Source organism: Pseudescherichia sp. AS216 (assembly GCF_037152055.1).
GTDB lineage: Bacteria > Pseudomonadota > Gammaproteobacteria > Enterobacterales > Enterobacteriaceae > Pseudescherichia.
The window spans coordinates 226,521-284,191 of the sequence record NZ_JBBCMV010000001.1 but is presented as its reverse complement, the minus strand read 5'-3'; the positions used below and the strand labels follow the sequence as shown (position 1 = coordinate 284,191).

50 protein-coding genes (1 of these 50 only partly in view) are annotated in these 57,671 nt (G+C 58.8%); 21 read left to right on the top strand and 29 right to left on the bottom strand.

Annotated features, from left to right (window positions below):
• The 7 genes from mrdB to lipA all read left to right on the top strand — a co-directional run.
• Positions 1-1,081: the 3' portion of a peptidoglycan glycosyltransferase MrdB gene (mrdB, locus tag WFN61_RS01380; RefSeq protein WP_144813679.1), read on the top strand. The gene continues 32 nt to the left of window position 1, outside the view; the window shows 1,081 of its 1,113 coding nt (coding positions 33-1,113); its start codon lies beyond the left edge, outside the window; the stop codon is at positions 1,079-1,081.
• Between the two features lie 10 nt (positions 1,082-1,091).
• Positions 1,092-2,264, top strand: a complete 1,173-nt coding sequence (rlpA, locus tag WFN61_RS01375) for an endolytic peptidoglycan transglycosylase RlpA (protein WP_144813683.1) — start codon at positions 1,092-1,094, stop codon at positions 2,262-2,264.
• 142 nt (positions 2,265-2,406) lie between these two features.
• Entirely contained in the window at positions 2,407-3,618 is a 1,212-nt protein-coding gene (gene dacA / locus WFN61_RS01370) for a D-alanyl-D-alanine carboxypeptidase DacA (protein ID WP_144813686.1), read from the top strand.
• 101 nt (positions 3,619-3,719) lie between these two features.
• Complete coding sequence (gene ybeD / locus WFN61_RS01365) at positions 3,720-3,983, top strand: DUF493 family protein YbeD (protein ID WP_013367141.1); 264 nt, start codon at positions 3,720-3,722, stop codon at positions 3,981-3,983.
• Between the two features lie 103 nt (positions 3,984-4,086).
• Entirely contained in the window at positions 4,087-4,725 is a 639-nt protein-coding gene (lipB, locus tag WFN61_RS01360) for a lipoyl(octanoyl) transferase LipB (protein ID WP_144813690.1), read from the top strand.
• 299 nt (positions 4,726-5,024) lie between these two features.
• Positions 5,025-5,987, top strand: a complete 963-nt coding sequence (locus tag WFN61_RS01355; protein WP_144813692.1) for a YbeF family transcriptional regulator — start codon at positions 5,025-5,027, stop codon at positions 5,985-5,987.
• Between the two features lie 201 nt (positions 5,988-6,188).
• Positions 6,189-7,154: a lipoyl synthase gene (gene lipA, locus WFN61_RS01350; RefSeq protein WP_144813695.1), complete on the top strand. Its 966-nt coding sequence runs from the start codon at positions 6,189-6,191 to the stop codon at positions 7,152-7,154.
• A gap of 83 nt (positions 7,155-7,237) precedes the next feature.
• Here lipA and tatE read toward each other — a convergent pair whose 3' ends face one another.
• Together tatE and WFN61_RS01340 are read right to left on the bottom strand one after the other, a co-directional pair.
• Positions 7,238-7,441 (bottom strand): twin-arginine translocase subunit TatE, encoded by a 204-nt coding sequence (gene tatE, locus WFN61_RS01345; protein ID WP_042392018.1) that lies wholly within the window; start codon positions 7,439-7,441, stop codon positions 7,238-7,240.
• A gap of 127 nt (positions 7,442-7,568) precedes the next feature.
• A complete protein-coding gene (locus WFN61_RS01340; RefSeq protein WP_337037313.1) occupies positions 7,569-8,357 on the bottom strand; it encodes a deaminated glutathione amidase in 789 nt (262 codons plus the stop codon).
• 66 nt (positions 8,358-8,423) lie between these two features.
• Here WFN61_RS01340 and crcB point away from each other — a divergent pair, with 66 nt between their 5' ends.
• Positions 8,424-8,807 (top strand): fluoride efflux transporter CrcB, encoded by a 384-nt coding sequence (gene crcB / locus WFN61_RS01335; protein WP_144813702.1) that lies wholly within the window; start codon positions 8,424-8,426, stop codon positions 8,805-8,807.
• A gap of 121 nt (positions 8,808-8,928) precedes the next feature.
• Here crcB and cspE read toward each other — a convergent pair whose 3' ends face one another.
• The 5 genes from cspE to WFN61_RS01310 all read right to left on the bottom strand — a co-directional run bounded on the left by cspE (position 8,929) and on the right by WFN61_RS01310 (position 15,333).
• The gene (gene cspE, locus WFN61_RS01330; protein WP_004100146.1) at positions 8,929-9,138 is read right to left on the bottom strand and encodes a transcription antiterminator/RNA stability regulator CspE; all 210 of its coding nucleotides are present in this window, start codon (positions 9,136-9,138) and stop codon (positions 8,929-8,931) included.
• A gap of 108 nt (positions 9,139-9,246) precedes the next feature.
• Positions 9,247-12,408, bottom strand: coding sequence for an efflux RND transporter permease subunit (locus tag WFN61_RS01325; protein ID WP_337037310.1), 3,162 nt, complete (start codon positions 12,406-12,408; stop codon positions 9,247-9,249).
• The gene (locus tag WFN61_RS01320) at positions 12,405-13,676 is read right to left on the bottom strand and encodes an efflux RND transporter periplasmic adaptor subunit (RefSeq protein WP_337037307.1); all 1,272 of its coding nucleotides are present in this window, start codon (positions 13,674-13,676) and stop codon (positions 12,405-12,407) included. Before WFN61_RS01320 ends, WFN61_RS01325 begins: the two co-directional genes overlap by 4 nt.
• Entirely contained in the window at positions 13,673-14,926 is a 1,254-nt protein-coding gene (locus WFN61_RS01315; RefSeq protein WP_257756866.1) for a TolC family protein, read from the bottom strand. Before WFN61_RS01315 ends, WFN61_RS01320 begins: the two co-directional genes overlap by 4 nt.
• 53 nt (positions 14,927-14,979) lie before the next feature.
• Positions 14,980-15,333, bottom strand: coding sequence for a hypothetical protein (locus WFN61_RS01310; protein ID WP_312282815.1), 354 nt, complete (start codon positions 15,331-15,333; stop codon positions 14,980-14,982).
• A 207-nt stretch (positions 15,334-15,540) separates the two neighbouring features.
• Between WFN61_RS01310 and dcuC the strand changes: the two genes are divergently transcribed.
• Both dcuC and rna read left to right on the top strand, forming a co-directional pair.
• The gene (dcuC, locus tag WFN61_RS01305; protein ID WP_144813705.1) at positions 15,541-16,914 is read left to right on the top strand and encodes an anaerobic C4-dicarboxylate transporter DcuC; all 1,374 of its coding nucleotides are present in this window, start codon (positions 15,541-15,543) and stop codon (positions 16,912-16,914) included.
• An 88-nt stretch (positions 16,915-17,002) separates the two neighbouring features.
• Entirely contained in the window at positions 17,003-17,812 is an 810-nt protein-coding gene (rna, locus tag WFN61_RS01300) for a ribonuclease I (protein WP_144813708.1), read from the top strand.
• Between the two features lie 56 nt (positions 17,813-17,868).
• Here rna and WFN61_RS01295 read toward each other — a convergent pair whose 3' ends face one another.
• The 3 genes from WFN61_RS01295 to ahpC form a co-directional block, all read right to left on the bottom strand.
• Entirely contained in the window at positions 17,869-19,110 is a 1,242-nt protein-coding gene (locus WFN61_RS01295) for a zinc-dependent alcohol dehydrogenase (RefSeq protein ID WP_144813712.1), read from the bottom strand.
• A gap of 205 nt (positions 19,111-19,315) precedes the next feature.
• A complete protein-coding gene (gene ahpF, locus WFN61_RS01290) occupies positions 19,316-20,878 on the bottom strand; it encodes an alkyl hydroperoxide reductase subunit F (protein ID WP_337037303.1) in 1,563 nt (520 codons plus the stop codon).
• 163 nt (positions 20,879-21,041) lie between these two features.
• Entirely contained in the window at positions 21,042-21,605 is a 564-nt protein-coding gene (gene ahpC / locus WFN61_RS01285) for an alkyl hydroperoxide reductase subunit C (RefSeq protein ID WP_144813720.1), read from the bottom strand.
• 314 nt (positions 21,606-21,919) lie between these two features.
• On the opposite strand from ahpC, the gene citR reads away from it, so the two are divergent.
• Entirely contained in the window at positions 21,920-22,825 is a 906-nt protein-coding gene (citR, locus tag WFN61_RS01280; RefSeq protein WP_312927427.1) for a DNA-binding transcriptional repressor CitR, read from the top strand.
• 14 nt (positions 22,826-22,839) lie between these two features.
• Here the strand turns inward: citR and WFN61_RS01275 are convergent, their stop codons facing one another.
• Both WFN61_RS01275 and WFN61_RS01270 read right to left on the bottom strand, forming a co-directional pair.
• Positions 22,840-24,000 (bottom strand): pyridoxal phosphate-dependent aminotransferase, encoded by a 1,161-nt coding sequence (locus tag WFN61_RS01275; RefSeq protein WP_312633876.1) that lies wholly within the window; start codon positions 23,998-24,000, stop codon positions 22,840-22,842.
• A 167-nt stretch (positions 24,001-24,167) separates the two neighbouring features.
• Positions 24,168-26,378, bottom strand: coding sequence for a sulfatase-like hydrolase/transferase (locus WFN61_RS01270; protein WP_337037292.1), 2,211 nt, complete (start codon positions 26,376-26,378; stop codon positions 24,168-24,170).
• A 252-nt stretch (positions 26,379-26,630) separates the two neighbouring features.
• Here WFN61_RS01270 and WFN61_RS01265 point away from each other — a divergent pair, with 252 nt between their 5' ends.
• From WFN61_RS01265 to WFN61_RS01255, 3 genes are read left to right on the top strand one after another with little or no spacing between them, the layout of a single operon-like run.
• Positions 26,631-27,245, top strand: a complete 615-nt coding sequence (locus WFN61_RS01265) for a methylthioribulose 1-phosphate dehydratase (RefSeq protein WP_337037288.1) — start codon at positions 26,631-26,633, stop codon at positions 27,243-27,245.
• A complete protein-coding gene (mtnC, locus tag WFN61_RS01260) occupies positions 27,242-27,931 on the top strand; it encodes an acireductone synthase (RefSeq protein ID WP_144813735.1) in 690 nt (229 codons plus the stop codon). Before WFN61_RS01265 ends, mtnC begins: the two co-directional genes overlap by 4 nt.
• Positions 27,928-28,470, top strand: coding sequence for a 1,2-dihydroxy-3-keto-5-methylthiopentene dioxygenase (locus WFN61_RS01255; protein ID WP_144813738.1), 543 nt, complete (start codon positions 27,928-27,930; stop codon positions 28,468-28,470). Before mtnC ends, WFN61_RS01255 begins: the two co-directional genes overlap by 4 nt.
• Before the next feature lie 20 nt (positions 28,471-28,490).
• Here WFN61_RS01255 and mtnA read toward each other — a convergent pair whose 3' ends face one another.
• Positions 28,491-29,507, bottom strand: coding sequence for an S-methyl-5-thioribose-1-phosphate isomerase (mtnA, locus tag WFN61_RS01250; RefSeq protein ID WP_337037286.1), 1,017 nt, complete (start codon positions 29,505-29,507; stop codon positions 28,491-28,493).
• Positions 29,508-29,612: 105 nt separating this feature from the next.
• Between mtnA and mtnK the strand changes: the two genes are divergently transcribed.
• The gene (gene mtnK / locus WFN61_RS01245; RefSeq protein WP_312235240.1) at positions 29,613-30,812 is read left to right on the top strand and encodes an S-methyl-5-thioribose kinase; all 1,200 of its coding nucleotides are present in this window, start codon (positions 29,613-29,615) and stop codon (positions 30,810-30,812) included.
• On the opposite strand, the gene WFN61_RS01240 is transcribed toward mtnK, so the two are convergent.
• From WFN61_RS01240 to WFN61_RS01225, 4 genes are read right to left on the bottom strand one after another with little or no spacing between them, the layout of a single operon-like run.
• Entirely contained in the window at positions 30,809-32,050 is a 1,242-nt protein-coding gene (locus tag WFN61_RS01240) for an LVIVD repeat-containing protein (RefSeq protein WP_144813747.1), read from the bottom strand. The two genes, mtnK and WFN61_RS01240, sit on opposite strands and share 4 nt — an antisense overlap.
• Positions 32,047-33,111 (bottom strand): sugar ABC transporter substrate-binding protein, encoded by a 1,065-nt coding sequence (locus tag WFN61_RS01235; protein ID WP_144813750.1) that lies wholly within the window; start codon positions 33,109-33,111, stop codon positions 32,047-32,049. The genes WFN61_RS01240 and WFN61_RS01235 overlap by 4 nt, the downstream gene beginning before the upstream one ends.
• Before the next feature lie 25 nt (positions 33,112-33,136).
• Entirely contained in the window at positions 33,137-34,132 is a 996-nt protein-coding gene (locus WFN61_RS01230) for an ABC transporter permease (protein WP_257756848.1), read from the bottom strand.
• Positions 34,129-35,631 (bottom strand): sugar ABC transporter ATP-binding protein, encoded by a 1,503-nt coding sequence (locus WFN61_RS01225; RefSeq protein ID WP_337037280.1) that lies wholly within the window; start codon positions 35,629-35,631, stop codon positions 34,129-34,131. Before WFN61_RS01225 ends, WFN61_RS01230 begins: the two co-directional genes overlap by 4 nt.
• 161 nt (positions 35,632-35,792) lie before the next feature.
• Between WFN61_RS01225 and WFN61_RS01220 the strand changes: the two genes are divergently transcribed.
• Complete coding sequence (locus WFN61_RS01220) at positions 35,793-36,881, top strand: oxidoreductase (protein ID WP_337037279.1); 1,089 nt, start codon at positions 35,793-35,795, stop codon at positions 36,879-36,881.
• Position 36,882: 1 nt separating this feature from the next.
• On the opposite strand, the gene WFN61_RS01215 is transcribed toward WFN61_RS01220, so the two are convergent.
• From WFN61_RS01215 to entC, 7 genes are all read right to left on the bottom strand, one after another.
• Positions 36,883-37,080: a YbdD/YjiX family protein gene (locus WFN61_RS01215; protein ID WP_144813762.1), complete on the bottom strand. Its 198-nt coding sequence runs from the start codon at positions 37,078-37,080 to the stop codon at positions 36,883-36,885.
• A 47-nt stretch (positions 37,081-37,127) separates the two neighbouring features.
• Positions 37,128-39,233 carry a pyruvate/proton symporter CstA gene (cstA, locus tag WFN61_RS01210; protein WP_144813764.1) on the bottom strand — a complete coding sequence of 702 codons (2,106 nt, stop codon included), beginning with the start codon at positions 39,231-39,233 and terminating at the stop codon, positions 37,128-37,130.
• A 198-nt stretch (positions 39,234-39,431) separates the two neighbouring features.
• Positions 39,432-39,845 carry a proofreading thioesterase EntH gene (entH, locus tag WFN61_RS01205; RefSeq protein WP_144813767.1) on the bottom strand — a complete coding sequence of 138 codons (414 nt, stop codon included), beginning with the start codon at positions 39,843-39,845 and terminating at the stop codon, positions 39,432-39,434.
• Between the two features lie 2 nt (positions 39,846-39,847).
• Positions 39,848-40,603, bottom strand: a complete 756-nt coding sequence (gene entA, locus WFN61_RS01200; protein ID WP_186370508.1) for a 2,3-dihydro-2,3-dihydroxybenzoate dehydrogenase EntA — start codon at positions 40,601-40,603, stop codon at positions 39,848-39,850.
• A complete protein-coding gene (locus tag WFN61_RS01195) occupies positions 40,603-41,454 on the bottom strand; it encodes an isochorismatase (RefSeq protein WP_337037272.1) in 852 nt (283 codons plus the stop codon). The genes entA and WFN61_RS01195 overlap by 1 nt, the downstream gene beginning before the upstream one ends.
• A 14-nt stretch (positions 41,455-41,468) precedes the next feature.
• Complete coding sequence (entE, locus tag WFN61_RS01190; RefSeq protein ID WP_312274035.1) at positions 41,469-43,079, bottom strand: (2,3-dihydroxybenzoyl)adenylate synthase EntE; 1,611 nt, start codon at positions 43,077-43,079, stop codon at positions 41,469-41,471.
• 9 nt (positions 43,080-43,088) lie between these two features.
• The gene (gene entC, locus WFN61_RS01185) at positions 43,089-44,264 is read right to left on the bottom strand and encodes an isochorismate synthase EntC (protein WP_337037269.1); all 1,176 of its coding nucleotides are present in this window, start codon (positions 44,262-44,264) and stop codon (positions 43,089-43,091) included.
• A gap of 220 nt (positions 44,265-44,484) precedes the next feature.
• On the opposite strand from entC, the gene fepB reads away from it, so the two are divergent.
• Complete coding sequence (gene fepB / locus WFN61_RS01180; RefSeq protein WP_257758260.1) at positions 44,485-45,408, top strand: Fe2+-enterobactin ABC transporter substrate-binding protein; 924 nt, start codon at positions 44,485-44,487, stop codon at positions 45,406-45,408.
• On the opposite strand, the gene entS is transcribed toward fepB, so the two are convergent.
• On the bottom strand, positions 45,405-46,643 hold the full coding sequence (entS, locus tag WFN61_RS01175; protein ID WP_257756839.1) for an enterobactin transporter EntS: 1,239 nt from the start codon (positions 46,641-46,643) through the stop codon (positions 45,405-45,407). The two genes, fepB and entS, sit on opposite strands and share 4 nt — an antisense overlap.
• Positions 46,644-46,755: 112 nt before the next feature.
• On the opposite strand from entS, the gene fepD reads away from it, so the two are divergent.
• From fepD to WFN61_RS01155, 4 genes are all read left to right on the top strand, one after another.
• Positions 46,756-47,763, top strand: a complete 1,008-nt coding sequence (gene fepD, locus WFN61_RS01170) for a Fe(3+)-siderophore ABC transporter permease (RefSeq protein ID WP_222889847.1) — start codon at positions 46,756-46,758, stop codon at positions 47,761-47,763.
• Positions 47,760-48,752, top strand: coding sequence for an iron-enterobactin ABC transporter permease (gene fepG / locus WFN61_RS01165; RefSeq protein WP_337037262.1), 993 nt, complete (start codon positions 47,760-47,762; stop codon positions 48,750-48,752). The genes fepD and fepG overlap by 4 nt, the downstream gene beginning before the upstream one ends.
• Entirely contained in the window at positions 48,749-49,549 is an 801-nt protein-coding gene (gene fepC / locus WFN61_RS01160) for an iron-enterobactin ABC transporter ATP-binding protein (RefSeq protein ID WP_144813790.1), read from the top strand. Before fepG ends, fepC begins: the two co-directional genes overlap by 4 nt.
• A gap of 282 nt (positions 49,550-49,831) precedes the next feature.
• Complete coding sequence (locus tag WFN61_RS01155; protein WP_337037259.1) at positions 49,832-50,812, top strand: transposase; 981 nt, start codon at positions 49,832-49,834, stop codon at positions 50,810-50,812.
• 146 nt (positions 50,813-50,958) lie between these two features.
• On the opposite strand, the gene wzz(fepE) is transcribed toward WFN61_RS01155, so the two are convergent.
• The 4 genes from wzz(fepE) to fes form a co-directional block, all read right to left on the bottom strand.
• Entirely contained in the window at positions 50,959-52,098 is a 1,140-nt protein-coding gene (wzz(fepE), locus tag WFN61_RS01150; RefSeq protein WP_312632864.1) for an LPS O-antigen length regulator Wzz(fepE), read from the bottom strand.
• 138 nt (positions 52,099-52,236) lie between these two features.
• Positions 52,237-56,124, bottom strand: coding sequence for an enterobactin non-ribosomal peptide synthetase EntF (gene entF, locus WFN61_RS01145; protein WP_337037255.1), 3,888 nt, complete (start codon positions 56,122-56,124; stop codon positions 52,237-52,239).
• Between the two features lie 10 nt (positions 56,125-56,134).
• Positions 56,135-56,338 (bottom strand): MbtH family protein, encoded by a 204-nt coding sequence (locus WFN61_RS01140; RefSeq protein ID WP_144813799.1) that lies wholly within the window; start codon positions 56,336-56,338, stop codon positions 56,135-56,137.
• Positions 56,339-56,365: 27 nt separating this feature from the next.
• Positions 56,366-57,586: an enterochelin esterase gene (fes, locus tag WFN61_RS01135; protein ID WP_312235063.1), complete on the bottom strand. Its 1,221-nt coding sequence runs from the start codon at positions 57,584-57,586 to the stop codon at positions 56,366-56,368.
• Between the last annotated feature and the right edge of the window lie 85 nt (positions 57,587-57,671).

The following is a 57,671-nucleotide window of genomic DNA, read 5'->3' as shown; positions in this document are numbered from 1 at the left end:
GGATAAAATCCACATCGATCCAGCGCTGCTGCTGATCATCCTTGCGCTGCTGTTCTACAGCGCCATCGTGATCTGGAGCGCCAGCGGCCAGGATGTCGGCATGACCGAGCGCAAAATCGGCCAGATTGCCATGGGCCTGGTGGTAATGGTGGTAATGGCGCAGATCCCGCCCCGGGTTTATGAGGGGTGGGCCCCCTATCTCTACATCTTTTGCGTGATCCTGCTGGTGGCGGTTGATGCCTTTGGTGCCATCTCGAAAGGGGCGCAGCGCTGGCTCGATTTAGGCATCGTGCGCTTCCAGCCCTCGGAGATTGCGAAAATCGCCGTTCCGCTGATGGTGGCGCGCTTTATCAACCGCGACGTCTGCCCGCCCTCGCTGAAAAACACCGGTATTGCGCTGGTGCTGATCTTCATGCCTACCCTGCTGGTTGCCGCACAGCCAGACCTCGGGACCTCGATCCTGATCGCGCTCTCGGGCCTGTTTGTGCTCTTCCTTTCGGGCCTGAGCTGGCGGCTGATTGGCATTGCTGCCCTGCTGCTGGCAGCGTTTATCCCGATCCTCTGGTTCTTCCTGATGCACGACTACCAGCGCCAGCGCGTCATGATGCTGCTCGATCCAGAAACCGATCCGCTGGGCGCAGGCTATCATATTATTCAGTCTAAAATTGCTATTGGCTCCGGCGGCCTGCGCGGCAAAGGCTGGCTGCACGGCACCCAGTCGCAGCTTGAATTTCTGCCCGAGCGCCATACCGACTTTATCTTCGCCGTACTGGGCGAAGAGCTGGGCCTGGTAGGGATCCTGATCCTGCTCACGCTCTACCTGCTGCTGATTATGCGCGGCCTGTGGATCGCCGCCCATGCGCAGACCACCTTTGGCCGCGTAATGGCCGGGGGCTTAATGCTGATTTTATTCGTTTATGTGTTTGTTAATATTGGTATGGTGAGCGGTATTTTACCGGTGGTAGGGGTCCCCTTACCGTTGGTAAGCTACGGGGGCTCAGCCCTGATTGTGCTTATGGCCGGGTTTGGTATCGTGATGTCGATCCATACCCACAGAAAAATGTTGTCGAAAAGCGTATAAGAGGTTCGCAATGCGGAAGCTTTGCCTTGCAGTTTGCGTAGCAGCAGGATTACTGACAGCGTGTTCAAGTAACGACGAGAGCCAGCAGCCCACTGCCGCTGCGCCGCAGCCTGCGGTCTGTAACGGCCCGACCGTGGAGATCGGCGGGGCCGAACCACGCTACGAGCCGCTGAACCCCTCGGCGAATCAGGACTACGAGCGTGATGGAAAATCCTACAAGATTGTGCAGGATACCTCGCGCTTTACCCAGGCCGGTCTCGCCGCTATCTACGATGCCGAGCCAGGCAGTAACCTGACCGCCTCCGGCGAAGCTTTCGATCCGATGCAGCTGACGGCGGCCCATCCGACGCTGCCAATCCCCAGCTACGCGCGTATTACTAACCTGTCTAACGGCCGGATGGTGGTAGTGCGCATCAACGATCGCGGCCCCTACGGCAACGACCGGGTGATCTCTCTCTCCCGCGCCGCGGCCGACAGGCTGAACAACTCCAACAACACTAAAGTGCGGATCGATCCGATTATTGTCTCTCAGGACGGGTCGTTCTCAGGTCCGGGCACGGTGTGTACCACCATTGCCCAGCAGACTTATGCCCTGCCCGATCGTCCCGATCTGAGCGGCGGCATGGGCAGCGCCTCTTCCACGCCGCAGCCCGCCCAGCCTGCGGCAGAGGTTCGCCCGATTAGTAACGACACGCTGCAAAGCGATGGCGCGGCTGGCGCACCGGTTGGCGGCAGCGGCTTCCTCGGCGCACCGACCACGCTGGCGTCTGGCGTACTGGAGAGCAACGAACCCGCTGCGCCAGTACAGCCTCAGCCGACCGTCACTGCCCCGGCCCCCGCGGCTGCCCCCGTCGTTGCTGCCCCTGCAACAGCGGCACCGGTGACCGCCCCTGGCTCCGTTCAGGGTAGCGCGCCGACAGCGGCTGCCCCTGCCCCAGCAGCGCCTGCGGCCACCGCCGGTGGTTACGTTGTGCAGGTGGGTGCCGTAAGCGATAAAGCGCGCGCCGAACAGTATCAGCAGCGTCTGGTCCAGCAGTTCGACGTGCCGGGTCGCGTAACGCAGAATGGTGCAGTCTGGCGTATCCAGCTTGGCCCGTTCAGCAGCAAAGCCGATGCCAGCGCGCTCCAGCAGCGTTTGCAGAGCGAAGCGCAGCTGCAATCATTTATCACCAGCGCGCAGTAAGCGCTTCATCGGGCGTCTGGCTTTGTCAGTTTGTGTCAATTTCAGTCACAAAGTCATGCTGAAAGTCAGATGCCTGCCTGTATAGCTTTTGCTATAGTAAGGCACTTTTTTTAATTTCATCACGGATGTCGTTGTTCTGACCATGAAGACCACTTTTTCCGTTCGTTTCGTGAAGCGCCTGGCGCTCACCACCGCGCTGGCCGCCGCCACGCTCTCCGCTGCCCATGCTGATGATCTGAACATCAAGACCATGATCCCGGGCGTTCCGCAAATTGACGCAGAGTCGTATATCCTGATCGACTACAACTCTGGCAAAGTGCTGGCGGAACAGAACGCCGACGCGCGACGCGATCCGGCCAGCCTGACCAAAATGATGACCAGCTACGTCATCGGTCAGGCCATGAAAGCGGGTAAATTCAAAGAGACGGACCTGGTCACCATCGGCAACGATGCCTGGGCTACCGGCAACCCGGTCTTTAAAGGCTCATCGCTGATGTTCCTGAAGCCTGGCATGCAGGTGCCGGTTTCTCAGCTGATCCGTGGTATCAACCTGCAGTCCGGCAACGACGCCTGCGTGGCAATGGCTGACTATGTCGCCGGTAGCCAGGACGCCTTTGTTGGCCTGATGAACAGCTACGTGACCGCGCTGGGGCTGAAAAACTCCCACTTCCAGACGGTGCACGGTCTTGATGCTGATGGTCAGTTCAGCTCCGCGCGCGATATGGCGCTAATTGGCCAGGCGCTGATCCGCGATGTACCGAACGAGTACACCATCTACAAAGAGAAAGAGTTCACCTTCAACGGTATTCGCCAGACCAACCGCAACGGCCTGCTGTGGGATAACAGCCTGAACGTTGACGGAATCAAAACCGGTCATACCGACAAGGCGGGCTACAACCTGGTGGCATCGGCAACCGAAGGCCAGATGCGCCTGATCTCCGCCGTAATGGGTGGCCGCACCTTCAAAGGCCGTGAAGCTGAAAGTAAAAAGCTGCTGACCTGGGGCTTCCGTTTCTTTGAAACCGTTAACCCGATCAAAGCAGGCAAAGAGTTTGCCTCTGAGCCAGCGTGGTTTGGCGATAGCGATCGTGCCTCGCTGGGCGTCGATAAAGACGTCTATCTGACTATTCCGCGCGGTCGGATGAAGGATCTGAAGGCCAGCTACGTGCTGAGCAACAGCGAGCTGCACGCGCCGCTGGCAAAAAATCAGGTTGTGGGCACCATCAACTTCCAGCTTGATGGCAAAACCATTGAGCAGCGTCCGCTGGTGGTTCTGCAGGAGATCCCAGAGGGGAATTTCTTCGGCAAAATCATCGACTATATCAAGCTGATGTTCCACCACTGGTTTGGTTAAAAAATACACACTTGAAAGTGTGATTTCCATCCCCATATACTATGCATCTTAAACACTCCCGCCCCTGGCGGGAGTTGTTCTTTTTTAACGCCGGAGCTGACATGAAAACCAAACTTAACGAACTGCTTGAATTCCCGACCTCCTTTACCTACAAAGTGATGGGTCTGGCGAAACCTGAGCTGGTTGATCAGGTGGTGGAAGTGGTACAGCGCCATGCGCCAGGTGATTACTCTCCGCAGGTAAAACCGAGCAGCAAAGGCAACTACCACTCGGTCTCTATCACCATCACCGCTACGCATATTGAGCAGGTCGAAACGCTGTACGAAGAGCTCGGCAATATCGAAATCGTTCGTATGGTGCTGTAACCGTCCCGCGCCAATCTGCTGACGTGTTGCCCGGCGCTGGCCGGGGAACACCCTCCCTGTGATATACTCCCCCTACCTTTTGTTCTCCTCCGGAGATGCTGTTTTGCTTCAGGATACGATCCTTATCCGCCATCTGGGCTTGCAACCTTACGCGCCTGTTTCCGAGGCGATGCACACCTTTACCGATAACCGTGATGCCAATACCCCCGATGAGGTGTGGCTGGTCGAACACGAGCCAGTGTTCACCCAGGGGCAGGCCGGTAAAGCGGAGCATCTGCTGATGCCCGGTGATATTCCCGTTATTCAGAGCGATCGCGGTGGTCAGGTGACCTATCACGGTCCTGGCCAGCAGGTCATGTATGTGCTGCTGGATCTTAAACGCCGCAAGCTGGGCGTGCGTGAGCTGGTGACCATGCTTGAGCAGACCGTGGTAAACACGCTGGCCGAGCTGGATATTGATGCCCATCCGCGTGCGGATGCACCTGGGGTGTACGTTGGTGAGAAGAAGATCTGCTCGCTGGGCCTGCGGATCCGCAAAGGCTGTTCGTTTCATGGTCTGGCGCTCAATATCGCCATGGATCTTACGCCGTTCCGGCGGATTAACCCCTGCGGCTATGCGGGCATGGAGATGGCTCAGGTCAGCGAATGGATTAACGCAGCAACGCCGGCTACGCTTGCCCCGCGACTTATTGCAAACTTACTCACGCTGCTAAATAATCCCGCACATCAATATATTAGCTGAAAATATATCCTATATCCGCCGATAACTTTTTTATCGGCGGTCTAAAAATCTCATTGACCCTCCCAATAAAAACACCGATCCTGTCGTTCATGCCCCTGTTACTAAAGGGTAATTTAGGTGACACCGGACATGCTACCTCGCCAGGTGACCCTTTGGCAGGCGATAAAACGGCCGGCCTTATTATTAACTTGTTGAAATACAATGGAATGCGCGTATCCACGCGGTATGTGGGTACATTAATGACACAAGAATATAATTTCAACTATCATTCATAATGTGAATGGATATGGAGTTTGAGCGTGGATGATAACGATCTGTCGAATAAACGAATAGCCGAGCGGCGCGAAGAGGATAAACCCCAAATCTTCCGTACGCTGCGCAATATCGATCTCAATTTATTGACGATCTTTGAAGCCGTATATGTTCACAAAGGTATTGTCAACGCGGCGAAGGTGCTTAACCTGACGCCATCAGCGATTAGCCAGTCTATCCAGAAACTACGCGCCATCTTTCCCGATCCCCTGTTTATCCGTAAAGGTCAGGGAGTCACGCCTACGGCGTATGCTACGCATTTGCATGAATACGTCAGCCTTGGACTGGAGTCGATTCTTGGCGCACTGGATCTTACCGGCAGCTATGATAAACAGCGTACCATTACTATCGGCACGCCTCCCTCTCTAGGCACCCTGCTGATCCCGCCCATCTACAAGGCGATCAAGGCGGCGCATCCGCACCTGCTGATCCGTAATATTCCCATTCTGGACGCGGAGAATCAGCTCGGCCAGTTCCAGACGGATCTGATCATCGATACGCATGTTACGGGCACCCGGACGCTTAACCACCACGTTTTATATCACGACCGGCTGATACTGATCTGTCGGAAAGACCACCCCTGCCTGCAGCAGCCGCTGACGGAAGAGACGCTGAGCCAGTATGAACATACGCTGCTTATGCTGGAGGGGCAAAGCATGAGCACCATGCGACAGAAGGTGCGAGAGCTCTTTCCGGAGCAGCCAGTAAGCTTTAGCAGTTACAATATGTTTACAATCGCGGCACTCATTAGCCACAGCGACATGCTGGGCCTGATGCCGTCACGCCTGTTCAGCTTCTTTAACTCCTGTTGGCCTTTGACGGAAATCGATTTCCCACCGTTGCACACCGCCACGGTAGAGGTTTCCCTCTATTACAACAAGTTAAGCCTGCGCGATCCGGTGCTGGAGAACGTCATTAGCGTGATTCGAAATGCCTTTGAGAAGGAATAGCCGCCAGGGCTGATGCCCGACGATGGCTGGACATAGGGCACAAAACAACAACTATTTTACAATTTGCCGGGCCGGCAGGCTGCTTTATCGCCTCCAGAGATGATATACTGCCGCCCAGCTGATTCAAAAATAGTTGAGAAGTACAACATTCCCTTGAATTGAAACGCTCCCTTCGTTATTCGCAACTGGAACACGCACGCTATGAGTAAACCCATTGTGATGGAACGCGGTGTTAAATACCGCGATGCCGATAAAATGGCCCTTATCCCGGTTAAAAACGTGGTAACAGAGCGCGAAGCCCTGTTAAGAAAACCGGAGTGGATGAAGATCAAACTGCCGGCAGACTCCTCCCGCATCCAGGGTATTAAAGCGGCCATGCGTAAAAACGGCCTGCATTCTGTCTGTGAAGAGGCGTCCTGCCCGAACCTGGCGGAGTGTTTCAATCACGGTACGGCGACCTTCATGATCCTGGGTGCTATCTGTACCCGCCGCTGCCCGTTCTGTGACGTTGCCCACGGTCGCCCGGTCGCGCCTGATGCCAACGAGCCGGTGAAGCTGGCGCAAACTATTGCCGATATGGCGCTGCGCTATGTGGTGATCACCTCCGTTGACCGCGACGATCTGCGTGACGGTGGCGCTCAGCACTTTGCCGACTGCATCAGCGCTATTCGCGAGAAAAGCCCGAGCATCCGCATTGAGACCCTGGTTCCTGACTTCCGTGGCCGTATGGATCGGGCGCTGGATATCCTCTCCGCCACGCCACCAGACGTCTTTAACCACAACCTGGAGAACGTGCCGCGTATCTACCGCAAGGTACGTCCAGGCGCGGACTATAACTGGTCCCTGAAGCTGCTGGAGCGCTTTAAAGAGGCGCACCCGGATATCCCGACCAAATCCGGCCTGATGGTTGGCCTGGGTGAGACCAATGAAGAGATCGTTGATGTCATGCGCGACCTGCGCCGCCACGGTGTGACCATGCTGACCCTCGGCCAGTATCTGCAGCCAAGCCGTCACCACCTGCCGGTACAGCGTTATGTCAGCCCGGAAGAGTTTGATGAGATGAAAGCCGAAGCGCTGGCGATGGGCTTCACCCATGCGGCCTGCGGCCCGTTTGTTCGCTCCTCTTACCATGCTGATTTGCAGGCAAAAGGGATCGAAGTAAAATAGTTCAGCAATAACTGCTTACACTATCGCAATAAAAAACCGGCCTGTGCGCCGGTTTTTTTATCGCAAGCCATCCGGCATTGCCATTACTCTTTGTGAGAGAGCTTCTCTGCCGCGATGTCACCGTCGGCGCTCTTTTTCGCGCTGGTGTCATCGTCATTCATCGCTTTCTTAAAGCCTTTAATGGCTGCGCCAAGGTCACCGCCGAGGGTACGCAACTTCTTCGTCCCAAACAGCAAAACAACCAGTGCGGCCACTACCAGCAGCTTAGTAATACTAATCTCACCCATAAATACCTTCTTTACTGAAAACAGGCTGCGAAATGCGCCGTGGAAACCTGACCTATTAACGGACATTCGGCGCGCGCACACAATAGCAATCTGTAACAAGGTGAATCAAGTGTTGTTTAAAAAAACATCACAATAACTGTGGGGGGAGAAAGCGGCGATTGCGTAACACCGGCAATTTCTCCCGCGTCTCCTGCACGCGTGCGGCGCTCGCTTCGGCGAAAATCAGCTGCGCCTCCTGGGCCGCAGCCGCGACGGTGACGCCCAGAGGATCGACAATGCGGCTCTGGCCAATGTTTTTATTCCCGCACTCGCCAGCGGCCACCAGATAGCAGGTGGTGTCCAGCGCCCGCGCCGCCAGCAGCGTTGCCCAGTGATGCTCCTTCAGCGGCCCACGTACCCATGCCGCCGGCAGCACCAGCAGATCGGCACCCTGCAAAGCCAGACTTAGCGCCAGCTCAGGAAAGCGCAGATCGTAACAGGTCATCAGCCCAATCTTGATGCCCGCCACCTCAATCAGCAGGGGGATAACACTGCCCGCATCCACCCGGCTCGACTCAAGGATGCTGAAGGCGTCGTAGAGATGCAGCTTGGCGTAGCGGGCAATGATATGCCCTGCCCGCAGTACGACCAGGGTATTTACCGCCCTGCCCTCGGTAGAGGGCACATGAATAGTCAGCACCGTGGTCATCGCGTTCTTCCGGCTTTCTGCCCGCAGCTGCGTCAAAAAGCCCCCGTCCAGCGGCTGGGCCGATGCCACCGAGAGGCCCGGATCGCTGTCGCTGCGGGCTAGCAGCGCCTCGGGCAGCACCAGCAGCGCGGCCCCCTGCTTTGCCGCCTTCGCCATCAGCGCGACGCAGGTCCGGGCATTATTCTCCCACTCAGGCGTCACTACAAACTGTCCCGCTGCCACAATCATCTTTTCGCCCCTCTGTCCGTTGCGTTAAACTTAGCGACCTGACACATCAAATAGCAGGAATCGGCAGTGATACAACTGTTTTTTGCGGTTTTTATCGGCGGCGGTACCGGCAGCGTGCTGCGCTGGTTTCTCGGTATGAAGCTTAATCCCTTACATCATGCGATCCCTATCGGCACGCTGACGGCTAACCTGGCCGGGGCATTTATTATCGGGATGGGGTTGGCGTGGTTTAACCGAATGACGCATATCGATCCGCTATGGAAGCTGCTGGTCACTACCGGCTTTTGCGGCGGCCTGACCACCTTCTCAACCTTTTCCGCTGAGGTGGTGTTCCTGTTGCAGGATGGACGCGCAGGCTGGGCGTTGCTGAATGTCGCAGTGAACCTGCTGGGCTCGTTTGCCATGACGGCACTGGCCTTTTGGCTGGTCTCTGCCACGCACGCGCAGTAGCAAATGTTACAGGACCGTCATGGTAGGGCTGATAAGCGTAGCGCCATCAGGCGTTATGCTGGAGTTCAGACAAAAAAAACCCGCTTTTCAGCGGGTTTTAGAGTTCTGTCTTATCGCTAACTTAGATAGGCATTACGTTAGCAGCAGAAGGGCCTTTGGCACCGTTAGTGATTTCAAACTCTACGCGCTGACCTTCAGCCAGAGTTTTGAAACCATTGCTCTGGATTGCAGAGAAGTGTACGAACACGTCTTTGCTGCCATCTTCCGGAGTAATGAAACCGAATCCTTTGGACTCATTAAACCACTTAACGTTACCTTTAATCTTAGACATCAAAATTACCTTTACATGAAAAACGACACAAATGCTGTGTCGGGTATCAGTACAACAATTGTCATGACTTTTGTCCAGTCGATATTCGTTAAAAAGTGATAAATGTCGCTATCTTTTTTTATCCAGCTGCAATATTTGCTGTTTTTTCAACGCGGAAGTGCGATGGATTAGAAAGTAGAGCGCCGGGACGACAAACATCGACAGCAGGGGCGCAGTAAGCATGCCGCCTATCATCGGCGCGGCAATTCGCCGCATCACTTCCCCGCCAGTGCCGTCTCCCCACATGATTGGCAGCAGCCCCGCCATGATGGTAGCAACGGTCATCACCTTGGGCCGTACGCGCAGCACTGCCCCCTCGTGGATCGCCAGCATCAACAGCTGATGCTCAGCCTTTCCGGCATAGATACCATGCCGGGCCAGCGCCTGGTTAAGGTAGAGCACCATGATGACGCCAAACTCGGCGGCCACCCCCGCCAGGGCAATAAACCCTACTGCCCCCGCCACCGACAGGTTATATCCCAGCAGCCAGAGCAGCCAGACGCCGCCGAGCAAGGCAAAGGGCAGCGTGCCCATGATCAGCAGCGCATCGGTCACCCGCTTAAAAGTGAGATAGAGCAGAACAAAAATAATCGCCAGCGTCACCGGCAGAACCATTTTTAACGTCGCCGTCGCTCGCTCAAGGTACTCAAACTGCCCGGACCAGGAGAGCGTTACCCCCTGCGGCAGCGTGACCTGCTCCATCACCCGCTGCTGCATCTCAGCCACGGCGGACTTCAGATCGCGCCCGCGCAGATCGACATAGATCCAGTTCGACAGGCGTGCGTTTTCGCTCTTCAGCATCTGCGGCCCCTCGCTGACCACGATATCCGCCAGCTCGCCCAGCGCCACCTGGCTGCCGTTTTCGGTCACCACCGGCAGAGCACGCAGCTTGCTCACGTTGTCGCGCAGATCGCGCGGGTAGCGAATATTGATCGGATAGCGCTCGCGTCCGGCCAGCACCTCACCAACGTTTTCTCCGCCCACCAGCGTCGACACCAGCGACTGTAGCGCCTTTACCGAAACCCCATAGCGCGCTGCCTGCTGGCGGTTGATGTTGATATCAATATAGCGCCCGCCCGCCAACCGCTCCGCCAGCGCTGAGGTCACGCCGGGCACGGTTTTTACCACCTGCTCAATCTGCTGCGCCACCCTCTCGATATCGGCAATTGAATTACCGTTCACCTTAATTCCCACCGGGCTTTTGATCCCGGTTGCCAGCATATCCAGTCGGTTGCGGATCGGCGGCACCCAGACGTTGGCCACCCCCGGTACGCTGACGATGTTGTCCAGCTCCTCTACCAGCCTGGCCGGGGTCATCCCTGCCCGCCATTGATCGCGCGGCTTAAAGCGGATGGTGGTTTCGATCATGGTAAGCGGTGCGGGATCGGTAGCCGTTTCCGCCCGGCCCGCCTTGCCCATGACGCTCGCCACCTCCGGCACGCTTTTAATCAGCCGATCGGTCTGCTGAAGCAGCCTTGACGCCTCACGGACCGAGATCCCCGGCAGCGTAGAGGGCATATAGAGCAGATCGCCCTCGTCCATCGGCGGCATAAATTCGCTGCCGAGACGGCTGAGCGGCCAGAGCGTCGCCAGCAGCAGCAAGAGGGCCAGCGCCAGGGTGGTTTTCGGCCACGCCAGCACGTTGTCCAGCAGCGGCGCGTAGGCCCGGATCAGCCAGCGGTTGAGCGGGTTGGCCTGCTCGTCAGGGATACGTCCGCGAATAAACAGACCCATCAGCACGGGCACCAGGGTGATCCCCAGCCCCGCCGCCACCGCCATCGACCAGGTTTTGGTGAAGGCCAGCGGAGAGAACATCCGCCCCTCCTGCGCCTCAAGCGAGAAGACCGGAATAAACGACAGGGTGATGATCAGCAGACTACAGAAGAGTGCCGGGCCCACCTCCACCGCCGCCTGCTCGGCGATCCGCCAGTAGTCCGCCCCCGTGGGCTGACGTCCCGCATGCTGGTGCCGCCACTGCTCCAGCACCTTATGCATGTTCTCGATCATCACGATAGCAGCGTCAACCATCGCGCCGATAGCAATGGCGATGCCGCCCAGGGACATGATGTTGGCGTTGATCCCCTGGTAGTGCATGATGATAAATGCCCCGAGGATGCCCAGCGGCAGCGAGACGATGGCCACCAGCGCCGAGCGGAAATGGAACAGGAACAGGGTGCAGATCAGCGCGACGACAATAAACTCCTCTACCAGCTTATGGCTGAGGGTCTCTACGGCATGCTCTATCAGCCCCGAGCGATCGTAAACCGGAACAATCTCCACGCCTTCCGGCAAGTTGCGTTGGAGATCGCGCAGCTTATCTTTCACCGCATGCAGGGTCTCCAGCGCGTTTTTACCATAGCGCATGACGATAATGCCCCCGGCCACCTCGCCTTCGCCGTTATACTCCGCCACGCCCCGACGGATCTCCGGCCCGTTGCGGATGCTGGCAACGTCGCCCAGCAGCACGGGCACGCCGCTACGGCTGTCGATGACGATCTGGCGAAAATCAGCAAGGCTTTTAAGATAGCCAGTGGTGCGCACCATATACTCGGCCTCCCCCATCTCCAGCAGCGCGCCGCCGCTCTCCTGGTTCGCCCCCTGCACCGCATCAATTATTTGCTGGTGGGTAATATTCAGCGCCCGCATCCGTATCGGATCGGGGACGACCTGATACTGGCGTACCATGCCGCCGACGCTGGCGACCTCCGCCACGTTGGGGACAGTTTTCAGCTCAAACTTAAGCGTCCAGTCCTGCAACGCCCGCAGATCGGCAAGGCTATGCTTACCGCTGCGATCGACAAGGGCATATTCGTAGATCCAGCCGACGCCGGTGGCATCCGGCCCCAGCCCGACGTTAACACCGGCAGGCAGCTGCCCCTGGATCTGGCTTAAATACTCCAGCACCCGTGAGCGGGCCCAGTAGAGATCCGTCCCGTCCTCAAACAGGATGTAGACGTAGGCATCGCCGAACATGGAGTAGCCGCGCACCGTTTTCGCTCCCGGCACCGAGAGCATGGTCGTGGTCAGCGGATAGGTGATCTGATCCTCAATAATTTGCGGTGCTTTGCCAGGGTAGCTGGCCCGTACGATGACCTGCACGTCAGAGAGATCGGGCAGCGCATCCAGCGGCGCGCGCTGGAGGGACCACAGCCCCCAGCCCGCCATGACCAACGCCGCAAGCAGGATCAGCAGGCGGTTGCGCAGCGAGGCGCGAATGATGGCGGCGATCATGGCATCACCTCCCCGTCGTGCATAGCGTGGTCATGCTGATGCTCTGTCTCTGGGGCAGCAACCGGCGGCGCTTCCGCCGTGGCCTGCGGCAGGGCACTGCGCAGGCTGGCTTCGGAATCAATCAGGAACTGGCCGGAGTTCACCACGCTGTCGCCAGCCTTCACGCCGGAAAGGATCTGCGTCCAGCCGTCAGAGGTGAGGCCGGTCGTTACCTTAACCGCCCGGAAGTGGCCTTCGCCGGTCGCCAGCAGCAGTCGGGTCTGGGTACCGGTATCAATCACCGCCTCCTCTGGCACCGCCAGCACCGGCGGACGGGCAGCACCCTCCGCCAGCGCTACCGTTAGAAACATGCCAGGCTTCAGCTTTTGCTGCGGGTTGTCCAGCACGATGCGCGCCTTCAGGGTGCGGGTGGTGGTCTCCAGCTGCGGCAGTAGCTCGCTCACCCGGCCATGAAACATCTCGCCGGGCAGGCCGTCAGCAGTGGCGGTAATCTCGCTGCCCACGCTCAGGATCTGCATCTCTGCTGGTGCGTAATCCACCACCAGCCAGACGGGGTCAAGGCTCGCCAGCTCAAACAGAGGCTGCGTCGCTTCTACTCTCGCCCCCTCCCGCGCATCAAGCTTTACAACGTAGCCGTCACGCGTCGCGTGCAGGGTCAGCCGCGTCTGCGGTTTGCCGCTGCGCTCCAGCTCGCGCACAATTGCGTCGGGCATAAACTGCAGGGCCAGTCGCGCACGGGCAGCCTGAGTCAGGGTGGCATCCCCCAGCTGGCGCACGGCCAGGTACTCCTGCTGCGCTGCCGTCCACTCGGGGATCCACAGGCGAGCCAGCGGATCGCCCGCCTTTACCCACTGCTGGGGAGCGCGTACGTAAAGCGACTCCACGACTCCCGAGGCGGGCGCAGGCACAATCTGAATGCTGCGCTCGTCGGTGGTCACGGTGGCATATGCAGAAAATGCAGGCGTCAACGCACGCATCTGTGCCTGAGCGGTGGTCATGCCGAGGTTTTGCTGCTGGCGGCCGCTCACCGCCACGCCGGCCTCCTCTGGTGCGTCGTCGGCATAGCGGGGCATCAGATCCATATCCATAAAGGGCGATTTGCCCGGCTTGTCGAATCGCTGGTCGGGCACCATTGGATCGTACCAGTAGAGTACCTTACGGGCGGGAGGAGCCTCTGCTGCGGGAGCCTGTGGACGTTGACCAGCAAAATAGCCCGCCCCGGCGGCCAGCATTGTTATAAGAACAAACAGAATCACTCGCTTTTTCATTGTGCCAGCTCCTCAGGAATCAGCCAGTGGATCGCGGCCCACGTCCGCGCCATCTCTTTTTCCGCCTGGGTGGCGGCCAGTTCGCTATCCAGCACGCTGCGCCGGGCCTCCAGCAGCGCCGACAGGTCGGACTGTCCGGCACGGTACTGGGCTGCCAGCAGAGTCAGACGCTGCCTGAGCAGGGGGACCACGTCGTGCAGCTGACGCGACCAGCGGATCTGCGCCGCCCGGTAGTTGGCTATCAAGGTGCGGAGCTGGGCAATGTGCTGGCGTTGGGTCAGCGCTTGCCGATCGTTGGCCTGCATCGTGCGGGAGAGATCGGCGGCATGATCCTTGTCCTGCCGGTGCGCCTGGAACAGCGGCAGATCGACGGTAAACATTACGCCCGCGAGATCGTCATTGCCTTCCGAGCGGCGTCCGTAGTAGACCTCCACCTCAACGTCTGGGATCGCCGCAATGGCAGATTCAGCGGAGCGGGCCTTTGCGGTATTAGCCTCCCGCGTGGCGGCCAGCACCTCTGGATGCAGAGCGACTCCCTCCTCCAATGCCTGCTCCTCTGCGGGAAGCCGCTGGTAGGCAGGCATTTTTCCGGCAGCGGTGGTGATGGTGCGTCCGGTAAGCTCGAACAGGCGGGTTTGTGCGATCTGCACGTCGCGTTCGGCAAGGGTGATGTTATCGCGCATGGCGCTTTCGGTGATGCGCAGCGCCAGCACGCTCTCTGGCGCGGCGCTGCCTGCACCCACGCTGGCTTTTTGCACGCTCTGCTGGCGTGCGGTTTCGGCCAGCAGCTGCCGGGCCGCCGTAAGGGCGCGAGATGAAATAGCCAGATCCAGCCACGCCTGGGCGGTATCCCGTTGCAGTGCGGCACGAATGGCCTGGGCCTGCGCATTAACGCTTTGCGACTCCGCCAGCAGGGTTTGCGCTTTCCGCTCGCGCTTATCCGCGCTGACGTACTGCTGCATCACGCCGATGCGCTGCATGGTCATTCCTTCCCGAGTAAAGCGGCGATCGTTGCTGCCCTGCACCGGCAGGTTTTCGAGACCAAATTTCAGCCGGGGATCGGGCAGCTCGCGGGCAGATTCCGCCATGGCGTTAAGCGCCTGCGCCTCGTTACGGCTAGCAGAGAGCTCAGCGGAGTAGCGCTGGGCGGCGGCGAGGGTTTGCGTGAGGGTATACGACTCCGCCTGTGCGGCGGAGACAAACAGCATAAACAGCACGCCAGAGAGCGTACTGGATGTAAAAGAGAACATAGTAGAACCTCAGTTAATCGTAAATTGGGTAAATTCAACGAATTAACAGGTATCTACTCGCGGAACCGGCAAAAACGGATCGTTGCCGGCGGCCCTGCTGCGGGTGGGGTGAGCGACCATGTGGTAGAAGGCGTCTCAACGCAGGGGGGTAAATTAATGGCAAGAGCGATATCCACCGGCAAGGCCGCCAGCGATCCGTGTCCGGGATCCTTCTGCATTGCATCCGGCACGCAGTGCTTATCGCACAGAGGAGCCTGAAACGCGTGGGTCGTTGCGATCTCCGGCATCTGCATATGGTTCACATGCTGGAGCATGGCGCTTTCACCCTGCATATCCAGCGTGCAGTCGTGGGAAGCAATCGCTAGCTGGCTCTGGAACAGCAGCCAGCCGAACGCGATCAACAGCATCAGAAGATGCCGTTTGAGAAAGCGTAGCCGCCGAATCCAGGGTGCGTGCATAAAAACCCACAAAAAGTGAGAGGTTGTCGAGTATAGACAGCGATAGCTTAACAATTAAAGCATTTATGAGCGGTTAATTAGCTATTTATTGATTTTAGTCAGCTACCGGTTCGCTTCTGTTGGGCACATTGCATGCCTTAATGATGAGAGGGAACCATGTTAACGTTTATTGAACTCCTGCTGGGCGTGGTAGTGATTATTGGCGTTGCGCGCTATATCATCAAAGGCTACTCGGCGACCGGCGTGCTCTTTGTGGGCGGTCTGGTGCTGCTGATTGCCAGCGCGTTGATGGGGCATAAAATTCTGCCGTCGAGTGCCACCAGCACCGGCTACAGCGCTACCGATATTGTTGAGTATATCAAGATCCTGCTGATGAGCCGCGGCGGCGATCTCGGCATGATGATCATGATGCTGTGCGGGTTTGCCGCCTATATGACCCATATCGGTGCAAACGATATGGTGGTCAAGCTGGCCTCCAGACCGCTGCGCTATATCAACTCGCCCTATATCCTGATGATCGCGGCCTACTTCGTTGCCTGCCTGATGTCGCTGGCGGTCTCCTCGGCAACGGGTCTGGGCGTACTGCTGATGGCGACCCTGTTCCCGGTCATGGTCAACGTCGGCATCAGCCGTGGCGCGGCGGCGGCTATCTGTGCCTCGCCGGCGGCAATTATCCTCTCTCCTACCTCCGGGGACGTGGTGCTGGCGGCCAAGGCCGCAGAGATGCCGCTGATCGACTTCGCCTTTAAAACCACGCTGCCGATCTCTATCGCCGCGATTATCGCGATGGCGATCGCCCACTTCTTCTGGCAGCGCTGGCTGGATAAAAAAGAGAATATCTCCCAGGAGAGGCTGGACGTGAACGATATCACCACCAGCGCACCGTCGTTTTACGCCATCCTGCCCTTTACGCCCATCGTTGGCGTGCTGATCTTTGATGGCAAATGGGGACCAGAGCTGCACATCATTACCATCCTGGTGATCTGCATGCTGCTGTCGGCGGTACTGGAATTTCTGCGCGGCTTCAATACCCAGCGGGTCTTCTCCGGGCTGGAGGTGGCGTATCGCGGGATGGCGGACGCCTTTGCGGGAGTGGTGATCCTGCTGGTTGCCGCCGGGGTCTTTGCCCAGGGGTTAAGCGCCATCGGCTTTATTGAAAGCCTGATCTCCATTGCCACCTCCTTCGGTTCGGCCAGTATTATCCTGATGCTGGTACTGGTGACATTGACCATGCTGGCGGCGATGACCACCGGCTCGGGCAATGCGCCCTTCTACGCCTTTGTGGAGATGATCCCTAAGCTGGCCAGCGAGGCGGGTATTAATCCGGCCTACCTGTCAATTCCCATGCTGCAGGCCTCTAACCTCGGACGCACCATATCCCCGGTCTCCGGTGTGGTGGTTGCCGTGGCAGGGATGGCAAAAATCTCCCCCTTCGAGGTGGTAAAGCGCACCTCGGTACCGGTTCTGGTAGGCTTGATCGTGGTAATTGTGGCCACGGAAATACTGGTTCCTGGGACAGCCCTCCGCTAAGCACCACACGAAAAAGCGCCTGTTCGGCGCTTTTTTTATGCTTTAATAACTTTCTGGAACTATTTAAATATATTCATCGGGAATTGAAATGTTCAGAAAGGAGTTCGTACCCCTGCTCGCCGCCGCAACGGCCATGCTCTGGACCGCCGCCGCGCCTGCCGCCCCGCTAAGCGCTACCCAATATGGTGATTTCGATCGCTATGTGCTGGCGCTCTCGTGGCAAACCGGGTTCTGCCAGAGCCAGCACGATCGCCGCCAGCGCGAGCCGGACGAGTGTCGCCTGCAAAAAGAGAGCGACAACAAAGACGATTTTCTGACCGTTCACGGCCTGTGGCCCGGCCTGCCGAAATCAATTGCTGCTCGCGGAGTCGACGATCGCCGCTGGATGCGTTACGGCTGTGCTACCCGCCCCATCCCCAACATGCCAGAGGCCCGCGTCGGGCAGAAGTGCGCCAGCGCCGAGACCGGCCTGTCGCTGGAGAGCGCAGCAAAGCTTAACAGCGTGATGCCGGGCGCGGGTGCAAACTCCTGCCTTGAACGCTACGAATATGCCAAGCACGGGGTCTGCTTCGGCTTCGATCCGGACGCCTACTTTGGCGTAATGGTGCGCATGGCCAGCGAGATCAAGCAGAGCGCCCTCGGTAAGTTCATTGCGGCCAACTACGGCGAGCGCGTCAGCCGCAGCGATTTTGACGCCGCCTTTGCCCGGACCTACGGCAGCGATAGCGTCAAAGCTATGAAGCTGACCTGCAACGGCAACCCGGCCTATCTAACGGAAGTGCAGCTCACTCTGAAGGCAAGCGCAATCAATCAGCCGCTCTCTCCCGCCTCGTTTATTGCTCAGCCGCACCCTGGCAACTGTGGCAAAGAGTTTGTTCTGGATGAAGTAGGATATTAACAAGAAACAGCCTACCCTCTGGATGCGTTCAGAGGGCAGGCTGAGTAGAGGAGGCGTTACGCTGGCGGAAGGTTGATATTACCGTTGCTCAGTGCCGTTACGCTGGCTCTCGCCGCTTCCGGGCTTTGCGCCCCGGGCACCAGAATGATTTTGCGGCAGTCATCCTGACGCTTATCAAACATCTCATAGCCACGGGCCGCGTCTTCAAGCGGCAGATAGTGGGTCACGATCTCTTCTGGCTTCAGCAGACCCTGCTCGATCAGCGGCAGCAGCTCTGGCAGCCAGGCGTGAACGTGGGTCTGGCCCATGCGGAACGAGATACCTTTATCGAAGGCGTCGCCGAACAGGAAGCCGTGGATAAAGCCCGCATAGACCCCCGGCACGCTGACAATCCCGCCCCGGCGGACAGCGGCGATGGACTGGCGCAGTACCTTACCGCTACTGCCCTCTAGCTTAAGGTTAGTCAGCACCGTTTCGGTGGTACTGCCTTTAGCCTCGAAGCCAACGGCATCAATCACGGCATCTACGCCGCGATTGCCCGGCGTGTTTTCAATGATGACCTCGGCCGGATCGTCATGCTTATCAAAGTTAATTGGGATCACCCCGTAACGCTCTTCAGCAAAGCGCAGACGATAGTCGTTATGGTCGATCATAAAGATCTGCTCAGCACCCAGCAGTCGGGCGCAGGCGGCGGTAAGCAGGCCTACCGGACCGGCCCCGTAGATAGCGATCCGCGACCCTTTCTTCACCTCGGCGTTTTTTGCTGCCTGCCAGGCGGTGGGCAGAATATCAGAGAGGAACAGCGCTTTATCGTCGGAGAGCAGCTGCGGCACCTTGAAGGGGTTAACGTCACCCTTAGGTACGCGGACATACTCAGCCTGGCCACCCGGCACGCCGCCGTAGAGGTGGCTATAGCCAAACAGCGCGGCCGGCGGTGGGATCTGCTTTTTGTTCAGGGCTGCGCCATGTCCACCGTTAGTGGTCTCGCAGGCGGCATACTGGTGCTGCTGGCAGAAGAAACAGCTGCCACAGGCAATTACGAAGGGGATCACCACCCGCTCGCCTTTCTGAATATTTTTTACGTCACGGCCGACTTCGACCACTTCGCCCATAAATTCATGACCGAAAATATCCCCGTGTTCAGTTTTAGGGATCTTACCGTGATAGAGGTGCAGGTCGGAACCGCAGATGGCGGTCGCGGTGATACGCAGAATAATATCATCCTGCTGTTCAATAATCGGATCCGGCACGCTCTCGACGCGAACGCTATGGGGACCATGATACGTCAATGCTTTCATTCAGACCTCCGCTACTCCCCTGAGATCGGGAGAGTGAAAATTGGGCTTGCACGGATCAAGGTTAGTCAGTTCAGACGCCGATCTGGGCGGCCAGGCGAATCGACAGCGGTTTTGAGAGTAATCTTAGCGGGAAAAAGAGGTGATAAAAAAAGAGGCTACCCGAAGGTAGCCTCGCTGCTTACAGTGCAGGTGTCTTACTTGCTTATTATACGGTAGTACGGATCAGGTGGTCGAACGCGCTCAGAGAGGCTTTCGCACCTTCGCCAGTGGCGATGATGATCTGTTTGTACGGTACGGTGGTGCAGTCGCCCGCCGCAAATACGCCTTTCACGCTGGTTTCACACTTGGCATCAATGATGATCTCACCCATACGGTTACGCTCAACCGCGCCTTCCAGCCAGTTAGTGTTCGGCAGCAGGCCGATCTGTACGAAGATACCTTCCAGCTCAATGTGGTGCACATCGCCGCTCACGCGGGCACGGTACTCAAGGCCGGTCAGTTTGGTGCCGTCGCCTTTCACCTCGGTGGTCTGAGCGTTCAGAATGATGTCGACGTTTTTCAGGCTGCGCACTTTATCCTGCAGAACCTTGTCGGCCTTCATCTCTGGCGCAAACTCAAGCAGCGTCACGTGTTCAACAATACCGGCCAGGTCGATAGCCGCCTCAACGCCGGAGTTACCGCCGCCGATGACCGCTACGCGTTTACCTTTAAACAGCGGGCCGTCGCAGTGCGGGCAGTAGGTTACGCCGCGGGTACGGTACTGCTCTTCACCCGGCACGCCCATGTTGCGCCATTTGGCACCGGTGGCAACGATCACGCTGCGTGCTTTCAGCACCGCGCCAGAGGCGGTTTCAATCTGATGCAGGCCGCCCTCTTCTGCCGCCGGGATCAGTTTGGTTGCGCTCTGGGTGTCGATAACGTCCACATCGTAATCATCAACGTGGGCTTTCAGCGCACCGGCCAGCTTCTGACCTTCGGTTTTCGGCACGGAGATGTAGTTTTCGATGTCCACGGTGTCGAGCACCTGACCGCCAAAACGCTCGCCCATCAGGCCGGTACGGATACCTTTACGCGCCGAGTAGACTGCCGCTGCCGCGCCGGCAGGGCCGGAACCGACGATCAGCACGTCGTAAGCGTCACGCTTGTTCAGCTCTTCCGCCGCACGTTTTTCAGCGCCGGTATCCACTTTAGAGACGATTTCGGTCAGGGTCATACGGCCTGAACCAAACTCAACGCCGTTCAGGAACACCGCCGGCACGCCCATGACGTTGCGATCGGTGACTTCGTTCTGGAACACGCCACCGTCAATCGCCGTATGCTTGATGCGTGGGTTAAGCACGGACATCAGGTTCAGCGCCTGGACCACGTCCGGGCAGTTGTGGCAAGAGAGCGAGTAGTAGGTTTCAAACTCAAAATCCCCTTCCAGCGCGGCGATCTGCTCAAGCATCTCTTTCGCTTCTTTAGAAGGGTGGCCGCCGGTCCACAACAGTGCCAGCACCAGGGAGGTAAATTCGTGTCCCAGCGGAGAGCCAGCAAAACGCGGGCCCTGGTGAGAGCCTGGGTTAGCGATCAGGAACGAAGGTTTACGCACCGGCAGCTGATTGTCTTCTTTAAAGGAGACTTTGTCAGACAGCTCGGCAATTTCAGCCAGCAGCTCTTTGATCTCTGCCGATTTAGCGCTGTTGTCCAGCGTAGCAATCAGCTCAACGGGTTTGGTCAGACGCTCAAGATAAGCCTTAAGCTGGGTTTTCATTGTAGTATCAAGCATTAGGGTCACCTCTGAGTTAAAAACATCATCATGCAAGCTGCCTCAATGGGGCTGCCTGGATGCAACTTGAATCATGTTGTTAGGGAAAAACGGGTGCATAGCGCACCCGTGATAGATAGGCCCGTACAAGCGCAGCGCCGCCGGGCTTTTCAAATTTTGAGACTTAGATCTTACCAACCAGGTCCAGAGACGGAGCCAGGGTCGCTTCACCCTCTTTCCATTTAGCCGGGCACACTTCACCTGGGTGAGAAGCAACGTACTGAGCCGCTTTGATTTTACGCAGCAGGTCAGATGCGTCACGGCCAATGCCTTCTGCAGTCACTTCGATCGCCTGGATGATGCCCTGCGGGTCAACGATGAAGGTACCGCGGTCAGCCAGACCTTCGTCTTCACGCATGTTTTCGAAGTTACGGGTCAGCGCGCCAGTCGGGTCGCCGATCATCGCATATTTGATTTTAGCGATGGTCTCAGAGCTGCTGTGCCACGCTTTGTGGGTGAAGTGGGTGTCGGTGGAGACGGAGTACACGTCCACGCCCAGTTTCTGCAACTCATCGTAGTGATCGGCTACGTCGCCCAGTTCGGTCGGGCAAACGAAGGTGAAGTCAGCCGGATAGAAGAAGAAGACGCTCCAGCGGCCTTCGGTATCTTTCTCGGTCACTTCGATGAATTCACCGTTTTTGAACGCCTGGTTTTTGAAAGGTTTGATCTTGGTATTGATTAAGGACATCTATACTTCCTCCGTGGTTTCGATGAGATGTAAGGTACCGAATTTTGATGGCAACGGCTAATGCGTTTGCTTTATCAAATCAATCAGCGATATCTAACAACCTTAAAGCCGTAATGGCGTCGGGGATTACATCACTCCCCCGATCAAAGGGCAATGCACCGCTGTAAGGTGTGGCCTATGGCTGTGATAGGTTCGACCGTTTTAAGCATTCTGTGTGTCGCATCGTTTAATGCCGGGCAGTTTATGATATATTTCAGCGAGCCTAAAAGCCCGGTGATTCGCAGTAATATGCAGCAATATATTGAGATAAAAAAATGACTAATCTATACGATTTAAAAAAATTCGATCTTAATCTGCTGCTTATTTTTGAATGTATTTACCAGCATCAAAGCATCAGTAAAGCGGCTAAAGCGCTATTTATTACTCCCTCTGCGGTAAGCCAGTCTCTCCAGCGGCTGCGTGCGCATCTTGACGATCCGCTGTTCATTCGCAGCGGAAAAGGCGTTTCGCCCACGACGGTGGCGATTAACCTGCATATGCATCTGGAGGTGAATCTTAGCCAGCTCGAACAGACAATTAATATGATGAACAGAAACGAGCTGAGTAAAAAGTTTGTTCTCTATACGCCGCAGTTGCTGATGAGCAAAGGAAGCACGGCGCTGGTCAAGGCGCTACGCCAGCAGGCCAGCTACGCGATTGAACACCATGATATTTTTATTACTCCGCAGTCGGCTGAAGAGCTGCTGACCTACCGCAAAGCCGATCTCATTCTATCGCTTTTTCCTATCGTTAACCCTGCGGTGGTCTGCGAAAAGCTGTCATGCGAGCCGATAGCGCTGGTTTGCAGCGAACACCATCCACGTCTTAACGGTAAAATAACCCTTAGTGATGTGTTGGCTGAGGGGTTTACCTTCTACAGCACGCCGGAAAAGGGGGCGCTGGCATTACAGGAAGAGATTGAAACCGTCTTGCCACAGCGCAATATTGTGTTCAGCAGCGACTCATATATTTCTATCATTAATATGATTAGCCAGTCTGAGCTTATTGGGCTGATGCCGCTGTCTACCTTTAATCACTATAAAAAGATAATGAATTTAAAAATAGTGGACATCGATATCGCCCTGCCCACCTTTGATATATTTATGCTTTACAACCGGGCCTCGCTAAACGGCAGCGCCTTCGCCAGCTTAATTGAGATGATAAAGCTGGCGGATCGCTAATATTGGCTCGACTGTCAGAGCGTGCAGAGACGCTCTGCGGCAGCGCGCAGCGTCGCTTCCTGCTTGGCAAAGCAGAGGCGAATAAGCTTGTGCGGGAAGGCATCGGCGCAGAAGACCGACAGCGGAATAGCCGCTACGCCGACCTCTTTGGTTAGCCACTGGCAGAAGCTGACGTCATCCAGATCGGAGATGGCGCTATAGTCCGCCAACAGGAAATAGGTCCCTTCACAGGGCAGGATCTTCAGCCGGCTCTGACTCAGGGCATCAATCAGCAGATCGCGTTTGGCCTGATAAAAAGCAGGTAGTTCACGGTAGTGCTCAGGCTCCGCCCGCAGCATATCCGCCAGCGCCAGCTGGGCCGGGGTGTTGACCGCAAAGGTCAGATACTGGTGCACCTTGCGCAGCTCGGCGCTGATAGCCGCTGGCGCAACGCAGTAGCCTACCTTCCAGCCCGTCATATGATAGGTTTTACCAAAGGATGAGACGGCCACCGCCCGCTGACGCAGCGCGGGGTGAGCAAGTACGCTGGCATGCCCCTCGGGAGCAAAGCAGATGTGCTCGTAGACCTCATCGCTCAGCACGTAGATTTCACGTTCCGCAATTGCCTGCCACAGCGCGGCAAAATCCGCTCGCTGCCACACCGTGGCCGACGGGTTATGCGGCGTATTGAGAATAACCAGCCGGGTCTTATCACTCAGCAGCCCGGTAAAGGCCTGCCAGTCCACGTTAAAGTGCGGCGGCTGCAGCGCAATGCGTTTCACGACGCCACCCGCCAGCTCAACCGCCGGAGCGTAGCTGTCGTAGCTTGGATCGAAGCAGACCACCTCATCGCCGCTGCGTACCAGAGCAGTAATTGCGGCGTAAAGCGCCTCGGTGGCACCGGCAGTAACGGTGATGTCGCTGTTAGCATCCGGCTGGTAGCCATACAGGGCGGCGGTTTTCTCGGCAATGGCTTCCCGCAGCGCCTGCACCCCGGTCATGGGTGCATACTGGTTTGCTCCCTGAGCCACGTGAAACGCCAGTCGCTCCTGCAGATAGCGTGGACCATCATAGTCAGGAAACCCTTGCGAGAGGTTAATCGCCTGGTGCGCCTGCGCCAGTGCGCTCATCTGGGTAAAAATCGTCGTGCCCAGATTGGGCAGTTTACTCTGCGGGATCAGTGTGTTATTGCTCATGGATAGGTGCCTGCGTGTAATACTGATGTTGCTGCCACTATATCACGATCTTAAAAGACGCTTTAAATCGATGAAGCATATGGATATGACAGTTGCACATGGATGACTCTCTTTTACGGCGTTGGGCAATAAGTCTGGCTCATTTCTTATTGCCCGCTGCCGGTTATTTAACAGTCATTGAGGACACTGCACAACGAAAAAAGCTGGTTGTTTTTCAAATTCACAAAGAAATCTAACTGCCTAAGCGGGTAGCCAACAAGAGTTTCAGCATTCGCACTATTACCATTTATGACACCACCAATTTGCTGTCTAAAGGCCAGAGTCATTAATTGATTTGAGTTAAATAAATTTTTAACTGAATCCAGCACGTTTATGCCATCGCAAACCGGGGAATCGTTAGACGCAAAAATAATGTGCTGATGCTTTTTCATAAATGCATAAAGCCCATCGATATCAATTGATTTGCCTGCGCAGGTGTCAAAGTTGATAGATTCGTAATGCGTCACGTCCCCAGGATTAAAGCCGTAAAAAGTAATCCCCCGCGGCATCACTCTTCCATGGGGATTTAACGTAGTGCCCGTCGTTTTTAACGGCCCCCCCGATGAGAACCCAGAAAGCTCATCGATATATAACGGCGAAGTAAAACGGCTCGCTTTTTCAGATGTGATGCCTTTCTCATTGATTGTCCTCTTAACAATCCTATCTTTAGTCATGATATATAAACAGGTTCCATCTGATTTACCATTCACAACGTAACACTGTGTTGCATAGACTATCTTTTCATTTTTATTGATTAAATTCTCAGCATCTATTGCAAAAGAGTCAAAATATACATCCATGAATTTATTATCTTTACCAACAGAAGCATAGAGAGGCAAATTATACTGCTTGTCTCCTATCTTAATCGTATTACCATCTGACACCATCCTGTCACTGAGGCTTGGATTATTCCAAAGCGTAGAGGAGAAACCGATAAAGGGTGCAATATTTTTATTTTTGAGGAACCAGTCAACCAGACCGCTACTCTCCTTTTTGAGCAGGCTAACGCCAAAACCAACGCCTACATCCTGCTGGTTTGCAATATCAAATATGGTCGGCCATACGTCCATCAACGTTCCCAACTTACTATTTTTCATTGCCGGGCGATCTTTTTTTATCACAATGAAATTATTGCGTCGCTCATTTTGATGCTTATTAAGCATACTGCTCGCATCATTAGCCATCATCAGATGATCAGAGGTCAGAACGATGATAGTATTATCAAAATGGTCAGAATTTATAATCTTCTCAATGAAATTAGAGAGGAGATAATCTGAACACGAAACTGCACGAAGCATATTATTTTTTATGTTACTCGGGATTTCAGGTTCACAAGACTTTAATACCATACCTGACGGGGCATGAGTATTAACTGTAAGCAGCGAAAGCACAAACTTACCTTCGTGTTGTGAGAGCCTGTTGAATTCATCCCAGGCATGAGACAGTAGTGCATCATCCTCAACTCCCCACCCTTGCACTTTTTCCGGATCGACAATGTTGTTTTTTAAAAAGTACTCCTTGTCCTGAAGAGTACCCCATCCATGCTGGGATAAAAACTTATCGCCTCCGGCAAAGGCTTTATCGCTGCCTCTGATAAAAAGGCTTTGATATCCCTCCTCCTGGAACTTCTGGCCTATGCATTTTGCGCCTTCTAAAAAAGCGGATAAATTATTGGCTGAATTACCCTGAGGCAGAGAAAGAGGAATGCCGCACTGAGTATTGACCAGCCCAGCCATCGTCCATCCGGCACCCTCAGTTTGTATCAGGTTTGTAAAATCATCATAGGAATCGGCAATTTTACTTAAACGAGGGATATAGTTGACGCCATCTAAGTTCCTGAACGTTCTCTCGAGACTCTCAGCATAAATAACCACGTAATTGTAGTTATCTTTGCTTTTGGCCGGTTTGACATAAAATTTTGAGGCATATACGCTATTGCTATACTTTAGATTCGATAGCGAGCTATAGACATTTGTAGCAGGTACAGAGTAAAAGAGGGTGAGCGCAAATAAAACAAAATAGATTGGCGTGATAAACTTTCTTGATTTATAAGGTTTCTTCCTTAAAAAATAAGACGTTACCAGTAATGAGAGGAAAACCGCAAAAAACAGGCCAGCAGCCACAACCTTCCAAATAATGTCGTGAATTGATGAGCCTTTAGCTGAGTTAAGTATTTGATAATAAACAGCATCGGTTACACCATGACCTGTAAACATGTCTGAAACAAACCAAAAACCAAATACCAATATCATTAGGCATGTTAATATAGTTTTAACTAATAGCATTTTTCGTGATGCGTAAGTTAAGACTATAAGAACGACAAGAGGTACCAAAAACATTCATCATCCTTATATAATTCTTTAAAAAGAGAGCTAATGAGATCTGTAGAAGAATTATCTAATAAAGTCTTTTTTATTCCTACCTTTTTTACTGGCTGTAAAACGTTTTTCACAGGTATCATGCATTGAACAAGGTTTACCTCTGTTTTTACCCTTCTGTTTTGTTAAACAAGATGCTAGTCTTTGGCAATCAAGACGCTTAGACGTCTAAACTATAATGGTATTACTCTGCTCACGCTATTCAGGAACGTTATGACATACCCTCTGCAACTTCCGGCGCTGGTTGAAGCCTGCCATTGGCTGGGCGCTAAAGGCTGGGCACCGGCCACCGGCGGCAACATGTCGGTACGGGAAAATGCCGACTGGTGCTGGCTCAGCGAGTCCGGTAAAGACAAGGGCAGCCTGACGGTGGACGACTTTTTGCAGGTTGAGATCGCCACCGATCGCGCCCCGTCAGGACGGAAGCCCTCCGCCGAGACCGGCCTGCATACGCTGATCTATCGCCTCTACCCGGAGGCGAACGCCGTGCTGCATGTGCATACCGTCAACGCCACGGTGCTGTCACGCGTTGAGAAACTGGCGACGCTCAAGCTTACGGGTTACGAGATGCAGAAATCCCTTAGCGGACAGACCAGCCACCTCGACACGGTCTCCATTCCCCTGTTTGATAATGACCAGGATATCCCCGCCCTTGCCCGGCGCATTGAGATATACGCCCGCCAGACGCCGCTAAACTACGGCTTCCTGCTGCGCGGACACGGTCTCACCTGCTGGGGACGCAGCGTGGCGGAAGCCCGTCGCCACCTTGAAGGGCTGGAGTTTTTATTTGTGTGTGAAATGCAGCGTCGCCTGCTGGAGAGATCATGATCCGCGCCATCGTTACTGATATTGAGGGCACGACCAGCGATATCCGCTTCGTGCATAACGTGCTGTTTCCCTACGCCCGCGAGCGGCTGGAGGCATTTGTCACTGCCCAGCAGTATGCCGAGCCGGTGAAATCCATTCTCGATAATCTGCGGGATGAGATCGCCCAACCGGATGCCTCCACTGCCGATCTCATTGAGACGCTGTTCCGCTTTATGGATGAAGATCGTAAGTCGACGGCGCTGAAGGCATTACAGGGAATTATCTGGCACGACGGCTACGTCAACGGCGACTTTACCGGCCATCTCTACCCCGACGTGCTGCCGGCGCTGGAAAAATGGAAGTCGCAGGGAATTGATCTCTATGTATATTCCTCGGGGTCGGTGGCTGCGCAAAAACTGTTATTTGGCTACAGCGACGAAGGTGATATTACTCATCTGTTTAGCGGCTACTTTGATACCCGTATCGGTGCCAAGCGTGAAGCGTGCTCCTATAGCAGCATTGCCGAGCAGCTCGCGCTGCCGCCGGTGTCGATCCTTTTCCTGTCAGATATTCATCAGGAGCTGGACGCCGCCGCAGAGGCCGGTTTACGTACCGTGCAGCTGATTCGTGGCGATGATGATGCCGCCAGCCAGCATCACCAGGTGCACAGTTTTAACGACATTAACCCGGAGCAGATCCCCTCATGAGCGCGTTAACCATCTATTCCGTCAATGATACCCGCCAGCCTACGTGGCACAGCACCGACGCGGGTGAGATCCAGCAGCAGCTGAACGCCAAAAACGTGCGCTTTGAGCGCTGGCAGGCCGACCGCGATCTCGGTGCCGATCCTGCGCCAGAGGCGGTAATCAACGCCTATCAGCACGCCATCGATCGACTGGTTGCCGAGAAAGGCTATCAAAGCTGGGATGTGATCAGCCTGCGTGCCGATAACCCTAACAAGCAGGCGCTGCGGGAAAAGTTTCTCAGTGAGCACACACATGGCGAAGATGAAGTGCGCTTTTTTGTCGAGGGCGCGGGCCTGTTCTGCCTGCACATTGGTGATGAGGTCTATCAGGTGCTGTGCGAGAAAAACGATCTGATCTCAGTGCCGGCAGGCACGCCGCACTGGTTTGATATGGGATCCGAGCCGAACTTTACCGCCATTCGTATCTTCGACAACCCCGAGGGGTGGATCGCCCAGTTCACCGGCGACGCTATTGCCGACGGCTATCCTCGCCTGGCGTAGGCCGCGCCAGGCGTTATTTATCATCTGAAAAATCCCGCCGCCACCTCGTCCGGCGTAACGACCCCGGTATCCAGCACCCAGCCGCTAATCAGCGCGGCCGGGGTAACGTCAAACGCCGGGTTATAGACCAGCGTCGATTCGGGGGCCCACTGCACCGTCCCGAAGCTGCCCGCTACGCCGGTGACTTCGCTGGCCGCGCGCTGCTCAATAGGAATGGCCTCCCCGTTCGGACAGAGCGGATCCAGCGTGGTCTGCGGGGCAGCCACGTAAAACGGGATCCCGTGATAGCGGGCCAGCACCGCCAGCGAGTAGGTGCCGATCTTATTCGCCACGTCGCCGTTGGCCGCAATACGGTCCGCGCCAACCCACACCGCATCCACCTGCCCCTGCGCCATCAGGCTGGCCGCCATCGAGTCGGTGATTAGCTGGCAGGGAATACCCAGCTCCGCCAGCTCCCATGCCGTCAGACGGCCTCCCTGCAACAGCGGGCGCGTCTCCCCTACCCAGACGTTGACGACCTTGCCGTCGGTAAAGGCCTGCGAGATCACCCCCAGCGCCGTACCCACGCCCGCGGTCGCCAGCCCGCCGGTATTGCAGTGCGTCAGCAGGCGGCTGCCGGGCGTCACCAGCGCACTGCCCGCCGCGGCAATTCGAGCGCAAAGCTGCTTATCCTCGGCAACCAGCCGCTCGGCTTCGGCCACCAGCGCCGGGACAAAATCCACCTCCGTCAGGGCCAGCTTCATGCGGTCAAGGTTGTTCATCAGGTTCACCGCCGTTGGGCGCGCCGCGCGCAGCGTCTCCAGCGCCTGGGCCAGAGCGGTCTGGCTTTCGCCCCGCTCGGCCAGCAGCGCCAGCAGCAGGCTGGCGGAGAGGCCAATCAACGGCGCACCGCGCACCCGCAGGGCGTGAATATGGCCCACCAGCGTCTCCACCCTGTCGGCGGGCAGCCAGCGCTTCTCCTGCGGAAGCGCCTGCTGATCGAGAATAAAAAGCTGATTATCGGTGACGCGCAGGCTGGTGGTCTGGAGTGGCTGCATAGCGTTAAATCCCTGTTGCGTTGATGTATCGTATTGTGTCAGGATGAATTACAGATGTATAGACGTCTGAATGGCTTTATAAACAGAAAATTGAGGATACCGGCAATGTCGCAATACCGAACTTTCAACGCCGCCGACGCGGTGGCCTATGCCCGGCAATGTGCTGGTCTGGAGCAGTCATCCGAACTGGTTAGCGCGCATGAAGTCGGTGACGGCAACCTGAATCTGGTGTTTAAAATTTTCGACGCCGAGGGCGTAAGCCGGATCGTCGTCAAGCAGGCCCTGCCCTACGTGCGCTGTGTGGGCGAATCCTGGCCGCTGACCCTGGATCGCGCCCGGCTGGAGGCGCAGACCCTGGTAGAGCACTATCGGCACTGCCCGGCGCATACGGTGAAGATCCACCACTTCGATCCTGACCTGTCGGTGATGGTGATGGAGGATCTCTCCGACCACCGCATCTGGCGCGGGGAGCTGATCAAAGGCGCATACTATCCGCAGGCCGCCCGCCAGCTGGCGGCGTACCTGGCCCAGACCCTGTTCCACACCAGCGATTTTTATCTCACCCCGGCGCAGAAAAAGGCGCAGGTGGCACAGTTTATCAACCCTGAGATGTGCGCCATTACCGAAGATCTCTTCTTTGACGACCCGTACCGCGTTCACGAGCGCAACAGCTACCCGGCAGCAATTGACGCTGACGTGGTCGCTCTGCGTGACGATACCGCCCTGCTGCTGGCGGTGGCCGGGCTTAAACAGCGTTTTCTCTCCCATGCCGAAGCGCTCCTGCACGGCGATATCCACAGCGGCTCGATTTTTGTTGCCGAAGGCAGCCTGAAGGCGATTGACGCCGAGTTTGGCTACGTGGGGCCCATGGGCTTTGACCTTGGTACGGCTATTGGCAACCTGCTGCTTAACTACTGCGGCCTGCCGGGGCATCTGGGTATTCGCGATGCCGCCGCCGCCCGCGAGCAGCGCCTGAACGATATTCAGGAGCTATGGAACACCTTCGCAGAGACATTCCTTGCCCTGGCCGCAGAGAAGACCCGCGACGTGGCGCTGGCCCATCCAGGCTATGCCGCTCAGTTCCTGCAGAAGGTGTGGCACGATGCCATAGGCTTCTGCGGCACGGAGCTGATCCGCCGCAGCGTAGGCCTCTCTCACGTGGCGGATATCGACACCATCGCTGACGACGAGATGCGCCACGAATGCCTGCGCCACGCCATCCATTTAGGCAAGGCGCTGATCGTCATTGCCGACCGTATCCATAACGTTGATGAACTCATTGCCCGGGTTCGGCAGTACAGTTAGCCCAAATACTCTATTACCGACAATCCGCCGTTGTAGTCGGTGCTGTAGATGATCCCCTGCGCGTCGACAAACACGTCGCAGGACTGGATCACCTGCGGACGGCCAGGGCGGGTATCCATCATCTTCGCTGGCGCGGCGGGCACCAGTGCCCCGGTCTCTACCGGGCGATACGGGTTAGAGATATCGTAGGCCCGTACTCCGGCGTTCTGGTAAGTGGCGAAGATTAGCGTCGAGCTGACAAAACTCCCCGGCCGATTCTCATGCAGGTTGTGCGGCCCGAAGTGCGCGCCTTTCGCGACATAGTCGATCTCCTCCGGCTGCGGGAAGGTAGAGATGCTTACCGGATTAGCCGGCTCGCGAATATCAAACAGCCAGATCAGCTTCTCGCCATCCTGCTGGTTATCCAGCACCGCCTCGTCCAGCACCACCAGCAGATCCCGGTCCGGTAGCGGCAGCGCGGTATGGGTTCCGCCGCCAAATGGCGGGCTCCAGTTACGATGGCTGATGAGCTTCGGCGCACTGCGATCTTTCACATCCAGCAGCGTCAGGCCGCCGTCGCGCCAGCTGCCGTAGGCGGTATCTCCGGCAATAATGGCGTGATGCAGAGCGTAACGCTTGCCCTCCGGCCACGTCGGCGTCTCGCCTGCCGCCTGGTTCATCCCTGGCAGCCACCAGCGTCCCGCCACTTCGGGCTTACGTGGATTGGCAAGATCGATAGTCAGGAAGATGTAGTCGCTAAAGCCGTCGATCAGGGCAGAGACATAGGCCCAGCGGCCGCCCACGTACCAGATGCGGTGAATGCCGATGCCGTCCAGCCCCAGAAAACCAATCTCTTTTGGCTGGTCTGGCGTGGAGATATCAAACACGCGCAGCCCGGCGCTCCAGCCCTTGTCCTGCACGTCGCTCACCGTCTCCCCTACCGAGCGGGTGTAGTAGACCTTCTCGTCAGCGAAACGGGCATCGGCAAAGAGATCCCGGGCGTTGATGACCAGCAGCAGATCGTCATGGGCCTGCAGGTGAACGTTCCAGGTCCCCGGCGGCGCGGGCACGTAGCCTGCGGGACGTGGATTTTTCGGGTCGCGCACGTCAACAATCGAGAAGCCCTGGGAGACCATATGGCCGATGTAAGCAAAGCCACGGTGCACCATCAGCTGCACGCCGTCGGGCCGTCCGCCCTGATCCGAGTGACCAATCAGCCGCATATTACGGCTGTAGTCAGGCACAGGCAGCGCACTCATTTGTTTTTCGCTTGCAGAGTGGCGAACCACGGGGCGATAAAATCTTCGGTCTGGCCCCAGCCCGGAATGATTTTCCCCAGCGTAGCAACGTTCACCGCACCCGGCTGGGCCGCCAGCAGCGCCTGCGGAATGGCAGCGGCTTTAAAGTCATAGGTGGCTGGCGTCTGCTCCCCGGCGAGCTTATTGGCGATCAGACGCACGTTGGTCGCGCCAATCAGCTTCGGATCCACCGCCACGCTCACCTTCCACGGGCTGTTGGACTCGCGCATCAGCTGCAGATCTTGGTTGGAGACGTCAATGCTGTAGAGTTTGATCTCGGTGCGGCCATTCTCTTTCAGCGCCTTGTACGCGCCCTGACTGAAGGCGTCCCAGGTGCCCCAGATCGCATCGATCTGCCCTTTCGGGTACTTCGCCAGCACCGCGCCGACTTTATTCGCCGTATCACCCTGCACGTCGGAAGAGACCGCCCCGATGGACTCCAGCTCTTTAATGCCTGGGTTCTGCTTCAGCAGCGCCTGGTAGGCCGCCTGGCGGCGCTCCATCGGCGGGAAGCCGGCCACCCACAGCTTGATGATGTTGGCCTTGCCGTTGAAATCTTTCACCAGCTCGCCGAAGGAGAGAGTGGTCAGCGAGGCGTCATCCTGCTGGGTTACGGTCACGCCGGGGATAGTACCGTTAATAGCGGTATCAAATACCGAGACGGCAATACCTGCATCTACCGCTTTTTTCACCAGCTCGGTTGAGTAAGGATCGCGGCCCTGGGAGAGAATAATGCCGTCATACTTCTGGCTGATAGCCTGGTTAACAAAGTCCTGAAACTTAGCGTCGTCACCGTTGCTGAGGAAGGTGCTGACTTTAAAGCCAAGCTTTTTGCCCTCCGTCAGCGCGCCGGAGACGAACTGGGTGGTGTTATCGTCCGAGCCCAGGTTACGGATCAGCGCGATGCGTACCGGTCCGCTGTGGTTAGCCAGCGCGGCCGGAACCGGTGCAGGCGTTGCCGCGTAGCCCGGAACAGAACTCAGCAGGCCCAGCGCCAGCAGTGAGAGTGCAAATTTTTTCATCTCTGTTTCCCCTGATAAAAGTAATTTAACGACGCTGGAAATAGGTCAACGCCAGAGCACCGGCCAGCACCAGTCCCTTAATAATGTCCATTGCGTAGTAGGGCACGGAGAGCATCACCAGCCCGTTTGACAGCACCCCGAGGATCACCGCCCCCACCAGCGTGCCGAGCGCGTTAGGCTTGCCGGATCCAGCCAGCGAGAAGCCGATCCACGCCGCCGCCACCGCGTCCATCAGGTAGCCGCCGCCGGCATTGACCTGCGAAGAGCCGATGCGCGAGGCCAGCAGAATGCCGCCGAGTCCCGCCAGCAGCGAGGCGATGACGTAGGCCGCCACCTTGTAGCGGGTGGTGCGGATCCCGGAGAGGCGTGCCGCCTCCGGGTTGCCGCCGATGGCGTACATCCGCCGTCCGTGGGTGGTCAGCGACAGGCCAAGCTGGGCTACCACCGTGACCACCAGCATTACAATGACAATGATCGGCACCTGGCCGAGCAGGCTGAAGCCCGGCGGGATCAGCCCCTCCGCCATCTCGCCGCTCGGCAGCAGCATGTTTTCAGTGATCGATCCGCCGTAGCTGTAAGTCATCGCCACGCCCTGGATCACAAACAGGCTACCGAGGGTGGCGAGCATATCGGGAATGCGCAGCACAACGATCAGGAAGGCGTTAAACAGGCCGACAAGCGTACAGAGTGCCAGGGTCACGAGGATCGCTTCGGTAGTGCCAAAGCCGTGCCAGACAAAGAGCGAGATCACCAGCGCGTTCGCCAGCGACGCCGTCGACCCCACGGAGAGATCGAACCCGCCGATGGTCAGTGAAATCGAGACGCCGACGGCAATCACCGTTACGATGGCAATCGAACGCAAAATATTGATGATGTTAAAGGGGTCGAGGAAGTTATCCGAGGCGATGCCGAAGATAGCCACCAGCAGCACCACGGTCAGCAGCATGCCCCACTTATAGAGAAAATCGAAAAATTGCTGACGGCCCGACGCCGCCGCTTTTACTGACAGGGCTTTGCTCACGCCGCCGCTCCTCCGGTCGAATAGTAAAGTAGTGTCTCTTCCCGGGCCTCTGCTCCGGCTATCTCCGCCACAATGCGGCCATCCCACAGCACGCAGATGCGATCGCAGAGCCCCACCAGCTCGGCAAACTCGCCGGAGGCGTAGACGATCCCCTTGCCCTCCCGGGCGAGGCCGTCAATCAGGCGGAAGAGATCGGTTTTGGCTTTCACGTCGACGCCCTTGGTGGGCTCGTCGAAAATCACCACGCTGGCGTTGCCGCGCAGCCATTTGCCTATCGCCACCTTCTGCTGGTTACCGCCGGAGAGGCGGCGCAGGATCTGCCCCGGGCCGGTGGTGCGTACGCCCACGCGCTCAATCACCGTCTGCGCCCAGCGCAAGGCTTTACGATGGCTGAACAGGCTCCAGCGAGAGAAGCTGTTGTCCGCGCTGACCGCCAGGTTCATGGCAATCGGCTCGTCAATAAAGATGCCCTCTTTGCGCCGCTCCTCGGGGATCAGCGCCATCCCGCGAATCACTGAATCCGCCGGATCCCGAGGCCGCCACGGCTGGCCGTTCAGCTCGCCCTGGGCGACGCGGCTCTTCTCAGCGCCAAACAGCGCCTTGCAGAGCTCGGTTTTGCCCGCGCCCGCCAGGCCGGCGATACCGAGGATTTCGCCCCTGCGCAGGTGCAGGGAGATATCCTTCAGTAGCTTCTCGTCGTGCAGCCCCTCCACGCGCAGCAGGGTCTCTTCTCCGTGCGGCGGACGGCGCGGGGGATAGATATCGTTCAGCTGATGGCCGAGCATCTTCTCCACGATCTCCTCCCCGCTGAGAGCGGCCATCGGGCCGGACTCCACCAGCCTGCCGTCGCGCAGCACCGTCAGGGTGTCGCAGATGGCTTTCAGCTCGTGAATGCGATGGGAGATAAAGACCACGCCAATTCCCTGCTGCTGCAGGCGTTTTACCACAGTAAACAGCCGCTCGCTCTCGTGCTGATCCAGCGGCGCGGTAGGCTCATCAAGGATCAAAAAGCGGCAGCGATGGGAGAGCGCGCGGGCCAGCAGGATCTGCTGCTTCTCCGCAAGGGTGCAGGTGTCGATAGCGCGTCTGACGTCAAGAGAGACGTCAAGCTGGGCCAGCGCATCCCGCGCATGCTGGCGTACGGTAGACCAGCGCCAGCCGTAGCCCGGCTCGGCGAGCTTATCGAGCATGATGTTTTCTGCGATGCTAAGACCGGGAACCAGCGCCACGTCGACCTCCTGCTGCACCAGATGGATGCCGAGGCGTTTGGCATCCAGCGGAGAGCGAATGGCGACCGGCTGGTCATCAATGACGATCTCACCCTCATAGCCTGCCCAGGTGCCGCACAGCACCGCCATCAGCGTAGACTTTCCCGCGCCGTTGGCTCCGGTTAGGGCATGTACCGATCCGCCGCGCAGGCTGAAATTCACCTGCGTCAGGGCATTAACACCGGCAAAGGCGAGGCTGATCGCACGCATCTCGAGATGGTTTACGCTCATCTGTGAGGCTTTCCTGGGATTAATAGATTGATTTAGCGAATTTTTCATAGCCGCGCTTGACTGGCAACAGCAGAAAAGGCATAAGATAAAGCGAAATATTATTAGCCATCCGGATGTCCAGACATAACATCGGGTTAGCGATTCCGCACAAGGACACAGTCATGAGCAACACCGATATCCGCGTTGTACCCGGCCCGGCCAACTACTACTCCCACAGCGGTAGCCTGGCGCGTCTGAACGATTTCTATACGCCAGAGCAGCTCTCCCGCGCGGTTTTGATCTATGGCGAACGCGCTATTGCGGCCGCCCGCCCCTACCTGCCGGAGAGCGTTAACGCCCCAGGGGTGAAGCACCTGCTGTTTAGGGGCCACTGCAGCGAGCATGACGTAACCGCGCTGGTGAACGACGCCGGCAGCGACCGCAGCGTGGTGATTGGTATTGGGGGCGGCGCACTGCTGGATACCGCGAAGGCGGTGGCGCGCCGCTTAGGGTTGCCGGTCGTGGCGATCCCAACCATTGCCGCCACCTGCGCGGCATGGACGCCGCTCTCGGTCTGGTATAACGACGCGGGTCAGGCGCTGCACTTTGAAATTTTCGATGACGCCAACTTCCTGGTGCTGGTGGAGCCGCAGATTATTCTCGACGCGCCGGTGGCGTATCTGCTGGCGGGCATCGGCGATACGCTGGCGAAGTGGTATGAGGCGGTGGTGCTGGCCCCGGATCCGGCCAGCCTGCCGCTGACCGTGCGGCTGGGGATTAACGGCGCGCTGGCGATCCGCGACGTGCTGCTGGAGAGCAGTGAAACCGCGCTGGCGGACCAGCAGCGCGGGGAGCTGACCCAGGCATTCCGTGACGTGGTAGATGCGATTATTGCCGGAGGTGGAATGGTGGGCGGACTCGGCGAGCGCTACACCCGCGTTGCCGCAGCCCATGCGGTGCACAACGGTCTGACGGTGCTGCCGCAGACCGATAAGTTCCTGCACGGCACTAAGGTGGCCTACGGCATTCTAGTGCAGAGCGCCCTGCTCGGCCAGGATGAGGTGTTAGCCCAGCTGGTCAATGCCTTCCAGCGCTTCAATCTGCCGACCACCCTGGCGGCGCTGGAGGTCGATATCCATAACCGTGACGAGCTGGATCGGGTCATCGCCCATACCCTGCGCCCGGTGGAGTCGATTCACTATCTGCCGGTGACGTTAACGCCCGAGACGCTGCGTGCGGCGTTCGAGAAGGTAGAGACGTTTAACCACTGAATTAGCAGCAGCGCGCTCCGCCTTTGCCGCCGTAGCGCGCATCCTGTCGGTCGCGGAAAAAGTCCTCATAGGTCATCGGGGTCTGGTCCGGATGGTTAAGCTGCATATGGGCGACGTAGTTGTCGTAGTCCGGCACGCCAACCATCATTTTCGCGGCCTGGCCTAAATACTTTCCGGCCTTAGCAAGGGTATCAAACATCGTAGGCTCCTTGCCCCTCCCCACACAGGAGAGGGGCATGATTAAACTCAGTGCGCCCGTTTCGCCTGGGCCACAACCTGCTCAGCACTGGCTGGCATCGGCTCGTACGGGGTCTCTTTCGCCGTCGGCTGAGACTCTTTTAGCGCCGCCAGCGCGGTTTTCAGCGAGTAGACCGCCAGCACTACCACAACCACCATAAAGAAGATGGTTAGCCCGGCGTCGAGACGGTTGTTAAACACCAGCTGGCGCAGCTGCGACTCGGTGTACTGGGCCGGAATACTCCCGCTGTCGATCATGCCCTGGAAGCGGTTAGCGATCGCCAGGAAGCCCACTTTTACGTCCGGGCTAAAGGCTTTCTGCCAGCCTGCGGTCAGGGTACAGATCAGCAGCCATGCGGTAGGCACGAGGGCGACCCATGCGAAGCGCTGGCGTTTCATCTTGAACAGCACCACTGCGCAGAGCATCAGCGCCATCCCGGCCAGCATCTGGTTGGCGATACCAAACAGCGGCCAGAGAGTGTTGATGCCACCGAGCGGATCCACCACTCCCTGATGGAGGAAGTAGCCCCATGCCAGCACGCAGAGCGCCGTTGCCAGCAGGTTAGCGGGCAGCGAGTCGGTACGCTTCAGCCCCGGGCTTATCACCCCCAGCAGATCCTGCAGCATAAAGCGCGCCGCACGGGTGCCCGCATCCACCGCCGTGAGGATAAACAGCGCCTCAAACAAGATGGCAAAGTGGTACCAGAACGAGACGTCCATCAGCCCACCCAGCGCGCCGTGGAGAATATAGGCCATCCCTACCGCCAGGGTCGGTGCCCCGCCCGCACGAGAGATAATGGTCTGCTCGCCCACCTCGTTAGCAATCTGGTTGAGGGTGTCCGGCGTAATGCTGAAGCCCCAACCGCTCACCACCTGCGCCGCCGAGGCGACCACGTCCGCCGTACCGGCAGGCGCCAGCACCGCCATCGGGCTGTTCATCGCGAAGTAGACGCCCGGATCGATAATGCAGGCGGAGACCAGGGCCATAATCGCCACGAAGGACTCCATCAGCATTCCGCCGTAGCCAATCAGGCAGGCCTGGCCCTCATTGGCCAGCATCTTCGGCGTGGTGCCGGAGGAGATCAGGGCATGGAAGCCCGACACCGCCCCGCAGGCGATGGTGATAAACAGGAATGGGAAGAGGTTACCGGTCCACACCGGGCCGGTGCCGTCGACAAATTTGGTCAGCGCGGGCATGGTCAACGTTGGACGCATGATCAGGATACCAATCGCCAGGCCAATAATGGTGCCGATCTTCAGGAAGGTAGAGAGATAGTCACGCGGGGCCAGCAGCAGCCACACCGGCAGCACCGCCGCGATAAAGCCGTAGCCCACCAGCATCCAGGTCAGCTGCACGCCGGTAAAGTCGAACATCGGTGCCCAGGTTGGGCTTTCCGCCACCCAGCCGCCGGAGATGATAGCGAAAATCAGCAGCACGAGGCCAATCACCGAGACTTCACCAATGCGTCCGGGACGCAGATAGCGAATGTAGATCCCCATAAAGATCGCCAGCGGAATGGTGAAGGCCACGGTGTAAGTACCCCACGGGCTGTGGGTCAGGGCCTTGACCACGATCATCGCCAGCACGGCCAGGATGATCACCATGATCATAAAGCAGGCCACCAGGGCGATCACGCCCGCCGTCGGTCCCATCTCCTCTTTCACCAGCTCCCCCAGCGAACGGCCGTCGCGGCGGGTGGAGACGAAGAGCACCATAAAATCCTGCACTGCCCCAGCGAGCACCACCCCGGCGAGGATCCAGATCATCCCCGGCAGGTAGCCCATCTGCGCCGCCAGCACCGGTCCCACCAGCGGCCCCGCTCCGGCAATCGCCGCAAAGTGGTGACCAAACAGCACCTTCTTATCCGTGGGAACGTAATCCAGCCCGTCGTTATGGCGTACGGCGGGTGTCATGCGGGTCGGATCCACCGCCAGCACGTTGCGGGCGATGTACTGCCCATAAAAGCGATAGGCGATCAGATAGATACAGACGGCTGCCACTACAATCCATAAGGCGTTAATCTGTTCACCCCGATTAAGTGCGATATAGCCGAGGGCAAAAGCTCCTACTACCGCGAGCAATGCCCAAATAAGGTATTTCCCTGAGTTTTGCATAGTCGTTTTCCGTTGGCTGAGGCAGGAAGATGTTACATTTTGTTTCTAGATCAGGCGGCGGGTTTTAACAATGTTGTTACGTCAGAAAGCAGAGGGGCAACCGGTTATTTACAACACTCTGTAATGGAGATCACTTATGCGGGATGAAACGTGAGGGAAGTTGTAGGCCGGGCAAACGCGGTGCCGCCCGGCAATACCTTAGCCTAAGACTGCGGTGCTCAGACGACAGGTGCAGCACCGTCTGCCCTGCTCGTCAAAAACCGCAATCTCCCAGCTCTGGCTCTGACGGCTGAGGTGCAGCGGCTGGCAGACGCCGCGCACTTTCCCCTGCGATACCGGGCGGTGGTGGGTGGCGTTCAGCTCGGTGCCGACCACGCACTGACCGTCGCGGGTCATCAGGTAACCCGCCATTGAGCCAAGCGTTTCGGCCAGCGCCGCCGAGGCGCCACCGTGCAGCAGGCCAAACGGCTGATGGGTGCGGGCGTCGACCGGCATCTCCGCCTCCAGCAGGTCGTCGTCCAGCCGGGTATAGACAATCCCCAAATGGGCGACCAGGGTGTTGCTGCTGGTGGCATTGAGTTCAGCAAGGGTGAGATGACGTTTCCAGATCACGATCAGGCCCCCAGCGTCGAGCCGCCGTCCACCACGATATCCTGTAGCGTGATATGGCTGGCAAGATCGGAAGCGAGAAACAGAATGGTATTGGCGATCTCCTGCGGACGGGCAATTTTGCCCAGTGGGATCCCCAGCTTGAACTGCTCACCAAAGCCGCGAATGCGCTGCTGCTCGGCGTCCGGGCGGGTCCATAGCGTGCGCTGCATATCGGTGTCGGTAGAACCCGGCGAGACAATGTTACACCGCACGCCGCTGGTGGACAGCTCCAGCCCTACGGTCAGGGCCAGGCTCTTCAGCGCCGCCTTCGAGGCTCCGTAGGCGCTCATGCCGATACGCGGCGTGTGGGCAGCATCAGAGGCGACGGTGACAATCGCCCCGCCCCGCTGGGTGCGGAACTGGGCCATGGTCTGCTGGAAAAGGTTAAACGCGCCGCCGACGTTAACCGCCAGCGTCTGCTGCCAGTCGTCAAGCGACAGCTGGTCGGTTGCCCCCATGCGGAGGATCCCCGCCGCGTTCACCAGTACGTCGAGACGGGCCGTGGTTGCCAGCAGGCGCTGGCACACCGCCGCCACCTGGTCGGCGTTGGCGATATCCAGCGTTTCACAGGCGAAGGGATAGGTAGCGTGGCTAAAGTCACGATCGAAGCCTGTAACCAGTGCCCCCGCCTCGGCAAAGGCCAGCGCCGTCGCGTAGCCGATGCCCTTCCCCGCCCCGGTAACCCACACCGTCTTGCCGCTAAAATCCAGCCCGGCCACTATTTCACCTCACGGGAGAGCAGCGCCCACCAGGCATCAATGGTGGGATTTTTCGCCAGCATGACAAAATCGATATCGCCATAGACCTTGCGCCAGCGCGCGGCCAGGGCCATCATCCGCACCGAATCGAGGCCGTAGTCAATCAGGTTCTCATCATCCATCGGCTCGTCGGACTCATCGAGCAGGGGCAGCACCACGGCACGCAGCGCCGCCTTGCTGACCGGCACCGGGAGCAGATCCTCGGTCATCACTACCCGTCCGGAACGTCCGGCCACGTAGTTAAGCGCCATCAGGTGCTCGTCGCGGCTAAAGTCCGCCAGCGCGTCGGCCACCATAAAGGGCTTGATATCGCGCATAAAGGCATCGGTGGCGGTGGTCATGCAGCCAATATGGGCATAGACGCCAGCGATCAGAAGCTGGTTGCGCCCGCTCTCTTTCAGCATCTGCTCCAGCGGCGAGCGGTGGAAGGCGCTGTAGCGCCACTTCACCAGCACGGTGTCCTCCTCGTCCGGGGCCAGGGCGGCAATGACCTGCTGCTCCTCCGGTTTACGGGTCAGGCCTGGTCCCCACATATCGTTCAGCAGGGCACGATCTTCATCGCTCTGCTCTTTCGGCTGGGCGGTGTAGTAGACCGGGATGTTGTGCTGCTTGCAGAATTCACGCAGGGCGGCGATGTTCGCCACGACCTGGGCCATCATCGGGCAGTTTTCGCCCCAGAAGTTGATGAAATAGTCCTGCATATCATGAATTAACAGCGCGGCGCGCTCAGGCTCGAAGGCCCAGCTAACTTTATTCTGCGGGATCTCAGTGGCCGCAGGCAGCGCGTAGCCGGTTAATTTTGGGATTGCCATACTTCTCTCCTTTGTTACGCCTGGGACCGTTCGGCCAGCCGCAGGCGCAGCTCTTTCTTATCGACCTTGCCGACCGGCGTCAGCGGCAGCGCGTCCACGCACTCCACGCGATCGGGCAGTTTAAATTCGGCAACGCCCTGCTCGCGCAGGAAACGGCGGATCTCTACGGCACGCACCGGCTGGGATACCACCAGGTACGCACAGCTCTTCTCGCCGAGCAGGCTGTCTTCCATGCTCACCAGCGCGGCATGAATAATGGCCGGGTGGCGCAGGAGCAGGTTCTCAACCTCTTCGGCGGCGATCTTCTCGCCCCCACGGTTGATCTGATCCTTCTCGCGCCCCTGAACGGTGATGTAGCCCGCCTCGTCAATCGCGATCAGATCGCCGGAGCAGTAAAAACCGTTCTCGTCGAAGGCGCTGGCGTTGTGCTGCGGGCTATTGAAGTAGCCCCGGAAGGTGTAGGGCCCGCGCGTCATCAGGCGACCTACCTCGCCGCACGGGAGCGGATTGCCGTCGGCGTCCGCTACCCACACTTCGTCATCCGGGCTCATCGGACAGCCCTGGGTATTGTTGATGCGCTCCATGCTGTCATTGAGGCGGGTATAGTTCACCAGCCCCTCGGCCATGCCGAACACCTGCTGAAGCTGGCAGCCTATCTCTGCCGGAATACGCGCGGCGAGGGTGGCGGAGAGCCGCGCACCACCGACTTGCAGCAATGTGAGCGAGGCCAGCTGGGCGTTGCTGCCCCACTCGTGGATCGCCTGCAGCCAGAGGCTAACGGCGGGCGGCACCAGCGCGGTGACGTTGATTTGGTGCTTCTCAATCAGCGGGAAGCAGAGCGTGGCGCTGGGATCGGCGGCCAGCACCACGCAGCCTTCGGCCAGAAAGACGCCGAGCGCACCGGGAGAGCTCAGCGGGTAGTTGTGCGCCGCCGGCAGGGCGCAGAGGTAGCGCGTTCTGTTATCGAAATGGCAGATCTCATTGCTGCGACGAATGCTGTAGAAGTAGTCGTTATGGGTGCGCGGGATCAGCTTCGGCGTGCCGGTACTGCCGCCGGAGAGCTGGAAGAACGCCACCTCATCGGCAGGCGTCGGCGCGCTCGCAACGCGCTCACCCGGACGGGCAATGGCCGCCTCCAGGGCATGCTCGCCGGGTTCGTTACGCAGCAGCACCACCCGCAGCGAGCTATGCTCCTCGACGAAGCCGTTAAGAAAACCATCGTCGCTAAACAGGCTATGGTCGCGGTCGGCCACCAGCAGGGCCGGTTTGATCTGCAGCGCGTAGGCGTTTAGCTCGCTGCGCTGATGGCTGAAGAGCGCATTCACCGGCGCGACGCCGATTTTCAACAGGGCAAAGAAGGTGATGTAGAACTCCGCCACGTTGCCGAGCTGCACCAGCGCGGTTTCCCCCGCCCGCAGCCCCTTTGCCTGCAACGAGGCGGCCAGGTTATCCGCCGCCTGGTTCAGCTGGCGATAGCTCAGCTCGCGTTCACCGTCGATCACCGCCAGCGCATCGCTCTGGGCATGGCGGGTCAAAATATCGCTCAGGGGCAGATCCTGCCAGTAGCCTTTCTCGCGGTAGCGCCGGGCAAATTCATCGGGCCAGCGGGTAAAAGGAATTGTCATGATTGCTCCTTAATGCAAACCAAAAACGTTGAGCATGGTGGTGAGTTTTACGCCGGTCTCGCGCCATTCGGCCTCCGGCGACGAGGCCGGAACGATCCCGGCCCCGGCAAACAGGCGGACCTGGTTGTCGTGCAGGCGCGCGCAGCGGATAGTGACGACCCACTCGCCGTTGCCGTCGGCGTCGCACCAGCCGACGATGCCGCCAAACAGCTCGCGGTTAAACGGCTCCAGCTCGGCAATGAGATCTTTTGCTGCCTGATGCGGGAAGCCGCTCAGCGCCGGGGTTGGATGCAGCAGACAGGCCAGCGACAGGGCATTCTCCTCCGCCTGCGCTACCCCTTCGATAGGGGTTGCCAGATGCCAGAGGGTGGGCGTATTCACCAGCTGGGGTGAGTCCGGCAGGGTCAGCTCACGGCTGCGAGGGGCGAGCACGGTTTTCATCGCCTGGGTCACCAGCTCATGCTCGTGGCGATCTTTCTCAGAGGCCAGCAGCTTGTTGCCCGCCTCGCGATCCAGCATGTCATCCGGCTGACGACGGGCAGAGCCGGCCAGCGGCAGGGAACTAAAATGCGCCGCCTCTTTACGCAGCAGCAGCTCCGGGCTGGCCCCCAGCAGCACGCCGCCGTCGGGCAGCGGCACGTGGAAGTTAAAGCTGGCCGGGTTCTGGGCAATCAGCCGCTCCAGCAGCGCCCCGCCGTCTACGCGTTTGTCGGTGGTAATATCGATCAGGCGGGAAAGCACAACCTTATCGACCTGCGGAGTGGCGGTGAGCGCGGCAGCGCGGGCCACCATATCGGTAAAGACCGGATGCTCGGGGATCGCCTTGCGGGTGACCACGCTGAGGGCATTGCTCCCCTGGACGTAGCGTGCGGAGTGCTGCCTCTCGGGACGGGAGAAACGCTCCCAGGCGCGGGGAATAAACAGCGCCGAGGGCTGAGTGGTATCAAACGGAATAGCGCCCACCACAATCGGCCTGGCAATTCCCTGCTTTTTGGCCTCGCTGAACGCCTGAGCCAGCCGCTGCTGGAAGGCGCCGTTGAGATCGTCCCCGCCGTTAGCCGGTTCGCTGATGCGCATAAAACAGCCCGAGGTGCTGAAGCTGCGATACGGCGACATAAAGAAAAATTGGTCTGATGCCAGCGTGTTCACGGTAAGCTGAGTCTCCTCTGCCATTGACAAATCCATATCCCTCTCCGAAACGATAAAGGTAGTAAGAATTATTATCATTTATATTTTGGTCGGTAAGCTAAGAGTTATCCCGGGCGATGTCAACCTCAGAGAGCGCAGTTTTGTGCGGCTAAAAACTTGCATCCGGCGGCGCAATGATGAAAATGAGAAGCATTAGCCGCACAATAACAGGATGCACGCCGTGAGATTCCCCCCGCTTTCGCTTAAGTCCCTGCTCATGCTGGGCCTTTTTGTTTTAGGATTTTCTGTAGCCCACGCCGCCGACTGGCCGCGCCAGATCGCTGACAGCCGGGGCGTTCATACCCTCGATCATAAACCTCTGCGCATTGTCTCAACCAGCGTCACTCTCACCGGCTCGCTGCTGGCGATTGACGCCCCGGTGGTGGCCAGCGGCGCAACCGCGCCAAATAACCGCGTTGCCGACGAGAACGGTTTTCTGCGTCAGTGGGGCGAGATCGCTAAGCAGCGCAAGCTTGCCCGGCTCTATATTGGTGAGCCGAATGCGGAGGCGGTCGCCGCCCAGATGCCGGATCTGATCCTCATCAGCGCCACCGGAGGCGACTCAGCGCTGGCACTTTACGATCAGCTCTCCGCTATTGCCCCGACGCTGATCATCAATTACGACGATAAGAGCTGGCAGACGCTGCTCACCCAGCTCGGGGAGATCACCGGTCAGGAGCAGCAGGCCAAAGCCCGCATTAGCGATTTTAATCAGCAGTTGGCGAAGGTGAAGCAGCAGATGACGCTGACGCCGCAGCCGGTCAGCGCCCTGGTCTATAACCCGGCGGCGCACAGTGCCAACCTGTGGACCGCGGACTCGGCCCAGGGGCAGCTGCTCTCGCAGCTGGGCTTTACCCTGGCGACGCTGCCTGAAGGACTACACGCCAGCCAGAGTCAGGGCAAGCGGCACGATATCATCCAGCTGGGCGGGGAGAACCTTGCCGCCGGACTGAATGGCGAAGCGCTGTTCCTCTTCGCAGGTAACGAGAAAGACGCCGAGGCCATCTACGCCAACCCGCTGCTGAGTCATTTGAGTGCGGTTCAGAACAAGCGCGTTTACGCCCTCGGTACCGAGACGTTCCGCCTCGACTACTACAGCGCCACGCTGCTGCTCAAGCGCTTCGCCACACTGTTCAGTTAAGCGTCAACGGGTGGGCTATGGTGGAAACGCCGCAGTTCACCGAGAAGCAGGATCAGTACCGCGCCCGTCACTGCCAGCACCGCCCCGCCGACGCTGGCCGAGGCGGCGGGCGTCATCGCCACGCTCATCCCCCCCAGCAATGCCGCACCAATCGCATCCCCAGTAACGTTCTGCGCCGTCCACAGGCCGTTGATCCTGCCCAGCATCGCCTCCGGCGTCTGGGTTTGCAGCAGCGTGTACTGGAGCAGCGAGCTGATGGCGCTCAGCCAGCCCGCCAGGGCAAGGAACAGCACCCCCAGAGGCCAGACTGGCATCAGGCTAAACAGGGCGATGGCGATAAAAGCACCGAGAGTAGAGAAGAGGATAATCGCCCCAGGGCGCGGACGCTGGACCAGGTTGCCGCTGGTGAGCGCCCCCACGGCGGCCCCGAGCGGCAGGGCCGCGTAGAGGATGCCGATCTCGGCGGCTGACATCTGCCAGTGGATCGCCAGCGCCGGATAGAGCACGCGTACCGCACTGGCCATCGTCAGCAGGCCGCCCAGCAGGGCGATACCGCCGATCAGCGGGCTGCGCAGCAGGAAGCGAAACGCCGCCAGCAGCGACTTCAGGGGATGCTCACGCGGCTGAGGCGGCGGGGGCAGCTGGGGCAGACGCAGCAGGGTCAGAGTGGTGATAAAGGTTCCTGCCGCCGCCAGGGCATAGTTCCATACCACGCCCCCGGAGGCGAGCAGCAGGCCGCCGAGCATCGGTGAGATAACCGATCCCAGCCGCACGGTGAGCATGGTGATCGCCCCGGCCTGCATCAGGTTCTCCCGCCCCACCAGCGCTGGGGTGGCGGCCAGCAGCGCCGTGACGCCCAGCGCACCGAAAAAACCGTCCCACAGGCCGAGCAGATAGATCGCCAGCAGGGAGGGTTCGGGCAGCGCGGCGTTGAGGCAGAGGCCAATAAAGCCAATACCGCAGGTGCCGCGCGCCAGCAGGATCAGGCGCTTGCGCTCGTAGCGGTCCGCCAGCACGCCGCCGAGCATCAGGCCAACAAACATCGCCCCGCCGGTCAGGGTCACCGCCAGCCCCACCCGCCAGCTGGAGTGGGTCATGGCCTGGATCTGTACCGGCACGGCGACGCCGAGCAGCCCCAGCGACACAATAGAGATAAAACGGGCAATAAAAACAGCGCGAAACGCAGGATGGGTTCTCAACAGGCTGACGTTAATCAGCCAGGATTGTCGGGTCATAACAAAGCCTTAATGCGAACTTTTGATACCAGTTTTTAAGCCGCACATGCTAACATACCGTAATAAGATCGATAACGATAATTACTATCATTATCACATCAGGGACGTTGTTATGTCGCTTTCCGTTAATCCGGCGCGCCCGTGGGCCGTGGGCGGATTATTGCTACTGCTGCTGATAGCAGGCGTGCTCAGCCTGCTGATCGGGGCCAAACCGCTGCCCCTCTCTGTTGTAATGGATGCCCTCTCCGGCACCTGCCAAAGCGCCGACTGCACGATTGTGCTTGATGCCCGCCTGCCGCGCACCCTGGCCGGGCTGCTGGTCGGCGGCGCGCTGGGCCTCGCCGGGGCGCTGATGCAGACCCTGACCCGCAACCCTCTCGCCGATCCCGGCCTGCTCGGCGTTAACGCCGGAGCAAGCTTTGCTATCGTGCTCGGCGCGGCGTTGCTGGGCCTCTCCTCCCCCACCGAGCAGCTGGCGCTGGCCTTCTGTGGCGCGCTGGCGGCCTCGCTGGTGGTGGCTTTTACCGGCAGCGCGGGCGGCGGGCAGCTGAGCCCGGTGCGCCTGACGCTGGCGGGCGTTGCGCTGGCGGCGGTGCTGGAGGGGCTCTCCAGTGGGATCTCGCTGCTTAACCCAGACGTCTACGACCAGCTGCGCTTCTGGCAGGCTGGCTCCCTTGACGTACGTACCTTACAGACGCTGCGTATCGTGCTGGTTCCGGTGCTGATAGCGGGGGCGATTGCCCTTCTGCTCAGCCGGGCGCTAAACAGCCTGAGCCTTGGCAGCGACACCGCCACCGCCCTCGGCAGCCGGGTGGCCCGCACTCAGCTGCTGGGCCTGCTGGCTATCACCGTCCTGTGCGCCAGCGCGACCGCCGTCTCGGGCCCGATCGCTTTTATTGGCCTGATGATGCCGCATATGGCGCGCTGGCTGGTGGGGGCCGACCACCGCTGGTCCCTGCCGGTGACGCTGCTGGCTACCCCTGCCCTGCTGCTGTTTGCCGATATCATTGGCAGGCTACTCGTGCCGGGCGAGCTGCGGGTATCGGTGGTCAGCGCCTTTATCGGCGCGCCGGTGTTAATCTTTCTGGTGCGTCGCCACCGTCGCGGAGGTGCGATGTGATCGCCCCCTCCCGCCGTCTCATTGTTAGCGTTCTCCTGCTGGCCTGCGTCAGCGTGATGATCGCCCTGTGGAGCCTGTGCAGCGGCACGGTACCGCTCTCTCTCGGCCAGGTGCTGGCCGCCTTTACCGGCGATGCGCCGCGCGGCATTGCGCTGGTGGTCAACGAGTGGCGTCTGCCCCGGGTGCTGATGGCGCTCCTCATCGGCGGCGCGCTGGGCGTCAGCGGGGCGATTTTCCAGTCGCTGATGCGTAACCCGCTGGGCAGCCCCGACGTCATGGGCTTCAATACCGGCGCCTGGAGCGGCGTGCTGGTAGCGATGGTGCTGTATGGCCAGGATCTCACGGCTATTGCCTTTGCGGCGATGGCCGGGGGGATCCTCACCTCGCTGGTGGTGTGGGCCCTGGCCTGGCGCAACGGCATTGAGACCTTTCGCCTGATCATTATCGGCATCGGCGTTCGCGCGATGCTGATCGCCTTCAATACCTGGCTGCTGATTAAAGCCTCGCTGGAGACCGCCCTCACCGCCGGGCTATGGAATGCCGGCTCGCTCAACGGCCTGACCTGGGCTAAAACATTGCCTTCCGCGCCGATCCTGCTGCTGATGTTGGTCTGCGCCGCGCTGCTGGTACGGCGGATGCGGCTGCTGGAGATGGGCGATGACACCGCCTGCGCGCTGGGCGTCAGCGTCGAGCGCTCCCGGCTGATGCTGATGCTGGTCGCCGTGGTGCTGACGGCGGCGGCGACCGCTCTCGCTGGCCCGATCTCCTTCGTGGCGCTGGTTGCGCCGCACATTGCCCGGCGCATCAGCGGCACGGCGCGCTGGGGTCTGACTCAGGCGGCGCTCTGCGGTGCGCTGCTGCTGCTGGCTGCCGATCTCTGCGCCCAGCGGCTGTTTATTCCCTATCAGCTTCCGGTCGGCGTGATCACCGTAAGCCTGGGCGGTATCTACCTTATCGTCCTGTTAATCAAGGAGTCCCGCAAAAGATGACCGATTTAACAGCCCGTCTGCGCGGCGACAGCTTAACGCTCGGCTACGGTAAAAAAGTGGTGGCGGATAATCTCTCCGTGGCCATTCCCGATGGCCACTTTACTGCCATCATTGGCCCCAACGGCTGCGGCAAATCGACCCTGCTGCGTACCCTGAGCCGCCTGATGACGCCCACCCAGGGGCATGTCTACCTTGATGGCGAGCAGATCCAGCGCTTCAACAGTAAAGAGGTCGCACGACGCATCGGCCTGCTGGCGCAGAACGCCACCACGCCGGGCGATATTACGGTGCAGGAGCTGGTCTCCCGCGGCCGCTATCCGCACCAGCCGCTGTTTACCCGCTGGCGACAGGAGGACGATCGCGCCGTGCAGCGGGCGATGCAGGCCACCGGCGTGGCGGATCTGGCTTTACAAAGCGTGGATACGCTCTCTGGCGGCCAGCGCCAGCGGGCGTGGATAGCGATGGTGCTGGCTCAGGAGACGGCGATTATGCTGCTGGATGAGCCCACAACCTGGTTAGATATCAGCTATCAGATTGACGTGCTGGAGCTGCTTAGCGAGCTGAACCGCGAGAAGGGCTACACCCTGGCGGCGGTGCTGCACGACCTGAACCAGGCCTGCCGCTATGCTACCCATCTGATTGCCCTGCGGGATGGAAAAATGGTGGCCCAGGGGGCGCCGAAAGAGATTGTGACGGCAGAGCTGATTGAGGCCGTCTACGGGTTACGCTGTATGATTATCGAGGATCCGGTGGCGCACACGCCGCTGGTGGTGCCGCTGGGGCGTACGGGGATATAAAACGTTTGTAGGCCCGGTAAGCGAAGCGCCACCGGGCGTGACTATGCTGATGCGGCAATGCCGGGCGGCTCTGCGTTTGCCCGGCCTTGTATTATCCTTCCTGTGCAGGGAAAGCCGGCCAGCTCTCTCTGCCATGCAGTCCGCATGCCGTGCCCGGCCTCAGGCTCACAACCTGTATTGTAGATTTATGCAGCGGACTGCCGTTCTCCACAAGTGACAGACCGGACAGTATCATGGACCGGTTTATTCCCGGTAACCCGCATTTACAAGGTTGGTTTCACTATGAAACAGGAACTTCACTATATCGGTATTGATGTCTCTAAAGCGAAGCTGGATGTCGATGTGCTGCGGCCTGATGGCCGTCACCGCAGTAAAAAGTTTGCCAACACCCCGAAGGGCCACGACGAACTGGTCCGCTGGCTGAACAGCCATCAGGCTGCTCCGGCCCATATCTGCATGGAAGCCACCAGCACCTATATGGAAGACGCCGCTGCCCACCTCAGTGATGCCGGCTTCACCGTCTCCGTCATCAATCCCGCCCTGGGTAAGGCCTTCGCGCAGAGCGAAGGGCTGCGCAGCAAGACGGATGCGGCTGATGCGCGGATGCTGGCAGAGTTCTGCCGCCAGAAGCGTCCGGCAGTCTGGAAAGCCCCTCATCCGGTTGAACGTGCCCTGCGGGCACTGGTGCTGCGCCACCAGTCGCTGACGGACATGCATACCCAGGAGCTGAACCGTCAGGATACGGCCCGTGACGTGCAGCGCCCGAGCATCGACGCGCACCTGCTGTGGCTGGAAGCCGAGCTGAAGCGTCTGGAAAAACAGATAAAGGACCTGACAGACGATGACCCGGACATGAAGCACCGCCGGAAGCTGCTGAACAGCATCCCGGGTATCGGGGAGAGGACTTCAGCGGTTCTGCTGGCCTATATCGGGCTGAAGGAGCGGTTCGGACAGGCAAGGCAGTTCGCTGCCTTCGCGGGACTGACGCCCCGGCAGCATGAGTCCGGGAGTAGCGTGAGAGGCGCAAGCCGGATGAGCAAGGCGGGTCATGTCTCCCTGCGCAGGGCACTGTACATGCCGGCGATAGTGGCGTTGTATAAGACCGCGTGGGGCAGAGTGTTCAGGCAGCGACTGGAAAAAAACGGTAAGAAAGCAAAGCTGATAATCGGGGCGATGATGCGCAAGCTGGCGCAGGTGGCATACGGTGTGCTGAAATCGGGTGAGCCGTTCGATGCATCGAGACACTGCGGCGTAACGGCTTAACAGGCATTAAGGGAAGAAATAACAGCGCCTGACGGCGCTGTGGCTGGTATGCCTGCAATCCGGGGAGGCCGGTACATAAAAAACTTGCAGGCGATAACAGTATCTACGGTGGGCACGTTGCGGGTTTGTAGGCCCCCATCGGGCATTTATGCCGACTCTAATACCATTTCAGGCGGAACCGGCGGCAGGCTACGTGCCAGCATCGCATTGCGTAGCAGAACGACACCACAGGCAATAATGCCCCCCACTAATCCCATCAGCACGGTAAGAATGGCTTTGCCCTGACCATCTTTCTTCATTGGCAGCGACGGGGTGAGCTGATATTTGAACGGTGAAAAGGCAATATCTTTTACATTAAGTTTTTGCAGTTGCTCAACATGATATTCACGATTGCGTAAATCGGCATTGAGATCGGCAATATCCTTCAGCGATTTTTCAATCCTCAGCTTTTCCTGAATACCATCCGCACCGAGTGTAATAGAGAAGTCCGGATCGTCATTCACAACCTGGCCGTTGCTATATACCGGCTTTTTAATACCCGCAGCGTTAGCCACTTCAAGCGAGTAATTCAGACGCTGGATCTTAATATCACGCTGGTTAGTCAGGCGAACGCGATCGAGATTCAGCTTCTCCTGCTCAAAGCGCGTTTTTAACGCCAGGGTATTACGGATATTATCCGTGGTCTCGTTAACTACTTTTGCCGCGACGTAATCGACATAACCTTCAAGGACTTCTTTTGCATCTTCAGGCGTTGAGGCAGAGAAGCTGAGCGTCCAGGACGTAAAGGGCGCTTCAACGGGACTCTTTGGCGATGCGTTATCAATTATCTTCAGCTTTTCCGTCAGACGGACAACCGCGCGCTGGAACTCTATCGAATCAGCATTCAGATCGGGATAGTGTGCTTTAACATAGGGCGAGCTACGGAAATACTCTTCTTGCAGAGACTGCGAGCTAAAATTTTTAATAAACTGACCAAAAACATCAACTGGCGTGACCGCTACATCGATGTCCAGTACCTGTAACTCCATCAACGTTTGCTGCAGCGAGCGCCACTGAGTCTGTTCAGCAGGGGTGATAATGGCTTCGCTGGTCCACTTCTGCGGCAGCACAAAAGAAATAAGTAGACCAAGCAGCGCAAATGCTGCGGCTATGACGATAATTTGTTTTTTGGCTGCCCATAACACGTCAAGAAGCGTGAGAAAATCAATTTCGTGAGCATGATGAGGACCAACTGGATAGGAGCGTAACTGCACCTCGTTATCCTGTTTAATATCTAGCGTTGACATCTATAAACTCTACCCTGTTTTGCTACGAAAGCATTATTTACATCCGATGCATCTATAATAGTACCTTATAAGATTAATCTGAACTAACATTTAACTTTGGCTGTTACGCCCACCATATCTGGTAGGCGTGACAGTCTATTAATTAAGCAATCCTGCTAATAGTGGGCCAATAGCGGTAAACGTCGTCGGTGAAATAATATCCACGTGGGCGCACTCCTGCCGATAGATATCCAGCGCAGTTACCCAGGGTGACCAGACCTGCTGGGGATCCATCCCGGCAGGCAGCGTGCGTTCGGCAACAAACAGCGTTGCTTTACCCTCAAACGGCAGGCTACGGGCGGTGGTCAGCAGGCGGACCGCATCGCCATAGTTGCCCTCGATAGCGTTAAACAGCTCTCCTGACGCCTGATCCTGCTGCGCGGCAAGGAATGCCTCCCGCTCGCGATTGATCTCCGCCAGTACCTCAGGATCGAGTCCGTTGGCATCTTTTTCTGCCCAGTTCTGCGTCTCCGGCGGCCAGGTATCCAGCAGCCCAAGGAAAGCTACCGCTTCGCCACGCTGTTGTAGCCGGGCGGCGATCCCGTGCGCCAGCGTGCCGCCGAGGGAGTAACCCAACAGGTAGTACGGACCATGCGGCTGTTGGGCGATGAGCGTTTGCAGATGGGCGTCACATACCTCATCCAGCGTGGCGGCGGTGCTCATCGGCCCGTTTGGGCGCGGCGACTGAATGCCAACGATCGACCAGCGTGGGCTGAGGTAGCGCGCCAGGACGCTGAACTGCCAGGCAAAGCCGGAGGCCGGGTGGAAGCAGAACAGCGTCGGCCCGTGACTCTCCCGCAGGGGCAGGATCGTCTCGTAGCCTACGTTTTGCAGTCGCCTATCCCCGGCATCGGCCGCCAGCAGCGCGGCCAGCTTCGCCACGCTGGAGGCCACCATTACCTGCCCCGGCGTCACCTGACGATTGAACGTCTGGCTAAGCCGCGCCGCCAGCCGCATCGCCAGCAGCGAGTGGCCGCCAAGGGCAAAGAAGTCAGCGCTGACGTCCTCGACCTCACAGGCCAGCAGCTCGGCAAACAGCGCGGCGATGGTTAGCTCGGCGTCGGTTTCCGGTGCGCGCCCGCCTGCTGCCACGGCAGGCGTCGGCAGCGGTAACCCCTTGCGATCCAGCTTGCCGTTGGCGCTGAGCGGCAGCGCATCAAGCTGCACCAGCGCGGTAGGCACCATGTGCGGCGGCAGCTGCGCCCTCAGCAGTTCAATCAACGCGGCACTCTCCAGCGGCTGGCCCGAGGTCGACACCAGGTAGCCCACCAGCTGGCGTGCGTCGCCGCCGACCGCAGCCGCCTGGTTTAGCACGCAGGCATGAGTGACCGCCTGGGCCACGTCCGGCAGCGCCTGCATAACAGCGTCGATCTCTCCCAGCTCAATACGCTGCCCGCGAATTTTAAGCTGATCGTCACTGCGCCCCAGGTACTCTACCGCGCCGTTCGCCAGCCAGCGCGCCACGTCGCCGGTGCGGTACATCCGCTCGCCCGGCGCAAAGGGATCGGCAATAAAGCGGCTGGCAGTCAGGTCGGGTCGCCCCAGGTAGCCCTGCGCCAGCTGAATGCCGGTCAAGTAGAGATCCCCCGCCACGCCCGGCGGCAGAGGCTGCATCATGCTGTCGAGAATGCGCAAACCGGTGTTCCACACCGGATAGCCAATCGGCACGCTGGGGCCGCTGACCTCGGCCAACGCCTCGCCATAAGCTGGATACCCGCTGACGTCGACCGCCGCTTCCGTCGGGCCGTAGAGATTATGCAGCGGCGCGCCGGTTAGGCTTTCCCACTCGCGGCAGAGATCCGTTGGCAGCGCTTCACCGCTGCAAAAGACGTTGCGCAGCGTACCACAGCTCTCCTGCGCCCTCTCCGACGTCAGAGAGGCGACGAAAGCGGACAGCATCGAGGGAACAAAGTGGGTGGTGGTTACGCCGTAGCGGGCAAAAAAGGCCTGCAACGCCAGCGGATCGCGGTGCGCATCCGGCTCGGCCATCACTAGCTTCGCCCCGGCAATGAAGGGCCAGAAAAATTCCCACACCGAAACGTCAAAGCTGCACGGTGTCTTTTGCGCCACCACGTCCTCCGCAGTCAGCGGATAGGTCGCCTGCATCCACAGCAGGCGGTTGACGATGGCCGTTTGCCCCACCATCACCCCTTTCGGGCGGCCCGTCGAGCCGGAGGTAAAGATGATATAGGCGGTGTGTTCAGGCATTGAGAGCGCCAGCGCGGGCGCGTTTGTTACCGGCAGCGGCGCGCTGTAGCAGAGATAAGCAAGCTGCGGGATCGCGCTAAACCGCGCCAGCTGATCGTCGGCGGTGATTAATAGCCGCGGCTGGGCATCCTCCAGCATCATATGCAGGCGGTCGTCCGGGTAGCCGGTATCCAGCGGCAGCCAGGCGGCACCGGCCTCGACAATGGCGTGCAGGGCCAGCGTCAAGAAGACCGAACGCGGCAGCGCCACGGCGACGCTGTCCCCAGGTCGCACGCCGCGCTGACGAAGCTCTTGGGCCAAGGCGATAACCTGCTCGCGCATCTCTCGGTAGCTGAACTGCCAGCGGGCATCTGCCAGCGCCAGGGCGTCCGGCGTTTTTTCACTCTGGGCCGCCACGAGGGCGCTGAGGGTGGTGGCTGGCAGGTTTACTGCCGTGTCATTGATACGGTCAATCTTCTCCTGCTCCGCTGGCAGGATCAGCGCCGCCTCGCCGCAGCGCAGGGTGGGATTATCAGCAAACTGGCGCAGCAGTGCGTCCAGCCTGGCGGCATGGGTGCTTAACTCAGCCGCGTCGTAGCGCTGGCGATTAGCGAGGATCTCCACGGCAAGACCGCCCGTCTCGTCCGGAATGAGCGCGATCTCCAGGTCGTTAACCGGCCCGGTGGCCAGGGTATGGGTGGTCCCCGCCGTTCCGTCAATGTCCAGCTGGTAATCAAACATCTTCACGTTGAATACCGGGCCAAACAGGGCGCGGTCGCCCGTTGCGTGCCCGCTGTCGCGCACGATCTGCTCGGCGTCATAGCGCTGGTGGCGGCGCATCTTTTTTAGCCGGGCAGCAAGCTTCTGCGCCAGCGCGGCGAGGGTCTCCGCCGGGTCGACGTTCACCGCCAGCGGCAGGACGTTGAGCACCGGGCCGGTGGCGCAGAGCGCCGCAGAGCCCATCCGGCGCATAAAGATAAACCCGGCGGCATAGTCCATGCGTCCGCACAGGCGGGCCAGCCAGAGGGAGACCAGCGCCAGAGCAAGATCCGCTGGCTGGCAGCTGCCGTTCTGTGCCGCAAGGCGGGAAAACGCCTGGGTGTCGAGAGTCAGCTTCAGGCGAACAATGTCGGCGGTTGCGGCGCGCCCCGGCAGTGGGCTGGCAGAGAGCGATATCGGCGGCGGTAGACTCTGGCTTACCTCGCGCCAGTAAGCGGCGTCCCGGTGCCAGCTCTCGCTGTCGCGGTAGCGCTGATACTCCTCGACCACCTCGGCAAAGGGGGTAAAGGGCGATGCCGGGGTGGGTTCGCCGTGACGCCACGCAGTATAGATGGCGGCGATATGGCGGGTAATGGCCGGGAAGCTGAAGCCATCCACTAGCAGATGATGATAGCGCTGATACCAGTACCAGCGGCGCTCCCCGAGACGCAGCAGCGCATGATGAACCAGCGGCTGCCCGCCGTCGACGCGCAGATTTTGGGCCAGATCGCCCTGCATAACGGCCAGCGCCGCCGCGTGAGGATCGGTGCTGTCACGCAGATCGTAGACAGCAGGCGGCATCAGCGGCATGGACGCATCGATCCACTGGAATACCTCTCCGCCATCCTCGACAAAGCGGCTACGCAGGGTGTCGGCGTGGCTCATGCCGGTGACAATGGCCTCAGCGAACAGACCCTCCTCCAGCTCGCCGTCATGAATAGCCACATAGTGGGCCACGCTCCAGGCGTTAGGTAATGTAGAGAGCGTTTCCGCCATCCAGATCCCGGTCTGGGCCGCGACCAGCGGCAGACGTTTCGACATAGGGTGCTCCTTAACGCGCATGATACGCAGGGGTGAGGTTCTGCCACTGCTCCGCCAGCCAGGCGTGACACACTGACGACGGTTGCGGGTCGGCAACCACGTGCCAGCCCTGCGGCAGGGCGCACTGCTGCGGCCACAGGCTATAGCGCTGCTGCGCGTTTTGCAGAATGTAAAACTGACCCTCTGGATCGTCGAAGGGATTACTGAACTCCATACCACACTCCTGTCGTGGAAAAATGCTTTACGGCGCAGCCTGAAGCAGCGGCTGCCAGAGCGTCATGAGCCCTGCGGTTAGCCCGCCGCGCCAGCACAGCGCGTCGTGTCCGCCGTCGGTGGGCCGCCAGAAGAGCACCGCCGCCGTCGGCTGTAAAAGGGAATAGAGCGTCTGGTTAACGCGGAAAATGAGCGGTTCACGGGTTCCCGCCTCCAGCACGATACGTAGATCCTGCGGCTGAAGCGCGCCGGTTTTTAGCTGCTCGATCATCACGCCATCCTGCTGCGCACCGCGATGCGGCCACCAGTAGGAGCCGGACTGGCTCAGCACGCAGCCGAAGCGCTTTGGCCAGTTCAAACCGGCATAGAGCGAGGCCAGACCGCCAAAGCTCTGCCCGGCCACCACCGTGCGCGACGCCTCATCGCTGAACGGGGCCAGGGCCTTAACCTGCGGCAGCAGCTCCTCCTGTAACGCCTGCCAGAAGTCTGGGTTGCAGGGCAGCTCGCGGCCGCGCTGGGTGGTATCGATCGCGTCAACCAGCACGTACACGGCGGCTGGCAGCTTGCCATCCTGCGTTAGCGCAGCAAGAGCGGGCCAAACGGGCATGCTCTCGGCCCAGAATTGACCGTCCAGCAGCACCGCCAGCGGACGCTCGGTGACGTTCTCATCGCCGGTGGTGTAGATCCAGACCCGGCGTTTGTTGCCTAGCCGGCGGCTTCGCCAGGAAATGCAGGCTGCGGGCGTATAAGGGGTATCCTGCGGCGCATGCCAGCCCGGCTGCTCTGGCGCATCGGGCATCTCCAGGGCCGACACCGGATGACCGCGCCCGCCCCGCCACGACAGCGGATTGAGCGGATCGGCAACGGCGTGGGCCAGCAATCTGCGCCAGCCTTCGCGCAGGGCGATGCGATCCGGCACCTCGGTGCTGAACGCCGACTCGGCAAAGTCCTGTGCGTTTTTGGAGGGGATTAAGCAGTAGCTGCCGCGCCACTGAGCGTTAAGCGTGGTTTGCCAGAACCAGACGTCAGTACCGGGAATACGGCTCAGGGACTGCGGTCTGGCGTTTTGGTGATGATCGGTAACGCCGGTGATGTAGATCCACACATGCTGGATAGAAGACGTGGCTTCCGACCCCGCCGGATCGCGCCACCAGAAGGTGACCTGACATCGGTCATCACCCTCGCGGAACCACTCAGGCCCGTGTTTTGACTCCCACCAGGCATCGCTGCCCGTCGCTCGCATCGTCACCCTAATTAACCCCGTCGTTATTGCGGCATTTTTTCAAATGTAAGAAAATTTATTGATAATATTATTGATAACTATTTGCATTTGC

Coding starts and splice junctions, on each gene's coding strand:
- lipA (WP_144813695.1), top strand. CDS start 6,189: ATGAGTAAACCCATTGTGATGGAACGCGGTGTTAAATACCGCGATGCC.
- dacA (WP_144813686.1), top strand. CDS start 2,407: ATGAAGACCACTTTTTCCGTTCGTTTCGTGAAGCGCCTGGCGCTCACC.
- WFN61_RS01310 (WP_312282815.1), bottom strand. CDS start 15,333: ATGCTGTTGATCGCGTTCGGCTGGCTGCTGTTCCAGAGCCAGCTAGCG.
- WFN61_RS01155 (WP_337037259.1), top strand. CDS start 49,832: ATGAAACAGGAACTTCACTATATCGGTATTGATGTCTCTAAAGCGAAG.
- mtnA (WP_337037286.1), bottom strand. CDS start 29,507: ATGCAGCCACTCCAGACCACCAGCCTGCGCGTCACCGATAATCAGCTT.
- WFN61_RS01315 (WP_257756866.1), bottom strand. CDS start 14,926: ATGTTCTCTTTTACATCCAGTACGCTCTCTGGCGTGCTGTTTATGCTG.
- tatE (WP_042392018.1), bottom strand. CDS start 7,441: ATGGGTGAGATTAGTATTACTAAGCTGCTGGTAGTGGCCGCACTGGTT.
- dcuC (WP_144813705.1), top strand. CDS start 15,541: ATGTTAACGTTTATTGAACTCCTGCTGGGCGTGGTAGTGATTATTGGC.
- fepD (WP_222889847.1), top strand. CDS start 46,756: ATGTCGCTTTCCGTTAATCCGGCGCGCCCGTGGGCCGTGGGCGGATTA.
- fepC (WP_144813790.1), top strand. CDS start 48,749: ATGACCGATTTAACAGCCCGTCTGCGCGGCGACAGCTTAACGCTCGGC.
- entS (WP_257756839.1), bottom strand. CDS start 46,643: ATGACCCGACAATCCTGGCTGATTAACGTCAGCCTGTTGAGAACCCAT.
- mtnK (WP_312235240.1), top strand. CDS start 29,613: ATGTCGCAATACCGAACTTTCAACGCCGCCGACGCGGTGGCCTATGCC.
- entF (WP_337037255.1), bottom strand. CDS start 56,124: ATGTCGAAACGTCTGCCGCTGGTCGCGGCCCAGACCGGGATCTGGATG.
- rlpA (WP_144813683.1), top strand. CDS start 1,092: ATGCGGAAGCTTTGCCTTGCAGTTTGCGTAGCAGCAGGATTACTGACA.
- WFN61_RS01140 (WP_144813799.1), bottom strand. CDS start 56,338: ATGGAGTTCAGTAATCCCTTCGACGATCCAGAGGGTCAGTTTTACATT.
- entC (WP_337037269.1), bottom strand. CDS start 44,264: ATGGATTTGTCAATGGCAGAGGAGACTCAGCTTACCGTGAACACGCTG.
- ybeD (WP_013367141.1), top strand. CDS start 3,720: ATGAAAACCAAACTTAACGAACTGCTTGAATTCCCGACCTCCTTTACC.
- WFN61_RS01320 (WP_337037307.1), bottom strand. CDS start 13,676: ATGAAAAAGCGAGTGATTCTGTTTGTTCTTATAACAATGCTGGCCGCC.
- WFN61_RS01215 (WP_144813762.1), bottom strand. CDS start 37,080: ATGTTTGATACCCTTGCTAAGGCCGGAAAGTATTTAGGCCAGGCCGCG.
- cspE (WP_004100146.1), bottom strand. CDS start 9,138: ATGTCTAAGATTAAAGGTAACGTTAAGTGGTTTAATGAGTCCAAAGGA.
- WFN61_RS01235 (WP_144813750.1), bottom strand. CDS start 33,111: ATGAAAAAATTTGCACTCTCACTGCTGGCGCTGGGCCTGCTGAGTTCT.
- WFN61_RS01195 (WP_337037272.1), bottom strand. CDS start 41,454: ATGGCAATCCCAAAATTAACCGGCTACGCGCTGCCTGCGGCCACTGAG.
- citR (WP_312927427.1), top strand. CDS start 21,920: ATGACTAATCTATACGATTTAAAAAAATTCGATCTTAATCTGCTGCTT.
- ahpF (WP_337037303.1), bottom strand. CDS start 20,878: ATGCTTGATACTACAATGAAAACCCAGCTTAAGGCTTATCTTGAGCGT.
- mtnC (WP_144813735.1), top strand. CDS start 27,242: ATGATCCGCGCCATCGTTACTGATATTGAGGGCACGACCAGCGATATC.
- WFN61_RS01255 (WP_144813738.1), top strand. CDS start 27,928: ATGAGCGCGTTAACCATCTATTCCGTCAATGATACCCGCCAGCCTACG.
- rna (WP_144813708.1), top strand. CDS start 17,003: ATGTTCAGAAAGGAGTTCGTACCCCTGCTCGCCGCCGCAACGGCCATG.
- fepB (WP_257758260.1), top strand. CDS start 44,485: ATGCTGGGCCTTTTTGTTTTAGGATTTTCTGTAGCCCACGCCGCCGAC.
- WFN61_RS01295 (WP_144813712.1), bottom strand. CDS start 19,110: ATGAAAGCATTGACGTATCATGGTCCCCATAGCGTTCGCGTCGAGAGC.
- cstA (WP_144813764.1), bottom strand. CDS start 39,233: ATGCAAAACTCAGGGAAATACCTTATTTGGGCATTGCTCGCGGTAGTA.
- WFN61_RS01265 (WP_337037288.1), top strand. CDS start 26,631: ATGACATACCCTCTGCAACTTCCGGCGCTGGTTGAAGCCTGCCATTGG.
- WFN61_RS01275 (WP_312633876.1), bottom strand. CDS start 24,000: ATGAGCAATAACACACTGATCCCGCAGAGTAAACTGCCCAATCTGGGC.
- WFN61_RS01325 (WP_337037310.1), bottom strand. CDS start 12,408: ATGATCGCCGCCATCATTCGCGCCTCGCTGCGCAACCGCCTGCTGATC.
- ahpC (WP_144813720.1), bottom strand. CDS start 21,605: ATGTCCTTAATCAATACCAAGATCAAACCTTTCAAAAACCAGGCGTTC.
- WFN61_RS01225 (WP_337037280.1), bottom strand. CDS start 35,631: ATGAGCGTAAACCATCTCGAGATGCGTGCGATCAGCCTCGCCTTTGCC.
- WFN61_RS01270 (WP_337037292.1), bottom strand. CDS start 26,378: ATGTTTTTGGTACCTCTTGTCGTTCTTATAGTCTTAACTTACGCATCA.
- WFN61_RS01220 (WP_337037279.1), top strand. CDS start 35,793: ATGAGCAACACCGATATCCGCGTTGTACCCGGCCCGGCCAACTACTAC.
- WFN61_RS01240 (WP_144813747.1), bottom strand. CDS start 32,050: ATGAGTGCGCTGCCTGTGCCTGACTACAGCCGTAATATGCGGCTGATT.
- entE (WP_312274035.1), bottom strand. CDS start 43,079: ATGACAATTCCTTTTACCCGCTGGCCCGATGAATTTGCCCGGCGCTAC.
- WFN61_RS01340 (WP_337037313.1), bottom strand. CDS start 8,357: ATGATTGTGGCAGCGGGACAGTTTGTAGTGACGCCTGAGTGGGAGAAT.